39 protein-coding genes and 15 pseudogenes are annotated in these 41,367 nt (G+C 35.0%); 33 read left to right on the forward strand and 21 right to left on the reverse strand.

The features are described 5' to 3' along the window. The first annotated feature begins 226 nt into the window (after window positions 1-226). The 3 genes from JCM13188_RS14485 (at window position 227) to JCM13188_RS14495 (ending at window position 1,936) form a co-directional block, all read left to right on the forward strand. On the forward strand, window positions 227-949 hold the full coding sequence (locus JCM13188_RS14485; protein WP_279401938.1) for a Gfo/Idh/MocA family protein: 723 nt from the start codon (window positions 227-229) through the stop codon (window positions 947-949). Window positions 950-1,142: 193 nt separating this feature from the next. Beyond that, window positions 1,143-1,352 (forward strand): hypothetical protein, encoded by a 210-nt coding sequence (locus JCM13188_RS14490; protein ID WP_054754714.1) that lies wholly within the window; start codon window positions 1,143-1,145, stop codon window positions 1,350-1,352. A 206-nt stretch (window positions 1,353-1,558) separates the two neighbouring features. Further along, on the forward strand, window positions 1,559-1,936 hold the full coding sequence (locus tag JCM13188_RS14495) for a CAP domain-containing protein (RefSeq protein WP_279401939.1): 378 nt from the start codon (window positions 1,559-1,561) through the stop codon (window positions 1,934-1,936). Between the two features lie 336 nt (window positions 1,937-2,272). On the opposite strand, the pseudogene JCM13188_RS14505 reads toward JCM13188_RS14495, so the two are convergent. Continuing rightward, window positions 2,273-2,676: pseudogene (locus JCM13188_RS14505) on the reverse strand (thiol-disulfide oxidoreductase DCC family protein). Window positions 2,677-3,044: 368 nt separating this feature from the next. Between JCM13188_RS14505 and JCM13188_RS14510 the strand changes: the two are divergent. The 4 genes and pseudogenes from JCM13188_RS14510 (at window position 3,045) to JCM13188_RS14525 (ending at window position 5,986) form a co-directional block, all read left to right on the forward strand. Further along, a pseudogene (locus tag JCM13188_RS14510) lies at window positions 3,045-3,747 on the forward strand (response regulator transcription factor). A gap of 51 nt (window positions 3,748-3,798) precedes the next feature. Further along, on the forward strand, window positions 3,799-4,275 hold the full coding sequence (locus JCM13188_RS14515; RefSeq protein WP_279401923.1) for a hypothetical protein: 477 nt from the start codon (window positions 3,799-3,801) through the stop codon (window positions 4,273-4,275). Between the two features lie 32 nt (window positions 4,276-4,307). Further along, a complete protein-coding gene (locus JCM13188_RS14520) occupies window positions 4,308-5,090 on the forward strand; it encodes a sensor histidine kinase (protein WP_279401924.1) in 783 nt (260 codons plus the stop codon). Between the two features lie 59 nt (window positions 5,091-5,149). Next, window positions 5,150-5,986, forward strand: coding sequence for a PepSY domain-containing protein (locus JCM13188_RS14525; RefSeq protein WP_054754719.1), 837 nt, complete (start codon window positions 5,150-5,152; stop codon window positions 5,984-5,986). A gap of 54 nt (window positions 5,987-6,040) precedes the next feature. Here the strand turns inward: JCM13188_RS14525 and JCM13188_RS19600 are convergent, their stop codons facing one another. Genes JCM13188_RS19600 through JCM13188_RS21380 form a run of 4 tightly spaced genes read right to left on the reverse strand, consistent with a single transcriptional unit; the run spans window position 6,041 to window position 7,315 of the window. Then, the gene (locus tag JCM13188_RS19600) at window positions 6,041-6,559 is read right to left on the reverse strand and encodes an IS3 family transposase (RefSeq protein WP_369405072.1); all 519 of its coding nucleotides are present in this window, start codon (window positions 6,557-6,559) and stop codon (window positions 6,041-6,043) included. After that, window positions 6,529-6,906 carry an IS3 family transposase gene (locus JCM13188_RS19605; RefSeq protein ID WP_279401925.1) on the reverse strand — a complete coding sequence of 126 codons (378 nt, stop codon included), beginning with the start codon at window positions 6,904-6,906 and terminating at the stop codon, window positions 6,529-6,531. Before JCM13188_RS19605 ends, JCM13188_RS19600 begins: the two co-directional genes overlap by 31 nt. After that, window positions 6,870-7,073, reverse strand: coding sequence for a transposase (locus tag JCM13188_RS19610; protein ID WP_279401926.1), 204 nt, complete (start codon window positions 7,071-7,073; stop codon window positions 6,870-6,872). The genes JCM13188_RS19605 and JCM13188_RS19610 overlap by 37 nt, the downstream gene beginning before the upstream one ends. After that, window positions 7,007-7,315 (reverse strand): helix-turn-helix domain-containing protein, encoded by a 309-nt coding sequence (locus JCM13188_RS21380; RefSeq protein ID WP_369405070.1) that lies wholly within the window; start codon window positions 7,313-7,315, stop codon window positions 7,007-7,009. The genes JCM13188_RS19610 and JCM13188_RS21380 overlap by 67 nt, the downstream gene beginning before the upstream one ends. Window positions 7,316-7,808: 493 nt before the next feature. On the opposite strand from JCM13188_RS21380, the gene JCM13188_RS14540 reads away from it, so the two are divergent. Next, a complete protein-coding gene (locus tag JCM13188_RS14540) occupies window positions 7,809-8,417 on the forward strand; it encodes a PepSY domain-containing protein (RefSeq protein ID WP_054754720.1) in 609 nt (202 codons plus the stop codon). Between the two features lie 55 nt (window positions 8,418-8,472). On the opposite strand, the gene JCM13188_RS19615 is transcribed toward JCM13188_RS14540, so the two are convergent. Then, the gene (locus JCM13188_RS19615) at window positions 8,473-8,616 is read right to left on the reverse strand and encodes a hypothetical protein (protein WP_279401927.1); all 144 of its coding nucleotides are present in this window, start codon (window positions 8,614-8,616) and stop codon (window positions 8,473-8,475) included. Between the two features lie 246 nt (window positions 8,617-8,862). On the opposite strand from JCM13188_RS19615, the gene JCM13188_RS14545 reads away from it, so the two are divergent. Then, on the forward strand, window positions 8,863-9,336 hold the full coding sequence (locus tag JCM13188_RS14545; protein WP_054754721.1) for a glutathione peroxidase: 474 nt from the start codon (window positions 8,863-8,865) through the stop codon (window positions 9,334-9,336). Between the two features lie 62 nt (window positions 9,337-9,398). Here the strand turns inward: JCM13188_RS14545 and JCM13188_RS14550 are convergent, their stop codons facing one another. Together JCM13188_RS14550 and JCM13188_RS14555 are read right to left on the reverse strand one after the other, a co-directional pair. Further along, window positions 9,399-9,653, reverse strand: coding sequence for a hypothetical protein (locus JCM13188_RS14550; protein ID WP_054754722.1), 255 nt, complete (start codon window positions 9,651-9,653; stop codon window positions 9,399-9,401). Between the two features lie 131 nt (window positions 9,654-9,784). Continuing rightward, window positions 9,785-10,018 carry a hypothetical protein gene (locus tag JCM13188_RS14555; RefSeq protein WP_054754723.1) on the reverse strand — a complete coding sequence of 78 codons (234 nt, stop codon included), beginning with the start codon at window positions 10,016-10,018 and terminating at the stop codon, window positions 9,785-9,787. Between the two features lie 252 nt (window positions 10,019-10,270). Here JCM13188_RS14555 and JCM13188_RS21385 point away from each other — a divergent pair. The 4 genes and pseudogenes from JCM13188_RS21385 to JCM13188_RS14565 all read left to right on the forward strand — a co-directional run bounded on the left by JCM13188_RS21385 (window position 10,271) and on the right by JCM13188_RS14565 (window position 14,376). Continuing rightward, window positions 10,271-11,223: pseudogene (locus tag JCM13188_RS21385) on the forward strand (penicillin acylase family protein). Beyond that, the gene (locus JCM13188_RS21390; RefSeq protein ID WP_369405073.1) at window positions 11,186-12,643 is read left to right on the forward strand and encodes a penicillin acylase family protein; all 1,458 of its coding nucleotides are present in this window, start codon (window positions 11,186-11,188) and stop codon (window positions 12,641-12,643) included. Before JCM13188_RS21385 ends, JCM13188_RS21390 begins: the two are co-directional and overlap by 38 nt. A gap of 94 nt (window positions 12,644-12,737) precedes the next feature. Beyond that, window positions 12,738-12,896 (forward strand): hypothetical protein, encoded by a 159-nt coding sequence (locus JCM13188_RS19620; RefSeq protein ID WP_279401928.1) that lies wholly within the window; start codon window positions 12,738-12,740, stop codon window positions 12,894-12,896. After that, window positions 12,896-14,376 (forward strand): annotated as a pseudogene (locus JCM13188_RS14565) (BCCT family transporter). Before JCM13188_RS19620 ends, JCM13188_RS14565 begins: the two are co-directional and overlap by 1 nt. 54 nt (window positions 14,377-14,430) lie before the next feature. Here JCM13188_RS14565 and JCM13188_RS14570 read toward each other — a convergent pair. Continuing rightward, window positions 14,431-15,447 (reverse strand): methyl-accepting chemotaxis protein, encoded by a 1,017-nt coding sequence (locus JCM13188_RS14570; RefSeq protein ID WP_279401929.1) that lies wholly within the window; start codon window positions 15,445-15,447, stop codon window positions 14,431-14,433. Window positions 15,448-15,588: 141 nt separating this feature from the next. Further along, window positions 15,589-15,882 carry a hypothetical protein gene (locus JCM13188_RS14575; RefSeq protein ID WP_054754725.1) on the reverse strand — a complete coding sequence of 98 codons (294 nt, stop codon included), beginning with the start codon at window positions 15,880-15,882 and terminating at the stop codon, window positions 15,589-15,591. Window positions 15,883-16,068: 186 nt separating this feature from the next. On the opposite strand from JCM13188_RS14575, the gene JCM13188_RS14580 reads away from it, so the two are divergent. The 8 genes and pseudogenes from JCM13188_RS14580 to JCM13188_RS14610 form a co-directional block, all read left to right on the forward strand. Beyond that, window positions 16,069-16,635: an MFS transporter gene (locus tag JCM13188_RS14580; protein WP_054754726.1), complete on the forward strand. Its 567-nt coding sequence runs from the start codon at window positions 16,069-16,071 to the stop codon at window positions 16,633-16,635. A gap of 161 nt (window positions 16,636-16,796) precedes the next feature. Further along, complete coding sequence (locus JCM13188_RS14585) at window positions 16,797-17,465, forward strand: MFS transporter (RefSeq protein ID WP_054754727.1); 669 nt, start codon at window positions 16,797-16,799, stop codon at window positions 17,463-17,465. 212 nt (window positions 17,466-17,677) lie between these two features. Beyond that, on the forward strand, window positions 17,678-18,103 hold the full coding sequence (locus tag JCM13188_RS14590) for a YwpF family protein (protein WP_054754728.1): 426 nt from the start codon (window positions 17,678-17,680) through the stop codon (window positions 18,101-18,103). Between the two features lie 85 nt (window positions 18,104-18,188). Further along, window positions 18,189-18,854 (forward strand): potassium transporter TrkG, encoded by a 666-nt coding sequence (locus JCM13188_RS19625; protein WP_279401930.1) that lies wholly within the window; start codon window positions 18,189-18,191, stop codon window positions 18,852-18,854. A gap of 134 nt (window positions 18,855-18,988) precedes the next feature. Then, window positions 18,989-19,090: pseudogene (locus JCM13188_RS19630) on the forward strand (hypothetical protein); the annotation flags it as partial. Window positions 19,091-19,130: 40 nt separating this feature from the next. Further along, window positions 19,131-19,562, forward strand: a complete 432-nt coding sequence (locus JCM13188_RS19635) for a potassium transporter TrkG (RefSeq protein ID WP_279401931.1) — start codon at window positions 19,131-19,133, stop codon at window positions 19,560-19,562. Between the two features lie 18 nt (window positions 19,563-19,580). Next, the gene (locus JCM13188_RS14600) at window positions 19,581-20,153 is read left to right on the forward strand and encodes a PAS domain-containing protein (protein ID WP_054754729.1); all 573 of its coding nucleotides are present in this window, start codon (window positions 19,581-19,583) and stop codon (window positions 20,151-20,153) included. A 110-nt stretch (window positions 20,154-20,263) separates the two neighbouring features. Further along, window positions 20,264-21,541 (forward strand): annotated as a pseudogene (locus JCM13188_RS14610) (putative bifunctional diguanylate cyclase/phosphodiesterase); the annotation flags it as partial. 72 nt (window positions 21,542-21,613) lie between these two features. Here JCM13188_RS14610 and JCM13188_RS19640 read toward each other — a convergent pair. The 4 genes from JCM13188_RS19640 to JCM13188_RS14630 all read right to left on the reverse strand — a co-directional run bounded on the left by JCM13188_RS19640 (window position 21,614) and on the right by JCM13188_RS14630 (window position 24,233). Further along, window positions 21,614-21,790 (reverse strand): YjcZ family sporulation protein, encoded by a 177-nt coding sequence (locus tag JCM13188_RS19640; RefSeq protein WP_377329719.1) that lies wholly within the window; start codon window positions 21,788-21,790, stop codon window positions 21,614-21,616. A gap of 63 nt (window positions 21,791-21,853) precedes the next feature. After that, window positions 21,854-22,807, reverse strand: a complete 954-nt coding sequence (locus tag JCM13188_RS14620; RefSeq protein ID WP_369405074.1) for a S1C family serine protease — start codon at window positions 22,805-22,807, stop codon at window positions 21,854-21,856. Continuing rightward, window positions 22,804-23,106, reverse strand: coding sequence for a hypothetical protein (locus JCM13188_RS14625; protein WP_054754734.1), 303 nt, complete (start codon window positions 23,104-23,106; stop codon window positions 22,804-22,806). The genes JCM13188_RS14620 and JCM13188_RS14625 overlap by 4 nt, the downstream gene beginning before the upstream one ends. 11 nt (window positions 23,107-23,117) lie before the next feature. Then, complete coding sequence (locus tag JCM13188_RS14630; protein ID WP_279401932.1) at window positions 23,118-24,233, reverse strand: hypothetical protein; 1,116 nt, start codon at window positions 24,231-24,233, stop codon at window positions 23,118-23,120. A 394-nt stretch (window positions 24,234-24,627) separates the two neighbouring features. Here JCM13188_RS14630 and JCM13188_RS19645 point away from each other — a divergent pair. The 3 genes and pseudogenes from JCM13188_RS19645 (at window position 24,628) to JCM13188_RS19650 (ending at window position 25,291) form a co-directional block, all read left to right on the forward strand. Continuing rightward, a pseudogene (locus tag JCM13188_RS19645) lies at window positions 24,628-24,848 on the forward strand (DUF1659 domain-containing protein). A 32-nt stretch (window positions 24,849-24,880) separates the two neighbouring features. Beyond that, window positions 24,881-25,099, forward strand: a complete 219-nt coding sequence (locus JCM13188_RS14635) for a DUF2922 domain-containing protein (protein ID WP_054754736.1) — start codon at window positions 24,881-24,883, stop codon at window positions 25,097-25,099. Window positions 25,100-25,156: 57 nt separating this feature from the next. Continuing rightward, a complete protein-coding gene (locus tag JCM13188_RS19650) occupies window positions 25,157-25,291 on the forward strand; it encodes a YvrJ family protein (protein ID WP_279401934.1) in 135 nt (44 codons plus the stop codon). Window positions 25,292-25,351: 60 nt separating this feature from the next. Here JCM13188_RS19650 and lepB read toward each other — a convergent pair whose 3' ends face one another. Further along, on the reverse strand, window positions 25,352-25,861 hold the full coding sequence (gene lepB / locus JCM13188_RS14640) for a signal peptidase I (protein WP_369405071.1): 510 nt from the start codon (window positions 25,859-25,861) through the stop codon (window positions 25,352-25,354). Between the two features lie 223 nt (window positions 25,862-26,084). On the opposite strand from lepB, the gene JCM13188_RS19655 reads away from it, so the two are divergent. Continuing rightward, window positions 26,085-26,261 carry a Spo0E family sporulation regulatory protein-aspartic acid phosphatase gene (locus tag JCM13188_RS19655; RefSeq protein ID WP_279401935.1) on the forward strand — a complete coding sequence of 59 codons (177 nt, stop codon included), beginning with the start codon at window positions 26,085-26,087 and terminating at the stop codon, window positions 26,259-26,261. A gap of 7 nt (window positions 26,262-26,268) precedes the next feature. Here the strand turns inward: JCM13188_RS19655 and JCM13188_RS14645 are convergent. Beyond that, window positions 26,269-27,431: pseudogene (locus JCM13188_RS14645) on the reverse strand (aminotransferase A). A 23-nt stretch (window positions 27,432-27,454) separates the two neighbouring features. After that, a pseudogene (locus JCM13188_RS14650) lies at window positions 27,455-28,181 on the reverse strand (ZIP family metal transporter). Window positions 28,182-28,222: 41 nt separating this feature from the next. On the opposite strand from JCM13188_RS14650, the gene JCM13188_RS14655 reads away from it, so the two are divergent. Next, window positions 28,223-28,573, forward strand: coding sequence for a hypothetical protein (locus tag JCM13188_RS14655; RefSeq protein ID WP_054754738.1), 351 nt, complete (start codon window positions 28,223-28,225; stop codon window positions 28,571-28,573). Window positions 28,574-28,843: 270 nt separating this feature from the next. On the opposite strand, the gene JCM13188_RS14660 is transcribed toward JCM13188_RS14655, so the two are convergent. After that, window positions 28,844-29,431, reverse strand: a complete 588-nt coding sequence (locus JCM13188_RS14660) for an SCO family protein (protein WP_054754739.1) — start codon at window positions 29,429-29,431, stop codon at window positions 28,844-28,846. A gap of 133 nt (window positions 29,432-29,564) precedes the next feature. Next, complete coding sequence (locus tag JCM13188_RS14665) at window positions 29,565-30,338, reverse strand: metallophosphoesterase (RefSeq protein ID WP_279401936.1); 774 nt, start codon at window positions 30,336-30,338, stop codon at window positions 29,565-29,567. A 232-nt stretch (window positions 30,339-30,570) separates the two neighbouring features. Here JCM13188_RS14665 and fadH point away from each other — a divergent pair. Then, window positions 30,571-31,336: pseudogene (fadH, locus tag JCM13188_RS14670) on the forward strand (2,4-dienoyl-CoA reductase). Window positions 31,337-31,421: 85 nt separating this feature from the next. On the opposite strand, the gene trhA reads toward fadH, so the two are convergent. Next, window positions 31,422-32,060: a PAQR family membrane homeostasis protein TrhA gene (gene trhA, locus JCM13188_RS14675; protein ID WP_054754740.1), complete on the reverse strand. Its 639-nt coding sequence runs from the start codon at window positions 32,058-32,060 to the stop codon at window positions 31,422-31,424. A gap of 258 nt (window positions 32,061-32,318) precedes the next feature. Between trhA and JCM13188_RS14680 the strand changes: the two genes are divergently transcribed. From JCM13188_RS14680 to JCM13188_RS14690, 3 genes and pseudogenes are all read left to right on the forward strand, one after another. Continuing rightward, complete coding sequence (locus tag JCM13188_RS14680; RefSeq protein ID WP_279401937.1) at window positions 32,319-32,648, forward strand: CBS domain-containing protein; 330 nt, start codon at window positions 32,319-32,321, stop codon at window positions 32,646-32,648. A gap of 63 nt (window positions 32,649-32,711) precedes the next feature. Further along, a pseudogene (dapD, locus tag JCM13188_RS14685) lies at window positions 32,712-33,432 on the forward strand (2,3,4,5-tetrahydropyridine-2,6-dicarboxylate N-acetyltransferase). Window positions 33,433-33,511: 79 nt separating this feature from the next. Beyond that, a pseudogene (locus tag JCM13188_RS14690) lies at window positions 33,512-34,624 on the forward strand (N-acetyldiaminopimelate deacetylase). Window positions 34,625-35,314: 690 nt separating this feature from the next. Here the strand turns inward: JCM13188_RS14690 and JCM13188_RS21860 are convergent. Continuing rightward, window positions 35,315-36,643: pseudogene (locus JCM13188_RS21860) on the reverse strand (FAD-dependent oxidoreductase). Window positions 36,644-36,946: 303 nt separating this feature from the next. On the opposite strand from JCM13188_RS21860, the pseudogene JCM13188_RS14700 reads away from it, so the two are divergent. The 3 genes and pseudogenes from JCM13188_RS14700 to JCM13188_RS14710 all read left to right on the forward strand — a co-directional run bounded on the left by JCM13188_RS14700 (window position 36,947) and on the right by JCM13188_RS14710 (window position 41,354). Further along, window positions 36,947-38,702: pseudogene (locus JCM13188_RS14700) on the forward strand (ABC transporter ATP-binding protein). Between the two features lie 13 nt (window positions 38,703-38,715). Beyond that, window positions 38,716-40,540, forward strand: a pseudogene (locus JCM13188_RS14705) (ABC transporter ATP-binding protein). 145 nt (window positions 40,541-40,685) lie between these two features. Beyond that, window positions 40,686-41,354 (forward strand): potassium channel family protein, encoded by a 669-nt coding sequence (locus JCM13188_RS14710; protein WP_054754741.1) that lies wholly within the window; start codon window positions 40,686-40,688, stop codon window positions 41,352-41,354. Window positions 41,355-41,367 lie beyond the last annotated feature (13 nt).

The raw sequence follows: 41,367 nt of genomic DNA on the forward strand, positions 1-41,367 counted from the left end.
AACCAAATCGCGCAATTATTATATTTTTAAAGTATACACAAATCGAGATCAAGTATGCCATAATAAAAGAAAAAAGTAGCAGGTGAATACGATATGGACCAAACATTTAAAGTAGGAATCATTGGATTAGGCGTCGTTGGAGAACGGATCCTTAAACAGTTTATAGTACATCCCCCGTTTTGAAGTTGTCGCTTACTGCGAACCAAACTCGGATCGTTTAAAACAAATTCAGGAGAAATATGGAGAAAGAGAAGTTTATCAATCGCACAGTGACCTTCTAAAAAATGATCAAATCGATTTAATTTATTTAGCTGTACCGCCAAAACTTCACCATCCAATTGCTTTAAATATTATTTCGTATGGTAAGCATATCTTGTGTGAAAAGCCACTCGCGAATAGCACGGAAGAAGCTTATGAAATGTATGAAGCAGCAGAAAATAAAGGCGTTATTAATGCTATGAACTTTCCTCTTCCGTATCAGGATGAGTTTTCAATGATGAAAAGCATGGTTGAAAGACAAGTCTTAGGTGAAATTAAACGAGTTGAATTTCATATGTACTTTCCAGAATGGCCTAGAGCTTGGCAACAAAACAGCTGGATTGGTACAAGAGAGCAAGGCGGATTTATAAGAGAAATTGGACCTCATTATTTACATCTCACATCAAGATTAGTGGGATTGCCTGAACTTGAGCACTCATTTGTAGACTACCCACATGATTCGTTAAAATCAGAAAATGGTTTTGTAGTAAAATTAAATATAAATGACGTACCTGTTCTATTTAATGGACTTAGCAATATTGGTCAAAAAGAACACATGTCATATAAAATATTTGGTTCTAAAGCCGTTTTGGAACTGAGAAATTGGCGTGAATTGATTTTACGTACAAAAGATCATGATAAAGAGAAAGTAAAAAAAAGAAGCCAATCAACAACTTTCACTATTAGATGAACTAGCAAATGCATTAGATGGTAAAGAATATCAATTAATTTCTTTTGAAGAAGGTTATCAAGTACAAAAAGTTTTGGAAGAAATTTTACATGGTTAATACCAATGCTCCCTTTTATTGGGAGCATATTTTGCCTCCGATTTAAACTAAAATTGATAAAATAAAAAGGAGGTTAAACATGAAACATCACATAAAATGGTTTTTGTTTTAATACTATTTGCTGGGATATTAACTGGCTGTAATAACAACGATCAAAGTGTAGATCCAAACAATAATAATGACAATCTTGAACAAGTGGGTTTTGGCCCTGGTAATAATAATCAAGGTGATCAAAATCAATATGGAACACAGGGAAGAGATCGTAATGATTTTCCGTTTTTGATGGTAATAATGACGGTAATGTAAATTTCCCTTATGAGTCTGATCGTGGTTTTAATTTTAATCATCGTAATAATGAAACTGAAAATGATAATCGTGGTCAAACAACTGAAGATCGACAACAACAAGGCCAGCAGAATCAACAGGGACAGCAAGCACAACAAGGCCAGCAAAATCAAAATGGGCAAAATGCGCAAAATAACCAGGGTCAACAGCCTACCGATGTAAGACAAATTGTACAGCAAGTCGTTGATTTGACGAACAAAGAACGAGAAAAGCAGGGTCTAGATCCTCTAGAAATTGCTGGAAAAGTTAATGAAGCGGCACAAGCAAAATCTGTTGACATGGCTGATAATGGTTATTTCAGTCACACGTCGCCAACGTATGGTTCACCATTTGATATGTTAGAACAATTTGGTGTTAATTATACAGCTGCTGGTGAGAATATTGCAGCAGGGCAGAAATCTGCTGAAGAAGTTGTGAAACAGTGGATGAATAGTGAAGGACACCGTAAAAATATTTTAAATGATTCGTTCACGCACATTGGTATTGGGTATGAACCAAGTGGTAATATGTCGCCATACTGGACGCAATTATTTATTGCAAAATAAAATGAAGCGAGGCTGGGACAAAATATGTATTAATCTAGAAGAAGACGAATATTAGAGGAGAGATCAATCCCTAATATTCGTCTTCATTTTTAGCTGCGTCAAAATGCTTCGCTTTCCGCAGGCACGGCGCGGGCTTCCCCAAACTCACTCCCGTTCGTTTTGCGTGATTTTCAGCTCGTGCTGTTCTGCGACGATCTGGACGATCTAGTGTCGGCGTTGGCCACAGGACGTGGCCGACCTTAGCCGACCAGGAGTCTTGCATTTTGACTACGCTAATTACACTCAATATTCGTTTATTGAAAAGCTATTTTTCTTTTGTCCCACCCTCGTTTTGTTTTAATCTAAAAAAAATTTCTCTTTGTATTCTGGCCTTGGCATCATACAATGATCCTGTTTTCCAAACCATTTATACCGATTTCGAGCAATCCAATTATAAACAGGGTCTCTTAAGAAGTTAGGCAGGATTATTAAAGTATATAAAAGCCTCCATAAGCCACCTAAATCCTTAAACACTTTTAAGGCTGCAGAGGATTTGGTATAAGCTTTATTACCTTTAATGTAAACAAAGGTATCTAAGTCGTTTTTAGTTTATACCGCTCTAGGATGTCTCTTCCCGCATCACTTTGTAACGAAGCAAATTGAAATCGATTATGACGATCTCGTTTTAAAATGATTTGAACAAGACCATTACATAAATTACAAACACCATCGAATAAAATAGTGCCTTGTTCATTTACCATAATGGTTCTTCCTTTTGTTAACTTAACAAACAATGGTAATGCTAAGATAAATCCTACAATTAACATAAAGAAAATACCGTACATAAATGGAAATGCTATATTAAATAAATCTTTTATAATTAATAACAAAGGAATAATAAGCACGATTAATGTACTTTTTTCCTCATATCGGCTGAATTATAAGAAGTTTGATGACAGTTAGGACATTCCACTCCTGTTCTAGATTTCCATGAAATGGGTAATAGTCGTTTATATGATAATTTTTCACCACAGTAAGGGCAATTGGCCATATTCCCACTCCTCTCTAGATATATGGTATCATACATTTGAGTGAATATTTAGACGTGAGACTTGAAAGAGGTGTTTGGATGTCAGACACAAAAATTTTAGTTATAGAAGATGAAGAAAAAATTGCACGGGTTCTAGAGTTAGAATTAACTTATGAAGGGTATAGTGTTACTAAAGCACATTCTGGCTATGATGCTTTAGAATTATATCGTTCACAAAGTTGGGATTTAATTTTATTAGATATTATGCTTCCAGAAATGAGCGGGGTTGAACTTCTCAGACGCATTCGGAAAAATGATCACCAAACCCCTGTTCTTATGCTGACAGCAAAAGGGTCGACGGAAGATAAAGTAACAGGTTTAGATTTAGGAGCTAACGACTATATAACTAAACCATTTGAAATTGAAGAGTTATTAGCACGCATTAGGGCGGCTTTAAGACAGGTACAAACAAATTACGAAGTTGAAGATGACGAGTGGCTTAGTTTTGATGATTTAAGATTGAATGAAGTAACAAGAGAGGTCTATCGTGGAGAAAGGTTTATTGAACTTACGCCAAGAGAATTTGATCTCTTAGTATATTTTCTTAACCATAAACGCCAAGTACTCACTCGTGATCAAATATTAGATGCTGTCTGGGGTTTCGATTATATAGGTGATACTAATGTGGTAGATGTTTACGTTAGGTACTTACGAAAAAAAAATCGACTCCGATCAAGACCCAGATATCATTCATACGGTTCGCGGCGTCGGTTATGTTATGAAGGATGCTTATGAAAACTAAAAAATAAAATCTTTTTATTCGACATTTGTATTTGTCATTCTAATCGTAGTATTGTCAGTTACCATTTATTATACATTCGTTAATATCACGTATGATCGAGAGTTAGAACGTGTGGAATCCAATGCTAAAAGTATTCATTCAGGCATAAGAGAAGAGACTGATGAATACTCAGCGATTGATTTAATGAGTTTTTATGTTCCCAATGATGGAATGTTAAGGGTTGTTAATCAAGATGGACAGTTTATGACATCATCGATCATTTCAGGAGACGTCCCAAACAGTCTTAGGAAATTTAATGTTGGTTTTGAACGAGGTAGACAGTCTTCCATTTTAACTCATTCAGGTATTTCCTATGGGTTTGTTCAATTCCCAATGATTTGGACGAATGGTGAAGTGGTTTATTTACAAGTATTTGAAAGCTTAAAGACAGTTGATGATAATTTAGATATTTTAAGGCTTGTATTAATGTTAGTGACAGCGATTGCGTTAATACCGGTTTTATCTCAGGGAAATTGCTTTCAGACTTAATAATTAGACCCATTCAATCCTTGATTCAAACAATGAATGACATTAAAAGAAGCCAAACATTTAAACATATTCCATTAAATAAACAATCAAATGATGAACTGTTTACAATGGGGCAAACTTTTAATGAATTAATGGACTTATTAAAAGAAAACTATGAGAAACAAGAAGCTTTTGTCTCGAATGCATCTCATGAACTTAGGACGCCATTAACAGTAATTGAAAGTTATGCAAGTTTAGTAAAAAGAAGAGGGCTTGAGAGACCCGAAGTGGTTAAAGAGTCTATAGATGCGATTCATACAGAAGCTGTAAGAATGAAGGATTTAACTGAACAATTATTACTTTTAGCTAGACGTGACCAGGATTGGAAATTAGAGCTTTCTAACATTCAGCTTGGGCAACTGTTGGAAAATATAGCTAAAAATATGGAGAGAGCATACAACAGCAAGGTGGACGTTGATTATCCTCATTCAGTTACACTTTATACGGATGAGCAAAAATTGAAGCAGCTGATCTATATATTTGTTGATAATGCTTGTAAATATAGTGATGTGCCAGTGTTAATTAAACTAAGTGAAGGACCAACGATCGAAATCATTGACCAGGGCATTGGTATTCCGAAAGATTCAATCGATCAAGTGTTTGATCGATTTTACAGAGTAGATGAGGCGCGAAACCGTGATCAAGGTGGCACAGGTTTAGGTCTTGCTTTAGCTAAAGAATTAGCAGAGTCGTTAAGTATCAAAATTGATCTAGATAGTGAGGAAAATAAGGGAACTAGAGTGATTCTAAGGCTAAACTCATTGAGTTCTCATTAAATTTTAATGTTATATGTGTATCATAACTATATATTAAAGAAGTTTAAGGATGGATTAACATGATAGAACGAATCATCTGGATGTTAGGAGGCGCGATCATCACTGTTGTGGTATTTGTTTTAGCGCAACAATTCTTATTTGGGACGACATCCGCGGAACAAATATCACAAGAAGAAGCAGAGCAAATCGTATTAAATGCTTATTCAGGTGAAATACAGGAAGTTAATGAGGATTCGAGTCATTACTCTGTGAAGGTTGGTTTGCCGTCAGGTTCATATATAGTTTATGTCGATAAACAAAGTGGAGAACTAGATGATTTAAAATTTGAATCCAAATCTGAATCAAACGAAGAAACAACAACACAAAACACGGACAACAAAGATGAGCAAGGTGTAAGTGAGCAGGGGAAAAACACTGATAATCCTGAGGAAGATTCAGATCAAGCCGAAGATCCTAAGAAATCAGATGAACCCGTCAAGAGCTATCTAACAAAAGATGAGATTTTAAATCAAGTACAAGGTAATTATTCTGGCGAAGTACTTTCTGTTGAGTTTTTAGATGACAAAGACCCTTTTTACACTGTAGAACTCGAGGCAGACAATGAATTTATAAATCTGAAGATTGATGCTGAAAATGGTCAAGTAATTGATGAACAACTTGAGTTAAAAAAACAGACTCCCATTACAGAAGACGATGCGGTCAATATCGCCATGAATAAGCAAAAAGGTAACATCGATGATATTGAATATACAGAGATTAATGGAAACTTATATTATCTAATTGAAATTGAAACTGAAGACGAACAAGATGTAACCGTTAGAATTAATGCCTTAAATGGAGATACCCTTGTTATTTGGGAAGAGCAAAAGAATAAAAAAAAAAGAGAAGGAAGATGAAGGAGATTAAACAGTGATCGATTGGTGGTCGACCCCCAAAAGTTAGAGTTTTAATTATACAGCTGTTTGGCTGGTTTGAGTTCGGTATTTAACTGGACTTAAACCAGCCAATTTTAATTTAATTCGTTCGTTATTGTAATAATAAATGAATTCATCAATTTTTTTTTTGTTTAGTTCATCATAAGACATTAATGCCTCGCCGTAATACATTTCTTGTTTCATAATTCCAAAGAAATTCTCCATTGTGGCATTATCTGCACATGTCGCTTTTCTAGACATACTTTGAAAAATCCTGTTTGTCTTCAATGTATTGATCCATTTTCTATGTTGGTAATGCCATCCTTGATCTGAATGGATGGTCGTTCGATACGTTGCTTTATTATTGATAATATCTATTGTTTGATTAAGTGGTTGAAGCACAAAATCTAATGTTGGTTTCCTAGACATACCGTAAGAAATGATTTCGCCATTATATAAATCTAAAATTGGACTCAAATAAAGTTTCTCATTTCTAGCACATTTAAATTCAGTAACGTCTGTAACTAGTTTTTGTAGAGGTATAGACGTATTAATCTACGATTTAAACGATTTTTCGCTACCTTACCGACGGTTCCTTTATAAGACTTGTAACGAGATTTACGTGTGAACTTTTCACACTTTAAACCGAGCTCTCTCATGAGGCGTTGTACTTTCTTATGATTTATTTGATAGCCTTTCGCTCTTAATTCTAAATGAATACGACGATAACCATATCTCTTTCCATGTTTTTGAAACAATTCACTAATGATTTCCTTCAGTTCTTTATCAGGATCTTCTTTCTTCAATTGACAAATGTGATAATGATAAGTTGCTTCTGGTATGCCTATTACTGCTAACACGTCTTTTAATTTGAACCCTTCTTCTTTGAGTTCGAATGCCAAGACTGTTTGTGCTTTTCGAGGTAGGCATTCGGGTTCTCCTGAAAAGCTTTTAACTTTTTTAAGTATGCATTTTCTAAACGAAGAAGTTCATTTTCATGTTCTAATTGTTCCTCGCGAGACATTGCCTTTTCTTGTTTGGACTGTTTCGATTTACTTTTCTCAGACATAGGAGCCCGTCCTTTCGGTTTTCTTTGAGCCCTTCTATCCCTTCGTTAAGAAACGACCTCTTCCAGTTCGCAATTAGAGAAGGATTATTCAGCTTAAATTCTATTGCAGTATCTTTATAAGAAGCGCCCGTTTGTCTTTTAAAGTTTAATACATCCAGCTTGAATTGAACAGAGTAAACCGTTTTAGAGCGCTTTCTACGTAAACCACCTTCACCAAATGACTTATAAGATTTTACCCACATTCTAATTTGTTCCTTATCCGAAATGTCGTATTTTTTTAGCTAACAAACCACAACCCAACGGACCTTCTAGATATTCTTTCACGATTTTTAACTTGAATTCGAAATTATATTTTGCCATACAAAACACCCCAAAAGAGATTTTTTACTCTAACTTTTGGGGTGCAGTACCATTCGGTCACTGTTTTTTATGTTGACTTAAGAGATTTTTATAAAACGACTGTTTTGTTAAACACCCATAGGATTTAAACTAACACCCAAAGAATTACGGATTCTATATAATTTAACACATAAATTCCTCTTACAATTCACTAGGAGGTATTTATTCTTTTTAAGAACCTGCACATAGCAGGTTAAACAAACCAAAGGGATACAAATTTTTGTTTTACACATCCAAAATTCAATAAATTCTAATCGTTTTCTAATTTTCTCTTCTAAGTTTTCTCAGAATTTAAAGATATAGTGGAAATAGATCAACATTAGGAGGGATTCTCTGATGAAACGAAAAATGATTGCTGGAGCATTAGCTAGCACAATTGCCGTTGGTGGAACTGTTGGTGCAGTGACATATAGTGATTCAATTTCAAAAACTTCGAATCAAAAATTGGATGTGAAGGGAAAAATGGAATCTCAAGCTACAGTAAATGCAAATAAATTAATTGGTGTTGAAGAGTTAGAAGATATTGTACTTAATAAGGTAGATGGTTCGATTGAAGATGTTGAACTTGATACTAGAAGTGACAATAAGGCTTACTATGAGGTTGAGGTTTTAAAAGATGAACAAGAATACGAACTCATTATTGATGGTTATACTGGAAAAGTCTTAAAAGTTGAAGGTGTGAACCACACGTCAAAGAGTAATGGTGAGGAACAGGTAGAAGTAAAAGACGATGAGAATAAAAGTCAGAAAAATACTGAACCAATAGGTAAAGAAAAAGCTATTAGACTAGCATTAGAAGTAACATCTGGAAAAGTGTCAGACATTGAATTAGAAGAAGATGATGGTCAGTATGTGTATGAAGTAGAAGTGAAGGGTGAGAAAGAGTCAGGAGTTAAGATTGACGCATATACAGGTGCAATTATAGATATTGAATTAGATGATTAATTTAACACGCTTTTGCGTGATAATATAGATGGAGTGGTAAGGGTGCTTACCACTCCTATTTAAATAGTTTTTTAAGTACTTTTCCTGTTGCTTTTCCAGCCGCACGTCTTCCAATTCGTTTTCCGGCATGTCCTTTTCTTACCGAATCAATATCATTCCAAATTCTTAAAAATTTATAGATTCTCGATTTCATACCCATAATTTTGCCTCCCTTAATATAGAGGTTTTTATGTAATTATAGCATGTCAAAGTATAATATTATAAAGCTTTACCTATTTTTGCTACAATTTAATAAAAGGGTGATTGTATGGAAGAATTAGTTGGACATTGTGATATGTGTAAGAAGCCCGTTTATTGTGAAAATGGCTTTTTAAATGGCGTGCATCAAAACGGAAAACTTTACTGTAATTCATGTGAACATAAACTAAATGAAAAGAGGGATTAGATGAGTATTTATGACGTTAAGGTTGAGAAGAGTGATGGGGAGCTTGAATCGTTAGGAGAGCATCGAGGAGACGTACTGTTAATTGTTAATACCGCAAGTAAATGCGGGTTTACACCACAATTTGAAGGACTCCAGCAACTTTATGAAAATTATCAAGATCGCGGATTTAAAGTGTTAGGTTTTCCTTCTGATCAGTTTATGAATCAAGAGTTTGATAATCAAGATGAGATCTTAAATTATTGTCAAACTAATTATGGGGTCACATTTCCAGTCTATAAGAAAGTAGACGTTAAAGGTGAAAATAAAACGGATTTGTTTAAATACTTAACTGAAGAGAAAAAAGGCTTTCTAGGCGGTGAAATTAAGTGGAACTTCACGAAGTTTCTCGTTAACCGTAACGGTGAAGTTGTTAAACGTTATTCACCTCAGACGAAGCCAGAGAAAATTGAGGAAGATATAAAAGGTTTGTTGTAGTGGATTAAATTAAAAAGAAGCGAACAAAGCAACTCTTGACTTTGTTCGCTTCTTTTTTTAAATTAGAATTCTTTTCTAATATCTTTGTCCTTAAAAATAATCGCATTATCATTAAAGCTTAGTGTTACATGTCCACCGCTTATATTTAATTCATTTTGAACTTCTTCTATAATTTGATTGAGTTTTTTCTCATCATCTTCATTTTTACCACGGTCTAATGTCACCCTAATGATGGGTTTTAAATCCACTTCTTTAACAGATGGAACTTGCTTATAATTAATGCCTAACTGCATGCCAGCGTCTTTAGGGTAGGTCAACCATAATTCCTGAAGTTGATCCTCTCCAAATGCTTCATTTAGCTTTGGCCTTAATACAGATTCCAGCTCATATTCAAACGATTCAGCGACATAGCTGTCAGTTAGTTCATCCGTTTCATTATGTTCAAAAACTAAAAACGAAATCGATCATCTTGATCAGATTCTACAACAGCAGCATAAGTAAAAGTATCATAAACATCTACATTATCATAAAACGAATCAGTAATTTTATACTCACTGCTGAAGTTTTCTTCGATATAACTTTGAGCTTGTTTTTTAATATCGGATACTTGTTCGTCATTTGGAGTTAAGCCTTGATAAGTTAAAATTGATATAACAACGCCTAATACAAACAGACCTACCATCCCAAATGTTATTACTTTTGTTTATTCGTCAAGATCTCTCACCTCATAATGTTTAAAACCATCTAACTATCATTCTCCCATAACTATTTTAAACGAGATTACTTTATTAGGAAATAAAAAAGAGCAATGTTCAAAAATTGTTAAAAATGTCAAAATTTTTGTAAAATTAATATATGGAAGTTTAAAAGGGGGAGAAGGTTATTGGAGACAGTAAGAGAAGATCAAATAGAGGAACGCGTACATAGAAAGAAAATGAAGCCTTGGATTAAATGGTCGCTTATTCTATTAGGTGTTCTGATAGTTATTGTTGTTGGTTTATTAATTTATGCAAACGCTTACGTCAATCGATCATTACCACAAATAGAAGGTGAGAAAGTGTTAACCGCATTAGAACAGGATGTGTCTGTTACTCGTGATGAAGCCGGGGTGCCTCATATTTCAGCTAGTTCTAATGAAGATTTATTTTATGCTCAAGGATATGTAACTGCACAGGATCGTTTGTTTCAAATGGAGATGTCTCGTAGACAAGCATCAGGACGGTTAAGTGAAGTAGCGGGTGAGGCGGCTTTAAATCAGGATAAATATTTTAGAACGCTTGGCCTTAGAAGGGCTGCAGAAGCTTCACTAGCGTTGTATGATGATGAAGCCTTAGAAGCGTTACAAGCATATGCTGACGGTGTGAATGCTTATATCGAAGAAGTTAACAATGAAAATAAATGGCCTGTTGAATTTAAATTAATGGGAATTAATTCGATGGAAAAATGGACGGTTGTTGACTCGTTGACAATTGGTAAATACATGGCATTTGATTTAGGAGGAAACTGGGAAAGACAAGCTTTCAACTACTATTTAATCAATCATTTTAATGAAGATGAAGCTTATGAACTATTTCCATCCTACCCTGAAGATGCTCTAACAAACATCTCGGATGAAGAATATGTAGATCTTACTTCTAGCTTAGTACATGCACCAAAAACCATGAATTTAATGGGAGTAATAACTGGGTCGTCAGCGGTGATAAAACTGAGTCTGGAAAACCACTATTAGCAAACGACCCCCATTTAGGCCTTGCCACTCCATCAATTTGGTATCAGGTTCACCTTGAATCTGCGGATTATAATGTTTCTGGAGTTATTTTCGCTGGTGTTCCAGGTGTTATTTTAGGTCATAACGAGAAGATCGCATGGGGGGGTTACAAACGTTAACCCAGATGTGCAGCAATTATATCTAGAAAAAAGAAATAAAGAGAACCCACAAGAATTTTTATATGAAGATGAATGGGTAAAAGCAGATGTCATTCGTGAAACGATTCATGTAAAAGATTCGGAGAGTGTTGAACTTGAAGTGTTAGAGACCGTCCATGGGCCAATTATTTCTGAATTCGCGAATGAGACGGATGCTGATCCATCAACTGCTTTTTCAGTCGATTGGACGGCACTTGAGCCAACAACAGAACTGTCAGCCATCTTACGTATTAACCGTGCTTCAAATTGGGAGGAATTTGAGAAAGGATTAGAATACTTTCATGCGCCAGCTCAAAACTTTGTCTTTGCATCAAAAGACGGTACGATTGCTTATAAAGCGAATGGCAAAATTCCAAAGTATAAAAATTCAGAAGATGCACTCTTACCATTACCTGGTTGGGACTCAAGTAATAATTTAACTGAAAATATACCTTATGATAAATTGCCTACTCTAATCAACCCTGAAAAAGGTTTTATCGCAACAGCTAACAATAAAGTCATTACTGATGAGTACCCTTATCATATAAGTCATGTTTGGGCGCAGCCTTATCGATATACACGAATTCATGAAGTACTAGATCAGAAAAACTCATTAACCATTGAAGATATGAAAGAACTCCAAATGGATCAGAAAAATTTACGAGCAGAGTGGCTCGTGCCAATTATGGTGGGAGTGTTAGAGAATCAAGATTTAACTGAGGGTGAAATGGCAGCACTGAATTTGCTGAAAGAATGGAATTACTTTGATAAAGCAGAAAGCCCAGAGCCACTAATTTTTCATGAATTTGCAAGTCAAATTGAAAAACAGTTATTTTCAGAGGAGATACCAGATGATATCTATAGTATGTTTAAAGGTCGAGGTCAAACTTTAGATTTCCTCATCTCGTCTGCTTATGACGGTGAGTCTCCAATTTGGTTTGACAAAAATGGAGGTATAAATAAAGTATTTAAAGATGCCTTTCATCAAACTGTCGCAAACTTAAAAGAGTCATACGGAAGTGATCTTAACGCATGGGCCTGGGGAGATGAACATCAGGTGTACTTTGCTCATCCGTTATCAAGTATTTCAATATTAGATAAATTTTTTAATTCAGTAGAGCCTGAGCCTGTTGGAGGGAGTGGTGTAACAGTAATGGCAGCATCCTACGACGAGGATGGTATTGTCGATCACGGTGCTTCCTGGCGGTTTGTTATCGACTTAGAGAATCTTAAAAAATCTTATCATATCGTTGGCCCTGGACAAGCTGGACATTACAGAAGTGAATGGTATGGTGATCAAATCATGGATTGGGTCAATGGAGACTATCACCTAACGAAGATCAATGATTATAAAGGAGAAGAATTAATATTAAGAGCGGAATATATCCAAGCTTTGGGGTAAATAAACATTACCTCAAAGCTTTTTTCTTTCTATATAAATAAATTAAAGCCCAATGCAAAGATTAATAATATAGATTTTAAAAGGAGAGAACAGGATGAATCGAAAACTAATTGATTGGCCAACGTTTATAGCGTCATTCATTTTATTATTAGCTGTCGTCATTCCACTTGTTATATATCCTAAAGCAGGCGAGACGTTTGTTAATGAGTTAAATAATTTTGTTTCAGGAAATTTTGGTTTTTATATTTATTAATGGGTTTAGGCATTTTCTTTTTCTTAGCATTTGTAGCATTTAGTCAAAACGGACATGTAAAACTAGGGGAAAAAGATGAAAAGCCTGAATTTGGGACAGCTTCTTGGGCAGGCATGCTGTTCAGTGCTGGTATTGGTTCTAGTATTTTATATTGGGCAACCATTGAGTGGGCTTATTATTACCAAGGACCACCATTTGGACTCAGTCCTTCTGAGAATCAACTAGAAACGATTCAGTGGGCTTCGACTTATGGTATTTTCCACTGGGGACCTATTGCATGGGCGATTTATACGTTACCGGCAATTCCGATGGCTTATTTCTTTTATGTTAGAAAAACACCAGTCATTAAAATAAGTGAAACGTTAAGACCTTTATTAGGTAACACATCTGATTCAGTCATAGGACGCATTATCGATGTTTTGTTTATTTTGGACTATTAGGTGGAGCAGGGACAACACTTGCACTTGGTACGCCGTTAATTACTGCTGGTGTTTCTGATATTACTGGACTTGAAGATACGATGTTATTACGTACGATCATCTTATTAGGGGTAACTGTGATTTTTGGGATTAGTTCCTATTTAGGCTTAAAAGAAGGGATCAAAAGGCTAAGTGATTTCAATTTAGCTTTAGCTGTGTTTTTATTAGTATTCGTATTTGTGACTGGTCCAACTTTATTTATATCTGAAACGACGACCAACAGTATCGGATTAATATTAGATAATTTCTTTCACATGAGTACTTGGACTGAACCGTTTGCGAATGTAAGTGGATTTAATGAAACAGGATTCCCGGAAGCCTGGACAGTTTTCTACTGGGCTTGGTGGTTAGTATATGCACCGTTTGTCGGGTTGTTTATCGCCAGGATTTCTCGTGGTCGTACGATTAGACAAGTGATTGTGGGTACGATTATTTACGGTTCATTAGGTTGTTTATTATTCTTCGGAATTATGGGTAACTTTGGTCTTTACTTACAATTAACAGGTGCATTTGATGTTGTCTCTGTATTAAATGAACAAGGAGCTCCAATTGCGATTATTTCAATTATCAACCAACTACCTTTTGCGAAGTTCATGGTGGTAGTATTTGTTATACTGTCGGTTGTTTTTCTTAGCTACAACTTTCGACTCGAGTTCCTACATTCTAGCATCCGTTACCCAAAAGAGGTTGAAGACGGAGAACCTGAGAGGTGGAATCGTTTATTTTGGGCCTTCACCCTATGTATCTTACCTCTGGCTTTAATGTTCTTAGGTGGACTCAGTACACTGCAAACGGCAAGTATCATTGGTGGTTTCCCATTAATTTTCATTATGTTCATGCTCGCTTGGTCATTTATGAGAGCGTCAACGGGAGACTTAAAAGCAGATGACAAGTTTAGACCTAAGACAGTGGTACTTGATTATAAAAGAATTAGGGAACGTATTCGTAACAGACGATTGAAGCTTAAGGAAAAAGAAAAACGAAATGATGAAGAGGAATAAACTAAAATCCGAAGCCGATGAAATATCAGCTTCGGATTTTTATTTAATGACGAGTTAATTTTGTAGTGCATCATTCGATTTCTCAATTTCTTTGTGAAGCAAATGGTTATGCTCAGCTTGTTCTTGGATGGATGCACTTATTTCTTCTATAGAAGCAGATGATTGTTCAACTGAATATGTGAATTGATCAATCGTTTCTTCGATTGCTTGAGTATTTTCATCGGCCACCTGTGCTTTACTTACAAACTGGTCAAGTTGTTCAAGAAGGTTTTTGGACGATGTCTGGAATTGTTCAAAAATAGAGTGGTTTTGATTAACTGTTTCAATGTTTTCTTCTAATTTATCTGTCATAGTGTGAAGTTTATCTTCAGTTTTCTGGTTTGTCTCTTTCATACTAAGTAAATTGGTCGAAATGGTTTTAGCTGTTTGTTCGGTATGCTCTGCTAATTTACGAATTTCATCTGCTACAACGGCAAACCCTTTACCATGTTCACCCGCTCTTGCTGCTTCAATGGATGCATTTAATGCCAGCAAACTAGTTTGATCTGTAATGTCTTGAATATCTTTCAGAGATTTAACAGAAGAGTCGACTTTATCACTTAACTCATTAAAAGTTAAATTCATGGAGTGCAGGCTATTTTTTAATTCTTCAATTTGATTAGTTAATTTATTTGAACTTTGCAGACCATTCGATGCGTGTGTTTCATTATCAACCGTTGATTGATGCAATGTCTTTAATTCCTCGGTCATGTCATTCACAATGGTGTATGTATCTTTAACGAGTTGATGTATTGTGCCAATTGAACTTGAGTGATTTTCAGTACCGCTAGCTATTTCTTGAATGGCTAGATTCATTTCATCGAGCGATTGTCTGTGGTCACGCGAACGTTTAGAAATCTCTGCCATGCTTTCTTGAATTAGTTTAGCTTGACTTTCAATTTGGGCTTTTTGTTCAGATTCTTTAAGATAGTTTTGTTTATTCTGCTCATGAAGATCTTCTAATTTATCATTCATATGTTGAGCTACTAACTGCTGACAATAAAGAACGATTCCACTTAGTACTAATAACAATACTGAAATTCCATAGTCGAAATTAAATTCTTGACCATACCTCATGATAAAGGCGATTAATAGTCCAAGACTTAATACAAATCCGTAAACTAAAAACGCTCTTAGATAAATATAGCGCTGTACTTATTAATAAGAAATAAATCAGTGCAACGTTTGACCTGAAGATGATACTGTTAAAATAATAGCTCCAATAATGGTCGCTAGCCCCAAGATACTTATGTATGGATATGCATTCATACCTTTTTGAGTTTTTAATAAAACACCCAGTAATAAAATTAAGACAACTGAACCAATACCAATAATTGCTATTACAACTGGCTTTTGTCCTAGTAATGTGTTAACAACTAAACTTAAGGACATTACAATCATTAAAAATATTAGCATCAATTTGTTCTTTCTAAATAACGATTCTTTTGCCAAATCTACTTGCTCCATTTTCACCCCTCCAATTTTTTAATAGAACTTTACCTGACGGATTCTGTTAAGGAAGTCCTACATTTTCAAAAAATTCAAAAATAAAACTAAGACTATTTTAACATAAAAATTCTCTAAAATTAGCAAAATTTATCTATTAAATTAAAAGCTCTCATATTGCAAGAACTTTAGGAAGGGGGTATGCTAATGAAGATGAAAGGCGAGGGGAACAAAATGAATAATCCACAAATCAAAAATCCAAAAGCGTTATTATTTTCTTTATGTTTCGTATTAATGTTTTCTGTGATGAACGGTACGATGTTTAACATCGCAATTCCAGATATTGCAGAGGCATTTAGCCTGTTACCATCCGAAGTGAGCTGGGTAATGACAGGATATATTATGATTTATGCTGTTGGAGCATTAGTATATGGTAAATTAACCGATACAATTGCTCTAAAAACATTAATCACTTTTGGGTTAATTGTGTTTTCGTTAGGCTCTTTAATAGGATTTATTGCACCTAATTACGGATTCGTATTAATGGCAAGAGTTATTCAAGCGATCGGTGGTTCAATGATTCCAGCTATTGCTTTTATTGCGCCAATTAGATATTTTCCAAATGAAAGAGGTAAAATTCTTGGAATTATTTCATCCGTCATGGCCTTCGCTTCAGGGATTGGTCCTATTTTAGGTGGAGTCATTGGTGGATTTTTAAGCTGGCAATATTTATTTTTAACGTCAGCTTTTATCATTATAACTTTACCATTTTAAGAGCAAATCTACCAGACGAAAAACAAAATATGTCAAATTAGATTATATAGGTGGAAGCTTAGTTGCCAGCTTAATCGTTTTGTCTCTAATGGGGATTACACTCGGTCAAAGCTGGACTTTATTTATCGTAATGATACTGGCTATATTAGTCGTTTTTTAGAATGAAGAAAGCCAAAGATCCTTTTATTCCACCACATCTTTTTAAAAACAGTAACTATGTTGTGACATTATTAGTAAGCTTTATTAGTGTTGCTTGTTTATTTGGGCTAATGTTTTCCGTTCCAATTATGCTTAGAGATGTATATGAGTTATCGACATTACAAATTGGTTTAGCTATGTTTCCTGGTGCGATGAGTGCAGCACTTATCGGTAGGAAGGGAGGACAATTAGTAGACCAAAAAGGTTCTAGAATGATCTTCTTGGTAAGTTTGCTATTGTTGCTAACTGGATTTCTAGTCGTCTCAACAACAGTCGGCACACACCCAGTCATATTTAGCTTAAGCTTAGTATTTCCAATGATGTGCTTTCCGTTAGTTCAATCTTCTGGTGCTGATTTATTAGCAGGAATTTTAAGTCAGAAAGAAACGGGCGTAGGCATGGGAGTATTTAACTTATTGAATTTCGTTTCAGGTGCTTTAAGCGGAGCATTAGTCGGTAAAGTGTTAGATATCTATAGACCAGATTACCCTTTGAATCCACTTGGTGTTATAGATAGTGGAGCTGTTTACAGTAATGTGTTTATAGTATTTATGGTGTTAATTTTAGTTGGCTTTATAGTATTTAAATTTTTTCATCATTCACCATTACAAACCAAAACTGAGTCACCTTAATCGGCGGCTCAGTTCTATTTGTGATTTACAAAAATTTACTTAATACTTATTGCTTGTTTCGTTTTTACCACTTACAATGTTTTTAATATATTGGTTATGTTTACTAATTAGTATTGATTTTGGCTAATTAATAATAATATTATAGACAGTACTATTATTTTAACTTCCTATTATTCTCTATATAATTGAGAAGTTGTGAAAGGAAGGTTTTCATGAAAACATTTCGTCTAATTTCTATTGAAATTCTGGAGAAATCGGGTGATGAACTACAGAACAAAAAAATTGATATTTCTGCAGGATTAATTATTGACCGTGAAATTGACAAAGATCGATGGTTGATTGAGTGTTTAATTCCAAGATCTTATATGGATTTCTTTCAAAGCAAAAAGGATGAAGACCGTGAATTAGTCGTTCAAGTAAGGATATCTAAGGCTGAGAATCCGAAAGCTACCATTGTTGCAAAAATTAATTCTATTAATGATATTGAAGATGAAATAAACGTCATTCTAATTGGAAATTTGGTGAACCGTGAACGTGAGCAAATTGAGCAGATGTTACAGGAATTAATTGAAGCAGGTTATCAAGGGGCTTCTTTGCTAAAAAAATTTAAAGAGAAAAATCAGGAAAGCTTTTTCTAGACAAATATTGTGGCCAATCGGCGCAACATACTAAGCTAATTGTCATTATAAGCAGGAAATGTGGCGAATAAAGGAGAAACATCTTATGTATGGAGATCAAAAGGGGATCAGGGTTAAAAGAATATTCGACAAACTCTCTGTTGTACAACTTATTTCACTTTATTATTTAGCAGCTGTGACCCTTGTAACCATTTTTTTATCACTTCCGGTGGCTCATAAAGATGGTGTTAATTTAACGTTTATGGAAGTGCTTTTTACATCTGTTAGTGCCGTGAGTGTTACAGGCCTAACGGTCGTTTCCACTGCAGAATCTTTTAGTTTCTTTGGAGTTATTATTATCGCAATCGCCTTACAAATAGGTGGGCTAGGTGTCATGGCGCTAGGAACGTTAATTTGGTTAATACTAGGGCGCAAAATAGGTTTTAGAGAACGACGCCTCATCATGACCGACCAGAACCAACAATCAATATCTGGTATTGTTAGGCTTGTTAAAGATATGCTGATCTTAATTTTAACAATAGAATTTATTGGATTTATTATATTAGGGACTTATTATTTAAATTATTATGAATCTATTCTTGATGCTTATTATCACGGTTTTTTCTCAGCAATCAGTGCTGTTACGAATGGTGGTTTTGATATAACAGGATCTTCTTTACATATGTTTAGGCATGATTATTTCGTTCAGTTTTGTTCATATTCTATTAATTATTTCAGGAGCAATAGGGTTTCCTGTATTAATAGAAGTTAAAGAATACCTGAAAATATCGCCAGAAGAACGTAATATTAAACGTTTTTCACTCTTTACAAAACTAACAACATTAACTTATTTTGTATTATTGACTTTTCTTTTTGGTCGTCATTATATTAGAATTCAATCATTATATGGCTGATAAAAGTTGGCATGAGATTATATTTACAAGTTTATTTCAATCAACGACAGCACGTAGCGCCGGGTTATCTACAATGAACGTCAACGAATTTACAGAACAGACTCAACTATTCCTATCTAGTATGATGTTCATTGGTGCTTCTCCTAGTAGTGTCGGTGGGGGGTATTCGTACAACAACATTTGCATTAGTTATTATCTTCATACTTACGTTCGCAAGAGGTCAGACACATATCAAAATATTTGGCAGACAGGTTGAAGAAGAGGATTTATTTAAAGCCGTAGTCGTGACACTATTAGCTATTATCATGTTTTTATCAACAGTTATAGTGATAACTGCAGTTGAACCTTATTCATTAACAAGTATTATATTTGAAGTGAGTTCAGCATTCGGAACAACTGGATTATCTATGGGGGTCACGTCTGAGCTAACAACGTTTAGTCAAGTATTATTAATGATCTTAATGTTTATCGGAAGAATTGGACTACTGACATTTTTATTCAGTTTTAATAAGCAGAAAAGAAAAAGTAGTTATCGATATCCTAAAGAAAAAATTAACATTGGTTAGTTATCGAGGGGGCAAATTGTGGCTAGAGAGAATAGAGGGAGGACATTACAGCCAATCCATGATTGGATATTTGAACATATTTCAGATGCTGTTTTGTTCATCAACAAAGAGGGTCGGATCGTGGCGTCTAATAACCCAGCACATTCCTTATTAAATATAACAACCAGCAAGAGTCTCATCACAGAATATCTTAATTTAGAATCAATCGTTCCAAACAACGGAAAAGAAATAATGGTTCGTACAAAAGTTAAACCAGAAAAGCTTATTTTACTTCGAAGTATGCAAATAGGTGATCATGTATGTATGATTTTAAAAGAGGGCGGTTTACAAGCTAATAAAGAAGCGATATTTTATTCTTTAAATAACATTTTAAATGGTCCATATGAAGGTGTTGTTATGCATGATGGCGCTCAAATTATTGATTGTGATCAAGCGTTTGCTTCATTATCTGGATACAATAGAGAAGAGTTATTAGGAACAAATATATTAGATTTAATTGCTTCCCAAGATCATGAGAAGATGATTAGAAGTATCGAATCGACAGCAAATAAACCTTATTCAGTTAAAGGTGTAAAAAAGACGGAAGTGTGATCTATGTTGAAATTGTTCCAGAAACACTAGACATAGAAGAGGGCCAAATTAGAGTTGCTATCATAAGAAATATTACAGAGAGAGTAGAAAACGAGAAACAGATTGAATTTATGGCCTATTACGATGAATTGACTGATTTACCTAACCGAAATTATTTTCAAAAGGTACTCAACGATGAAATTAGGGCATCAGACATAGGACAAAAAAATATTGCTGTCCATTTTCTAGATTTAGATGACTTTAAACATATTAATGATACGCTAGGTTATCAGTTTGGCGATCAACTCTTAATTTCATTTGCCTCAAGGTTGAAACAACTTTTATTTGAAGATATATTTATCGCAAGAATGACCGGGGATGAATTCTTGATTTTACAAAGAAATATTAATCAAGAAGAGGACGCAACACAATTTGCTGAAAACTACTACAAATTTTTAAACAGCCATTGGATGTAAATGGGTATGAAATTTATACTTCAGTAAGTATAGGGATTAGTTTGTATCCATCATTAGGTAAAACGGCTTCTGAATTAATGAAACAAGCGGATATAGCCATGAATTTTATTAAGAAAGAAAATAAAAATGATTTTCTAATGTTTAAACGTTCGTTTACTGAGGGATTTAAAGAGCGACTAACATTAGAAACGGAATTGCATAGGGCTCTTGAAAATAAAGATTTTGTTTTACATTTCCAGCCGCAAGTTAATATAAAGAATAATGAAATTATAGGGTTAGAAGCATTATGTAGGTGGAACCACCCTAATAGAGGAATTGTTTCTCCAGGGGAGTTTATTCCTTTAGCTGAAAAGACGGGGCTGATTGTTGAACTAGGTGACTGGGTGATTAGAGAAGCGTGTAGACAAAATAAAATCTGGCAGGACTTAGGGCTACCTAAAGTAAAGGTGAGCGTTAACCTGTCGGCTAAACAGTTCCTACAGCGCGATTTAGTAGATAATATAGCTAATATATTAGACGAAACTGGACTAGAGCCCCAGTACTTAGAAATTGAAATTACTGAGAGTATGGCGATGACAAATGAAAAGTTTATCATTGAAAACGTTAAAAGGATTCAAAGAATTAGGGGTCAATGTGGCTTTAGATGATTTTGGAACAGGTTATTCATCTTTAAAATATTTAAGTCAATTCCCGTTAAGTAAATTAAAGATTGATCGGTTATTTATTCAAGAGAAAACTGAGCAAAACATCGCAATTGTTAAAACCATTATCCATTTATCGCACTCCTTAAATTTAAAAGTAATTGCAGAAGGTGTGGAGAATGAAGAAGACCTTAGTTTTCTAATTGAAGAAAATTGTGATGAGGTCCAAGGCTATTATTTTAGTAAGCCTGTCCCTGATACGAAAGTGAAAGAGTTATTTAGTAAAACATAGCAATGATCTGTAAAAAAAACACTGACCTTGTTTGAGTAAAAAGCAAGGTCAGTGTTTTGGTTATATTAATAATTAGCAGTAAAATGCTGCTCCTACAATGATGAGTAGGATAAACAATACAACAATTAACGCAAAATTGTTGAATCCACAGTGACCTCCAACATTACCTACGTTGCCTACATTTCCTAGATTACCCATGTTTCCCATATTGCCCATATTTCCTAAATTACCAGCGTTTCCACCGTACATGAAATCACCTCCATAAGCGCTTTCAGTTATGTATATGTATCCGCGTTTGTAATGCTAAGGATATTAACCTATATAAATGAAATAAAGAACGGCAAATGCCGTTCTTTTAAGATTGTTGATCAGATTGATTTTTTTAGGTTCTTCTTTAATTTCTTGTTCTGTTTTAGATAACAATTCCCGATTTAGCGATAATATTTTCAGTTGATCATTTTCGTAGCCAACAGTGAAGACAGATTTATAATGATGTGTCTCTAAAATTTCTTCATTTTTACGAATGGAGTGATCAGCGAATGCGGTAACCTTAATTGAATCTTCTTCAGGTTCACCCAGTTCAATATTTTGAACATTAATATTGATTGACTGAACACTTAAATCCCTAAAATCTTGATAGCTTCTTTTAATTTGTTCTTCACTGCCTAAAAGAGAATAGGCTGCAAAGTAATCTCTTACATTTAATGTATCGTAATAATAATTCACAATATACTCTGCGTCATTCCTTAATGAACTTGCATCCACTGATTGATAAGCTTTCGGGTCAATTTCAAAGTTTAATTCTTCATCATCTGCGACATCAGACCACATTTGAATCATGTCATATACTTGTGAGATCGGAATTGTGAAACCTATGTTACCATCTTTACTAGCTGCAGCATTAATTCCAATGATTAGACCAGTTTCTTTATGGATTAAAGGTCCGCCACTATTACCTTGAAGAATACTGGCTGAAATTTGATAAAGATTTTTGTATTCTGAGTTATTAACAGAAAAGCTTCTATTTTTTGCTGAAATAATCCCGTCAGTAAAAGTACCTGCATAACCGTGAGGAGACCCCACTGCAATGATTTCGTCTCCTATATTAGGTTCAAAATTAGGATTTATGTTAACTGAACCTTGATTTTTGAGTTGAGGCACTCGTAGTACTGCTATGTCTTTCTTTTCATTCATGTCGATTAAAGCTGCTGGGTAAGTAGATGTACCATCAGACGTTTTGACAAAAATATCTGTTGCATTATCTATACATGGGCATTCGTTACGATATCACCTTTGTCATTAAAAAGAAAACCGGATCCTTCACTTTCAGTTGAAGAACCAACTGCTTCAATTTGTACGACATATTTTTCTGCTTCATGGATGATCGTTTGTAGATCTTTCATTTCGTTATTGTTTTCATTTTCTACTACTTTGACCAAACCGTTTTCTGTTGCTAATACATCATCTTCCCAATAATTAAAGTATACAAATATAGCTAATAATCCCACTATTAAAGTGACTACTGAAAGACTGATGGGAAGGACTTTATTATTTTTACTAAGCATTGAATCAACTCCTATTGCCCTTCAAGAAACCATGATATCTTTTCAACAGTTATATCCACTTCTTCTTCTACATCGTAGTGAGTATACTCAAAATTCGCAGTTTCTTCTGGGTAAAGTGTCTCTGGATAAAGGAATGTTTCGTTCTCTAAAATCTGCTTGCCGTCTTTGTTTTGAAGAGAGTATTTGACTGATAATGAATAAATGGGAACTGTTGCAACACTTTTAAGCTCACCGCTAACTGTAATTTTGCCTTCATCGTTAAGCTTGGCTTCAATTGTCTTGATTTCAACAGCATCGTTCTCATTATTCTCTTGCTCAATTTCATATTGGTTTAAGGCTTGTTCTATTCGTTTGTTTTGCTCTGTTTCAAACGCGACCTGTTGTTTTTCAATCGTTGTTTTTAGACTTTTTAACTTTTCGTTGTCTGGAACGTATCTTAAAGCATCTTTTACAATTGCTAAAGCAGATGAAAATTGATTTTCATTTAATTCTTTGTTAGCACGGTTGAAAGAATGGTTTACGATACGTTCTTTCATCTGATTTTCTAATTTATCAGCATCCTCAGAATCGATGGATTCGATTTGCCAGAGTTGAATTTTCAAATCGTCAATTCCATTATCTTCGTCTAGTGAACTTCGAACTTGCTCGATTTTAATTTCATTTCGTTTATCAACAATATTTGATAGTAATAGATTCACAACTTCTCCGTCATAGTTTTTCAATCTGCTTTCAATATCATTTGTTAGATTCATAGCTTGTTGGTAAGACTCAGCTTTAATCAATTTATCAATTTCATTCAATGATTTTTGTATGTTAATTGCAATGTCCATAAATTCAAGGTTTTGCTGGGCAGCTTTATAATTACTCTTGAAATCTAGTGATTGCTCAAAGTGATCTTTTGCATTATTAAATTGGCCTTCTAAAGCTAATTCAACCCCGTCTTGATAAGTTGCTTTTGCTTGATCTTGTTGATATTCTAAGTAAAAATGAATAGCAATGGCTAGAATTAATGTGAAAATTAAAGTAGATATTGGCACAAGCCACCATTTATTAAACCCTTGGGGCTCTTTTTCTTCATCAAATCGGTTTTTATATCTTCTGGTAGATGGATGCCGCAAGATACACAATATTGTTCACCTTCATGTGTTTTAGCACCGCATTTCGGGCAGTAGTGCATAGTTAATCACCTTATCTGTCTTTTATTTAAAAGGGTTCTACATTATTTTACATCAATTCGATTCATAAAAAACGAATATATATGATATAATTTATTTGTTAAAATAATAATAACTAATAACATTATAAGTCAGAGGAGGATTACTATAATGGAAATAGCAATGGGTATCATCAGTTTAGCATTATTAGCAACTTTTATTGGTTATTGTGTATTCGACAATGCTAAACATTAAATTTATAATTACTTACAATTAATTGGACGTATGAGCCGTGTGGAATGTTTCAAGCATTCCACACTTTTTTTTATTTCTTTTCGATTATAAAGTTGAAAGGGGGATGAGGGGTATGGCAAGTCAAGTTAAGACAAGTACTCAATTGCAGTTGGTTTTTAACGCAGGAGTTGATGAAGAAGGTAAGGCAATTATTAGAAGAAGTCTTACAATCAAATTAATATGGATTCAACTCCAGATCAGTTATTTGCGGTTGGTGAGGCATTAGGTTCCTTACAAACATTCACCTTGCTAAACATCGTACGCAATGAGTCATTTGATTTAAATGAAGTCTAAAACATTATTCTTGAGGAAGGAGTGGAACATAATTGGCTAAACGACTTGAATTAAAATTTAAGACTGAGTTAGGTTCAGTAGCAACTATATCGCTTGATAATCCAATCGACCCTGCAGATCCTGTAGCGGTGAAAAATGCAATGGATACCATCATTGCTAATAATGTTTTCACATCAAGTGGTGGTCCTTTAGTTGCGATTGATACTGCTCAAATTGTTGATCGTACTGTCACAGAGATTTCTCTAGTATAAGTCTGAAAAAGGCCTTGTTATAAGGCCTTTTTCTATTAGCGAAAAGGGGTGAAGGTAATGGAAACTTGGGTGAACTGGATTCCTGAAGTGGGCTTTCCTATTCTGGTTACATTTTATTTATTGCACAGAATAGAAAAGAGGCTAGAAGAGTTGAATGAATCCATCCTTCGGTTACCCGATCATCTAATATAAAAAAACACCCGAAGCTCCGTAGTTACGGTTAGTTACGGTTAGTTTCGGGTGTTTTATTTACTATCTTGTTAAAGACACTTGATCAAAAGGATAAATCACAATCTCTGACCTTCCAATGATATCATCTTCATGGATGTACCCTAATCCATTTCGGCTATCTTTACTAATATCGCGATTGTCTCCCATTACAAAGTAATGGTTAGCCGGTACTTTTTCAGGTCCGAAATCGGATGTTTCATTACGCTGATTAGGAGGTAAGAAACCCTGATCTACTTCATTACCGTTAATATACAATACTCCATTTTTAACTTGGACGGTCTCATTAGGTAATCCAATAACCCTTTTAACATAGTTCTTATTAGGATGCTGGATAATGACGATATCACCTCTAGAGGGTTCGTCAAATAAATATATCGCTTTATTAAAAATGACTCGTTCGCCATTATGTAATGTAGGATCCATACTTGTTCCTTCTACTATAGAAGTTGCAAACACATAAGACCTTAGAAAAAACGCTAATACAACGGCTATAATAATTGCTTTGGTCCATTCCCATATCTCTTTTTTCAAGGAAATCTCCCTCTCAACTCAGTTCTTTATTATATATCCTACCACAATATTTTACGTATGTAGCAACAAATTCATTATAATTATTTTACATGATGTTAAATTGAGTTTAAAATGATTAAAATTACACACTTTTATGATAATTTGTAGTAAGATATAACTATTCATTAAAGCTTGTACAGCAGTAGAAAAGACCTTTGTAGTCAAGTAAGGAGGAACAAGCACAGTGTCGTCTTACAACCAATTACAACAGCTGCAACAAGATATTGAAAAACTGAGGAATCATATGATCAATATTGCGTCTGAATATGGCTACACTAGTCATGAGTCGATCAAGGTGTCGCAACAGTTAGACACTTTGTTAAATGAATATCAGTTCTTAAAGAATCATGAAAAAAGGTAACTTAAGCCTATCTTGTTTGTTGACTAAGCAAAAACTCTTCCAATCTGTCCAGTCCTTCTTTTAATACCTCTTCATGATAAGCATATGATATTCTCATATAACCCTGACCATACGAGGAAAACGCGTCACCAGGTACAAGGGCTAATCCGGCATGGTCAACTAAGGTTATTCCAAAATCAAATGATGATTGCCCGGGTGGAGTTAATTTAGGAAACACATAAAAAGCTCCATCCGGCTTAACGACATCAACCCCCATATGTTCTAGCCGATTAACTATATAATCTCTTCTCTTTAAGTAAGCTTCTCTCATTGTTTTAGGATCCTCAAGACCATTATTCATTGCTTCTAAAGCAGCATATTGACTTGTTGAAGTGGCACACGAAACATTATATTGATGAACCTTTAATACATGTTTCATAACATTAGAATCACCCATAAGAAAACCAATTCTAAATCCCGTCATTGAATGAGACTTTGAAACTCCTTGAACAATAAGCGTTTGTTTTCTAACCTCATCAAATGCACCAATCGAAACATGAGGTTTTTCGAAAGTTAGTTCATGATAAATCTCATCTGCAAGAATAAAGACTGGTTGATCTTTTAATAATTGTGCAATGTCTCGTAGCTCGTCCTTTGTTAAACTAACGCCAGTAGGATTCGATGGGTATGGCAAAATGACACATTTAGTTTTTGAAGTTAAATGTTTCTCAATGAGATCTGATGTAAATTTAAAGTTGTGCTCTCTTGTATCTACATAGACTGGTTTCCCGCCAGCCAACTTAATCAAAGGTTCGTATCCAGGGTAAACTGGTCCTGGTAGAAGTACTTCATCACCAGGTTCAATAATCGTTCTTAATGTAATATCTATTGCTTGAGAGGCACCGACTGTTATAATGACTTCTTCGTCCGGCTTATATTGAAGCTGATATTGTTCACTAACATAGTCTGAAACAGACTTTCTTAGTTCAGGTATGCCCGCATTAGGCGTGTAGGTTGTAAAGTTCTGATCAAGTGATTGTTTTGTAGCTTCTTTAATATGATTGGGCGTCTTAAAATCAGGCTGGCCAATGGTTAATGAGACAATATCTTTTTTGCCTTGAACTAAGTTAAAAACTTTCTAATTCCTGAGATCTCAATATCTTTAACATTTTGGTTTAAATATTCTTCCATGTTTAATTCACCATGCTTTCTAATTAAAAAATTTCTATTAACGATATCATCAGTAATATACCTAGAATAAAAGAATGGGTAGCAGGTCGTTCATGACCGTCGCCATGACTTTCAGGTATTAATTCCTTATAGATAATAAACAACATGGCCCCTGCTGCGAATGCTAGTCCATACGGTACTAATCCATCCAGTAAGTTTGTTAAATAGTAACCTAAAAGAGCGGTTAATACTTCTACAAGCCCAGTTAAAGAAGCTATGATGAACGCAGTCATCCTTTTATATTTTGATGAATTAAAATAATCCTACTAAAAATCCTTCCGGTGCATTTTGAGTACCAATGGCAATGGCAACCACTTCTCCCAAACCTTCTTTACCACTAGCATAACTGACTCCTGTTGCTAAACCTTCTGGAATGTTGTGAAGTGTAATGGCTGCAATTATAAGCATTGCCTTTTGGTCAATTTTTATTGATTGATTTAAGTTTTCAACGTGTATATGTGGGATGGAATGTTCCAATAATGATAATACAGTTGCTCCGATGATTAAACCGATCGCTAATTGTGTCAGAGTCCCATAGTTTAAAGCTTCTGGTATCAGGCTTAATAAGGCAGCAGCTAACATGACACCTCCCGCAAATGCGAGCAATATGTCGCGCCATTTATGGGTTAATCTTTTGATAAATAGTACAGGAATAGCACCAACACCAGTTGCTAGACCGGCAAGTAAACTTCCAAGTATGACGTCACTCATGTTGAGAACCCTTTCATCATATAAGGTAGGAGTGGATTAAAATGTTTCAAAATCCAATGATAATTGAATATTTGTATAGAAGTCTAATCTTCTTAATTTTAATATTTTGTGCATATTTAATATTAAAGCCCATTATTTTAAAATTAATTAAACGAAAATGTATTTACACATTAAATTATTTAATCATCTCATTATGTACGACGAGCATGACATTAACTGTTTTAGCACTCACAAATTCTTACTCAAACGATGTGCATGAACTAAAAGAAGTTCTTGGTTCACTATGGATTGCTATTTTAATTCTAGGTATGATCTTTTTCATAACATTCGTAGCTAAAATTTATCACAATATTTTAGAAACAAAATATTTCTACTTAAGACCATTAGTCTAATCTTCACAACTGTGACATATTACATTAACATATAGGGAGAGAGGGGGATTCGTACATGGAAGTGATTTTTGGGGTCTTATTTTTGTGTTTTATTAATATTATTAAATATCATTACTAGCATTTGGGCTTACCGAGATTCTATAAGAAAAGGTAATAGTAAGGAATACGCTATTATTGTACTTATTGGTACATTGTTTTTCCAATTATTGGATTGATTGTTTATTTAATTATAAGAAATGATTAAAAAATAGTCTGGCATATATCGCCAGACTATTTTTTATAATGATTTAAGTATTCTATAATTTTCTCAACTTCCTCAAAAGAGGTTCCATTAAAACGATTAATCATCTTTCCTTCAGGTGACACAAGCATAAAAGAAGTGCCGTGTGTTACTTGATCTTCACCATCAACTTTTGATACTAGTGCTTTAAATGAATTAGATGCAAAGCTTTCAATGTCTTCTTGTGTATATCCCGTTAGAAAATCCCAGTTACTATAATCAGCACCATGTTTATCCCCAAAGGCTTTTAGCGCTTCTGGGTTATCGTTATGAGGGTCTACTGAGAATGAAACTAGTCTTATATCTAGTCCTTCTTCGTCAAGACGTTGTTGTAATTTTGCCATGTTAGCTGTCATTGGGGGGCATACTGTTTCACAATTTGTGAAAATTAAGTCTGCTACCCAGTATTCACCTTTTAAATCCTCTAAAGAAACAGTTTGTCCATCCTGATTAGTAAAACTGAAATCTTGCACTTCTTGGTCGTACTGTGGTTTAATTTCCTGATTTTCTTCACTTTGCTTCTCATCACCTTGAGCGCTATCACTTCCACAAGCGGACATCAAGGCAATAATCGACAAAGTGAAAAATAATATACTAAACTTTTAATCAATGTATTCACGCTCCAATCAATATCCAACTTTATTCTAGCACTTTTATATGTTGAATATAACAAATAGAACCTGCCATTTTTAACAATTCCTTGACAAGATCTTAAACAGAGTTTGATTGAAGTGTATAAACATTAATCTCAGGCCGGCATAGAAAACGAAAAGGCAACCTAGTTGTACCTAATCCTCTAGAAACATAAAGCTTTAATGGACGTTCTCCTAATTCAAAGGAGCCTTCCACGTATTCTGTTCCTAAGTGAGGCGTCACAATATATCCGATAAAAGGAAGCTGAATTTGCCCTCCATGACTATGACCTGATAGCTGCAAGTCAAATGGGTAGTTTGTCATAGTTTTAGCAAAGTCCGGCTCATGACATAGAAGAACATTGAATTGCTCTTTTTCTGCATTTGGAATTAAAGTAGAAGGTTCTGGTTTGCCTAATAAGATGTCATCTAATCCAGATAGATTAATATAGTCTTGATTGATTGAGATTTTAGTCGTTTCATTTTGTAATAATTTGAACCCACTATCCTTCATAACTTCTCTAATGTGATCCGTTCCATATCCGCCATGGTCGTGATTACCGTAAATCCAATACTTACCGTAAGGAGCTTTGATTTTGGACATTACACTGATAATTTCTTGATAAGTAAATTCCTCCATTTTCGATGGGTTATCTGTTAGATCCCCTGTGAAAACGACTAAATCAGGGTTCTGATTATTAACAGTATTTATTAATTTTCTTAGCTCTTTTACTTTATATTGAAAACCTATATGCGTATCAGTAATTTGAACGATTTTAAAGTCATTAAAAGATTTAGGGATGCGTTTTGATTTAACAACTGATTGAACAATATTTAGCCACCTGGGCTCCACATCGTGTGCATAGTAATAACCACCGTAAGACAGGCCTATAACACTTAATGTTCCGAATGTTAAACGTTTTAAAAAAATGTCTTCTAGATACTTTCTCGCTCATGTTGTTCATCCTCTTTTTTAAACCTTAAATTCATTATAGCATGGTTTTTTCGGTTAAGATATGAGATAATAATTAGAAAATGAATAAGTATTCAGTATTAACAGAAAAGTTTTTGAAGGAGGAGTATGTATGAAAGACGAAGTCGTGATCGTTACTGGTGGAACTAGTGGAATGGGGAAATACATGGCACAGAAATTTGCGAACGAAGGTGCTAGAGTCGTCATTACTGGCCGAAACCAAGAACGTCTTGATCAAGCGAAAGAAGATATTCAAGGTGGACAAAATTTATCTGTTAAAACCGTTATGATGGATGTTAGAAGTACTGAAGATGTTGAGCGAATGGTAAAAGAGACCGTAGAGGAATATGGTGCAATTCACCATTTAGTGAATAATGCTGCGGGTAACTTTATAGCCCCAATTGAAAAATTGTCTTATAATGGCTGGAATGCCGTTATCGATATTGTGCTGAACGGAACTTTTTTACTGCAGCCATGCGGTTGGAAAGCACTGGATAGATAACGGAATTAAAGGAAATATTGTGAACATGGTAGCTACATATGCTTGGGATGCGGGTCCTGGAGTGGCGCATTCTTCTGCAGCGAAAGCAGGTGTACTTAACCTGACTCGCACGTTAGCAGTAGAGTGGGGGAGAAAGTATGGCATTCGATCAAATGCCATTGCACCAGGGCCAATTGACAGAACAGGTGGAGCAGATAAACTGTGGGAATCTGAAGAAGCAGCTAAACGAACATTGAACTCTGTCCCTTTAGGACGACTAGGTGAGCCAGAAGAGATTGCTGATTTAGCTTACTTTATCTTAAATGACGCTAAGTATATGAATGGTGAAGTTGTAACGCTAGATGGAGGACAGCATCTTAATCAATATCCTTTTTAATAACATGGAAATGGCTACGAGTTATTTATCAACTTCGTAGCCATTTTTGTAATAAGGAACCCCTTATAGGGCAGGATATATTTAATTATACTAGCACTATATAAAACAAGATAGCGAAGAAATGAAATGCGCTTCCTGCTATTACGAATAAGTGCCAAACTGCATGATGATACGGAAAGCCTCTCCACATATAAAAAATGCTTCCTACACTATAAAAAATCCCACCAATTATTAAGTAAATGAGTCCTCTAACCTCCATCTCTGCAGCTAGTGGATCCCATACAAAAACTATAAACCAACCTAACAATATATAAATTAATGTAGAGATAACCATAAATCTTTTAACAAAAAAGATTTTAAATATGATTCCTAGAATGGCAACACCCCAAATGACCCCAAATAATGTCCAACCGATTTGTCCTCTAAGCAGAACTAATAAGATGGGTGTATACGTTCCAGCTATAAATAAATAGATCGAAGAGTGGTCAATAAATAAAAAGATGTCTTTTGCCCGCCCATCCTTTAAGGCATGAACAATTGTTGATGATAAATACATGATTAACATTGTTACGCCATAAACTGTAACTGATACGACGTGCCAAACATTACCGTGAATCGAAGCAAAAACTATTAAAATAACCAGTCCGGCAATGCTAAGGAGTGCTCCTAGTCCATGTGTAAATGCATTAACGGCTTCTTCTTTACGAGTAAATTCGTGTGACAAATCAAAATCCCTCTTTTCTCTTTCTGTTGTTTATTATAAATGAAATCGGGTATAAAAAGTAGGCGCGAGTTATACCTTTTTGTGTATTTATGTTAAAATGTACGTTGGGTGTTACTCCTGTGCTAAATAAGGAGGAGAGTATATTGTTAGATTTATCGAGTTTCGATTTATCAACGATACCAGTAACTGAAGATATGATTGACGCTGAAAAAAGTCGCACATGTTCAACTAAAGAATCCGCTAGAGCATGCATTGCTAGTGTTAACGAAAACTGGATACAATGCTGTACCAGTATTAGATTTAGATGGGAAATTTTGCGGAATTATTAGCAAATCAGACATAGTTGAAGCGATGTTTGGAATAGAAAAAATCGAAGTTGAACAATTATATTCCAAAACAGTAGAAGATGTTATGAACGTTGATATTCCAACCGTACATGTATCAGATTCACTTGAGAATGTGTTACATGTATTAATCGATTATTCATTTGCCTGTGTGTTAGATGACCGAGAGCGAATGGTTGGAATTTATACACGAAGAGAGATGCTTAAGCAATTAAGAAACGAATATTACCAACAACGTAGTTAAGACTTGTCAAAGATTTTAACCTTTTGATAAAGTAAAGTAAAACTGTTTAATGGAGGATTCAACATGAAAATGATGGATGCGAATGAAATTATTCAATTTATTTCAGATGCAAAAAAATCTACACCAGTTAAAGTGTATATCAAAGGTAAAAAGCTAAGTAGTATCGAATTTAGCGAAGGAATTCAAGCGTTTTGTTGATGAACAAACAGGAGTTATTTTCGGCGAGTGGAAAGTAGTGAAAGAAGAACTAGAACGTTTTAGTCATCTAATTGATGATTACGTAGTAGAAAACGATCGTCGTAACTCAGCTATTCCATTATTGGATTTAAAAAACATAAATGCACGTATTGAACCAGGAGCGATCATTCGTGATCAAGTTGAAATTGGTGATGGGGTCGTTATTATGATGGGAGCATCCATCAATATTGGTTCTGCAATTGGTGAAGGTACAATGATTGATATGAATGCTGTATTAGGCGGTCGTGCAACAGTTGGTAAAAACTGTCATATTGGAGCGGGGTCTGTACTAGCCGGAGTTATTGAACCGCCTTCTGCTAAACCAGTTGTTATTGAGGACGGCGTAGTTGTAGGAGCAAACGCGGTTATTTTAGAAGGAGTAACAGTAGGGGAAGGTGCAGTTGTCGCTGCTGGTGCAATTGTAACTGAAGATGTACCTCCAAATACGGTTGTCGCTGGTACACCAGCTAAAGTGCTTAAAGAAATTGATGACCAAACAAAATCCAAAACTGAAATTATGAGTGCATTAAGAAAGCTAGACGATTAATATGAACTAAAGCGGAATCTTAACAGGTTCCGCTTTTTTTAAAACTTATTCATAAAAATGTAGAAAGGTCGATTAATAGATGAGTGATCAGTGGTTAACAATCAGGAGAGAATTACATAAAATTCCCGAAATTGGTTTTAAGGAATTTAAGACACAACAATATTTATTAAATTATATTCATTCGTTACCTCAAGAGCACATAACAGTAGAAACATGGAGAACGGGGGATATTTGTATTTGTTGAAGGAACTGTTGGAAACAAAACGATAGCTTATCGCACTGATATCGATGGATTACCAATGAAGAGAATACAGAACTAGAATATGCATCGGAACACGATGGATATATGCATGCTTGTGGTCATGACTTTCACATGACAATTGCACTTGGAGCGTTGACCGATATAGTTATCAAAAGACCTAAAGATCACGCATTATTTCTTTTTCAACCAGCAGAAGAAGGGCCTGGCGGAGCAGAGCCAATGCTGCAAAGTGAACCTATGAAAACATATAGTCCAGATGCGATCTTTGCTCTACATATTGACCCGAAACTACCTGTTGGTACCGTGAGTTCAAAGCCGGGCCTTCTTTTTGCTAATACAAGTGAGTTGTTTATAGACTTTAGAGGTAAAGGTGGCCATGCAGCTTATCCTCATGAAACAAAAGATATGATTATGGCTGCAAGTACATTTAACATTCAGTTACAACAGATTGTTAGTAGAATGCGTGACCCTCTAAAACCAGCTGTTGTCACATTAGGGAAAATGCAAGCTGGAACTGTTCAGAATATTATTGCTGAACATGCACGTGTCGAAGGAACGATTAGAACGATTCATCCTGATTCAATGCAGTTAATAAAAGATGGAATTGAACGAATATTAAGTGGGATCGAAACTAGGTTTGACTGTGAAACTTCTGTTGATTATGGAGCAAATTATTACATGGTTCATAATGATGAAGGTCTTGTTGGTCAATTTAAAAAGTCACTTGAAGGTACGTCAATTCATTACGTTGATGCACCTGAGGCAATGACTGGTGAAGACTTTGGTTATTTCCTTAAAGAAATTCCTGGGTTTATGTTTTGGTTAGGTGTGGATTCACCTTATGGTTTACATCATAGTAAGCTGAATCCTAATGAAGACGCGATATCAGTTGGGATTGAAGCCGTTACAGGAACAATTAGATCGGTGTAAAGTAAGAAGAAGTTTTAGATAAATAAAGAAATGCCCGCATTTTTGAACTGTACCCTCGAAAGTGGACAGTTTTAAAAAAGCTAGGCAGCTAAAAGATGATCTCGATACTGATTCGGGTTCATTTTTTGGCTCTACAGTATTTGTTGGAGTGTAGGTTATCTTCTGATAACTTGATAAAATACTTGAGGTTAACCTTTCAGGTTAGGCCTTCCCTTTCCTCGGGCGACCCGCGAGCCTCCTCGAACTCCACTAACGTTTCGTTCTGCGGGGTCTCGCCTGGCTCGCTTTCCCGCAGGAGTGTCAGGCCAACCTGAAATACAAAAAGTGTAATCAAAATAATATCACGACAATCAACGAATGGTCCGCAACATTTGGGTTTTGTTCGAGTAGGTCCGTTTGGTTAGCATTATAATTTGTTTTACTCAATCTATAGTAAATCTTAAGCATTGGAAATACACGAGACTCCTACGGGACGGCACGAGCTGAGGGCCACAGGATGTGGGTCAGTTCGGCGTTGCAACAAGGATGTTGCGATTAAATTCATTATAACAGTGATAGTTAAATAACATAACAAACCCCAGTTAGGGACTTTTATTAATTAGTCCACTAACTGGGGTTTAGTTCATTTAAGTAGAGTTAACGGGCATTTCTTTTTATTTTTACAACTAATTTTTGACAACCGTAATTTAATTATAACGTTCTTTTTGCAGCTTGCTGAATTGGGTCCCATACGCCGTTAAAAGGCGGGGCATAGGAGAGGTCTAAATCTAATAACGCAACTGTCGTCATGTTATGGAATAATGCTGTCGCTAATACATCAATACGCTTATCCACACCTTTATGCCCAATTATTTGGCCGCCTAATAGATGCTTCGTTTCTTTTTCAAACACTAACTTAACCGTTAACGTTTCTTCATCAGAATAATAACCTGCAACGGGCCTTGTCGTTATGGTGACAGAGTCATAATTAAGTGATAAATCGTTAGCTTCTTTCTCAGATAAACCAGTACGACCAATCTGTAAATCTAAAAATTTCAATATAGATGTTCCAGTCATTCCTTTAAACGTTACTGATTCACCAGCTAAGTTTTGACCAGCAATCATCCCTTGTTTGTTCGCATGAGTTCCTAACGGGACATAATCATTTTTCTGCTTAACTTTATTAAATTGAGACGCGCAGTCACCTGCTGCATAAACATCTTTAACGTTGGTTTGCATGTATTCATTAACGATTAGTTCACCTATTTCACCAAATTCAAATTCGTCGTTTTAGGAATTGAGTGTTCGGTTTAATCCCAATTGATACAATGGCTAAGTCAGTCGGGTATTCATTTTGATCTGTTATGACTTTCTCTACTTTTTCGATTCCTGAAAAACCAGTTACTGATTCACCGAAGACAACATTAATGTTTTGTTTTCAGCTTCGTTATGAATTAATTTAGCCATATCTGAATCAAATGGGCTCATCAACTGATGCCCTCTCTGAATTATGGTCACGTTTTTTCCAATTTCCTTAAAGTTTTCTGCCATTTCTAATCCAATATAACCACCACCAACAATGGTGACATTTTTGACATCTTTCTTTAAATAACTGAGGATGTCTTTTGTGTCAGGGATCGTTTTGACATGAAAAATACCAGATAAATCAATGCCATCCCAATTCGGATTGACGGGACTAGCACCACTAGCTATTAGTAGTTTGTCGTATTCATATTTAAATGGCTCGCCAGTTGTAGTAATGGTACCATGTACTTCTTTATTATCCTGATCGACGTTAGTTACATTATGGTTAATTTTAGCATTAATTCCATATTTGTTTCTAAACGTCTCAACACTTCTAGCAATAACATCTTCAGGCTCATCCACAATCCCGCTAATGGTATAAGGTAAACCACACTGTCCATATGAGTATATCTCGCCACGCTCTAGAACAGTTATGTCATGATTTTGTTTAGCTCTAACAATTTGCATAGCTGCACTCATTCCTGCAGCATCTCCACCTATGATGACATACTTCATTGAACCACTCCTTATGAAAAAGCCTGCTCTTAATGAACAGGCCAAATTTAAAGTATATAAGTCCATCTACTTTATTAATATACCACATAACGTATTTTTAAAATCTTCTCGGTCTTAGGTCTGATTTAAATTCGTTCTATGTGTTGACGTAAAAAGTTACTATTTGTCTTAGGATAATTATTATAAATTTTTAATTTTTTCTCTAAAAGGGGTAGAATTTTATTTCGGAACTCGGTATATTTATAAAAGTACTAATTTTTCTAAATTAGTGCTTTCATAGCTTAAAAAGGGGGAACATCATGGATACGTTTTAAGAAGCTAAAAGATTTTTATTGGCCTTATAAGCGGTTTTTCTTCATATCGTTAATTTCATTATTCTTCGTGGTCATTATTACGGTTGTTTATCCAATCGTAATCCAAATTACAGTTGACCGTGTAATAGGTGAAGAAAATTACAGCTTAGTTCCAATGTTGTGTTTAGCATTTTTAGGATTAATGGTATTAAAATCAGTCGCAACATTCTTTCATCAATATATGGGGGATTATTTTGGAATTTCAGCAGTTTTTAATTTAAGAGATGCATTATATAAAAAGTTACAGCGTCTATCATTTCATTATTATGATAATGCCAAAACAGGGGACCTAATGTCCCGTTTGACTGCGGACGTAGAATTGTTCCGCTTTTTCCTGTCTTTTGGTTTTTCAGAATTAATTAGAATTATTTTACTCGTCTTATCTAGTGTTTCAGTTATGTTCTATTATTCAGTGCCACTTGCATTAGCAACGATGGCATCCATGCCTTTTTTAATAGTCATCGTTATGAAATTTGATAAACGAGTGCATCCCGCCTTTAGAGGGATCCGTAAATCATTTGGTCGTTTAAACACACGTGTCCAAGAGAATATTTCAGGTATGAACACAGTTAAATCATTATCTCGAGAAGATTTTGAGATTGGTCGCTTTTCAGATAAAGGTGATAACTACCGTCAACATTATTTAGATACAGCTAAAATCTGGTCGAAATACTTTCCGTTAATGGAGTTCATGGGTAATATCTCAGTTGTAGTTTTACTAGCCTTTGGTGGTTACCTGTACATGAATGGATCAATATCGATTGGTGTCATTGCAGCCTACTTTAACTTAATCTGGTACTTAGTTGGTCCACTTATGAACTTTGGTTTCGTTGTTAACATGTTCTCTCAATCTAAAGCATCTGGGGAGCGTTTGTTAGAAATTCTAGAATCTGAAGATGAAATTAAAGATGCAACAAGTCCTATTGAGAGTAAAAACGTTAAAGGCCATATTGCATTTAACGATGTCACTTTAACTTATGTTGAGGACGACGATGAGGCGCTTAAAAATGTATCATTTGATGCACCTCCAGGAAAGACCATTGGTTTAATCGGTGCGACTGGTTCAGGTAAAACAAGTATTACACAATTGATTACAAGATTCTATGAACCAGAGCAAGGTGAGGTTCTTTTAGATGGCAAACCAATTTCAGATTATTCCTTAAAAGATATGAGAAAGCACATAGGCTTCGTCTTACAAGAGCCATTTTTATTTTCTACATCGATTAAGGATAATATTGCTTACGGTAATCCTGAGGCTTCAATGGATGAAATTATTGATGCCGCAAAACGAGCTCAAGCACATGACTTTATCATGGAGATGCCTAATGGATATGATACGTTACTTGGTGAACGAGGTATGGGTCTATCTGGAGGTCAGAAGCAACGTATATCTATTGCGCGCGCGATTCTAATAAACCCTAAAGTTCTTGTATTAGACGATGCTACTTCAGCTGTAGATATGGAAACAGAGTTTAAGATTCAAAAAGCGCTAAGAAGTGATGAAAGGACGCACAACATTCATTATTGCGCATCGTATTTCATCACTAAAGCACGCTGATGAAATTTTAGTACTCGAGGATGGAAATATTGTAGAACGCGGTAAACATGAAGAGTTATTAAGTAATGGAGGACCGTATCAACGAATCTACGACATACAGTATCAAGATAAGGAAGCGATTTTGGGAAAGACTAAACAGCACGCTTAAGGGGGGGAGACATATGGCAGAAACGATGAAGGCAAAGAGCCCTCATTTAAAGAGATTTCGTTACACTCAAGATATTCCAGTTGATAAGCCTTTTAACTGGCAGCAACTTGTAAGATTACTTAAATACGTTAAGCCGTATGCAAAAACAGTACTGCCAATTGCGGTTATTGCTATGCTTATCTCGACAGTGGTAAGGCTTGCAGTACCGATCATTATTGGTACTTATATTGTTGATCAGGTATTACCAAGTGGAGATTATAATTTACTCATACAATTTGTAATTGGTATAGCGGTTATGTATTTATTAAGCTATATTGGAAATGCCGTAAGAATTAAATATGTCAATATATTAGGTCAGAACGTCGTATATGATTTAAGACATCATTTGTTTTCGCATGTACAAAGACTTTCAAATCGGTTTTTCGATAATCGTTCAGCAGGAAGTATCATTGTGAGAATTATGAATGATATTAACTCACTGCAAGAATTATTTACAAATGGGATTATTAACTTATTAATGGATATTATCACATTGATCAGTATTGTGGTCATTTTACTTGTGATTAGTCCTAAGCTGGCATTAGCGTGATGGTCATTATCCCAATCATGTTCTATATTTCAACTAAACTTAGAAAAAACATTCGTCGTTCATGGCAACAAGTACGAATTCAGCAATCTCGTGTTAATTCACACTTAAACGAGAGCATTCAAGGTGTAAGAATCACCCAATCATTCTCACAAGAGGATAATAATACTGAATACTTCCATGGTGTTAATGAGGAAACCTTCCAAAGCTGGAATGTAGCAACTAGAAAAAGTGCTATGTTTAGACCGTTTGTTGAAATGAGTAACGCTTTTGGAACGATTATTCTTGTTGCTTATGGTTCATATTTAATTATTAATGATCCTGCTGTAACGCTAGGTGTATTTATCTCATTTACGTTCTTTATCGGTATGTTTTGGGAACCAATTTCAAGGTTGGGCCAAATGTATAATCAATTACTAATGGCCATGTCAGCATCTGAACGTATCTTTGAATTTTTAGATGAACAACCGAATGTTAAAGAAAAAGAAAATGCCATTGAACTAGATGATATTAAAGGACACATAGTGTTTGATCAAGTTCAGTTCTCTTATGATGAAGACAGAATTGCTCTTCATGAAATCTCTTTAGAGATGAAGCCAGGTCAAACCGTTGCTTTAGTTGGACACACAGGGTCAGGTAAATCTACAATTGCTAATTTAATAAACCGTTTCTATGATCCCACTAAAGGGGCCGTTAAAATTGATGGTGTTGATTTACGGGATGTTAAATTAGATGGTTTAAGACAAAATATTAGTGTCGTTTTACAAGATACTTTTATTTTCTCAGGAACGATTATGGAAAATATTAGATTCGGTAGACCTGATGCTTCCGATGAAGAAGTTATCGAAGCTGCCAAAGTTGTTGGTGCTGATGATTTATTCAAAGATTAGCTGATGGCTATGAAACAGAGGTAGAAGAAAGAGGGAATATTCTATCAGCCGGTGAAAGACAGTTATTATCATTTGCTCGGGCATTGTTAGCAAATCCGAAAATCATAATCTTAGATGAAGCTACAGCAAGTATTGATACAGAAACAGAAGTTAAGATTCAAAATGCACTTAAGAAATTGTTAAAAGGGCGTACAGCAATCATTATTGCCCACAGACTATCAACGATACGTGACTCTGATAACATTATTGTGTTAGAACATGGACGTATTTTAGAGCAAGGAGACCATGATGAACTGATGAAAAAACAGGGAGAGTATTATGGTTTAGTTAAATCGCAATTCCAAATGCTCGATCAGCTTTAAAACAAGACGCAACCGTGGTAATACGCGGTTGTGTCTTGTGAATTTTATGCATTTATATAATAAAAATTCAGATCAATAATTTAGATACAAACCAATGGAAATATGGTAGACTTGTTGTCAGATATAGCTTTAGGAGGAACAAAATATGAGTAAGTTATATGGTGTCATTGGCTTAGGTCGTTTCGGTGGAAGTATTTGCAAGGAACTGAGTAAAGAAGGTAAAGAGGTTCTTGCTTTAGACCTAGATGAAGATAAAGTGAATGAATACAAAGAGATCGCTTCAGATTCAGTGATTGCTGATTCTACAGATGAAATGGCTTTAAAAGAATTAGGCTTTAGAAACATAGATCATGTGATTGTAGCTATTGGTGATAATATTCATGCAAGTATTTTAACGACATTACTTTTAAGAGAAATTGGTGTCAAACGAATTACTGTAAAAGCTCAAAACGATTATCATGAGAAAATCTTAGAAAAGATTGGCGCTGATGATATTGTTCACCCTGAACGTGACATGGGAAAACGAATTGCCCATAGTATTATCTCAAGTAATGTGTTAGATTATCTTGAGTTATCAGATGAATACAGCGTCGTTGAGATTAAAGCAGGGGAGAAAATGCAAGGTAAGACATTAATGGAGTTAGATATTCGGGCTAAGTTTGGGTGTAACGTTGTTGCGATAAAGCGCGGAAAAGAAATTAATGTATCTCCAATGGCGAATGAGAAAATTTTATATGATGATGTACTAATAATTATCGGTGCAGATAAAGATATATCAAGGTTTGAGAAAGCACTTGTAATTGAAGATGATTAATATAAGAAAAAAC

The organism is Piscibacillus salipiscarius JCM 13188, from assembly GCF_001311865.1.
GTDB classification, from domain to species: domain Bacteria; phylum Bacillota; class Bacilli; order Bacillales; family Alkalibacillaceae; genus Piscibacillus; species Piscibacillus salipiscarius.

What these genes read in the sequence shown, in the direction of transcription:
- JCM13188_RS19620 (WP_279401928.1), top strand. Translation starts at nt 12,738, where the DNA reads ATGAATCGAAAACTAATTGATTGGCCAACGTTTATAGCGTCATTCATT.
- JCM13188_RS14585 (WP_054754727.1), top strand. Translation starts at nt 16,797, where the DNA reads ATGAAGAAAGCCAAAGATCCTTTTATTCCACCACATCTTTTTAAAAAC.
- JCM13188_RS21380 (WP_369405070.1), bottom strand. Translation starts at nt 7,315, where the DNA reads ATGTGGGTAAAATCTTATAAGTCATTTGGTGAAGGTGGTTTACGTAGA.
- JCM13188_RS19615 (WP_279401927.1), bottom strand. Translation starts at nt 8,616, where the DNA reads ATGGGTATGAAATCGAGAATCTATAAATTTTTAAGAATTTGGAATGAT.
- JCM13188_RS14580 (WP_054754726.1), top strand. Translation starts at nt 16,069, where the DNA reads ATGAAGATGAAAGGCGAGGGGAACAAAATGAATAATCCACAAATCAAA.
- JCM13188_RS14710 (WP_054754741.1), top strand. Translation starts at nt 40,686, where the DNA reads ATGAGTAAGTTATATGGTGTCATTGGCTTAGGTCGTTTCGGTGGAAGT.
- JCM13188_RS14490 (WP_054754714.1), top strand. Translation starts at nt 1,143, where the DNA reads ATGGTTTTTGTTTTAATACTATTTGCTGGGATATTAACTGGCTGTAAT.
- JCM13188_RS19610 (WP_279401926.1), bottom strand. Translation starts at nt 7,073, where the DNA reads ATGTCTGAGAAAAGTAAATCGAAACAGTCCAAACAAGAAAAGGCAATG.
- JCM13188_RS19640 (WP_377329719.1), bottom strand. Translation starts at nt 21,790, where the DNA reads ATGTACGGTGGAAACGCTGGTAATTTAGGAAATATGGGCAATATGGGA.
- JCM13188_RS14545 (WP_054754721.1), top strand. Translation starts at nt 8,863, where the DNA reads ATGAGTATTTATGACGTTAAGGTTGAGAAGAGTGATGGGGAGCTTGAA.
- JCM13188_RS19625 (WP_279401930.1), top strand. Translation starts at nt 18,189, where the DNA reads ATGTATGGAGATCAAAAGGGGATCAGGGTTAAAAGAATATTCGACAAA.
- JCM13188_RS14555 (WP_054754723.1), bottom strand. Translation starts at nt 10,018, where the DNA reads ATGGTAGGTCTGTTTGTATTAGGCGTTGTTATATCAATTTTAACTTAT.
- JCM13188_RS14655 (WP_054754738.1), top strand. Translation starts at nt 28,223, where the DNA reads ATGTTTCAAAATCCAATGATAATTGAATATTTGTATAGAAGTCTAATC.
- JCM13188_RS14590 (WP_054754728.1), top strand. Translation starts at nt 17,678, where the DNA reads ATGAAAACATTTCGTCTAATTTCTATTGAAATTCTGGAGAAATCGGGT.
- JCM13188_RS14520 (WP_279401924.1), top strand. Translation starts at nt 4,308, where the DNA reads ATGAATGACATTAAAAGAAGCCAAACATTTAAACATATTCCATTAAAT.
- JCM13188_RS14525 (WP_054754719.1), top strand. Translation starts at nt 5,150, where the DNA reads ATGATAGAACGAATCATCTGGATGTTAGGAGGCGCGATCATCACTGTT.
- JCM13188_RS14575 (WP_054754725.1), bottom strand. Translation starts at nt 15,882, where the DNA reads ATGGAGCAAGTAGATTTGGCAAAAGAATCGTTATTTAGAAAGAACAAA.
- JCM13188_RS14625 (WP_054754734.1), bottom strand. Translation starts at nt 23,106, where the DNA reads ATGCTTAGTAAAAATAATAAAGTCCTTCCCATCAGTCTTTCAGTAGTC.
- JCM13188_RS14540 (WP_054754720.1), top strand. Translation starts at nt 7,809, where the DNA reads ATGAAACGAAAAATGATTGCTGGAGCATTAGCTAGCACAATTGCCGTT.
- JCM13188_RS19650 (WP_279401934.1), top strand. Translation starts at nt 25,157, where the DNA reads ATGGAAACTTGGGTGAACTGGATTCCTGAAGTGGGCTTTCCTATTCTG.